Origin of the sequence: Puia sp. P3, from assembly GCF_050632245.1 — a bacterium.
Taxonomy (GTDB): domain Bacteria; phylum Bacteroidota; class Bacteroidia; order Chitinophagales; family Chitinophagaceae; genus Puia.
In genome coordinates, this window is record NZ_CP192583.1 from 7,335,714 (window position 1) to 7,392,189 (window position 56,476).

The following is a 56,476-nucleotide window of genomic DNA, read 5'->3' on the forward strand; positions in this document are numbered from 1 at the left end:
GGAACTCCTCCCAGTCGATCGGGCCGAAGTCGTAATGCCCCGTCTCCTCATTCCACTTCAGATCCTTGTCGGGGATCGTCATCCCCAGCAGCTTCACCTGCTCCGCACATATGTCCACAAAACGCTGCCGCAGCTCGTCATTCGAAAAACGCTTGATCTTCCAGCGCATACTCAGCTCGGAATTCGGCGAAGCGTCGTCACTGGGACCAAACATCATCACGGAAGGCCACCACCAGCGATCGATCGCATCCTGACACATCCGCCGCTGCGCCTCGCTTCCCCGGCTCAGGACCAGCAGGATCTCGAACCCCTGGCGCTGGTGAAAACTCTCTTCCTTGCAGATACGAACCATCGCCCGGGCATAAGGACCATAGGACGCCCGGCACAGGGGCACCTGGTTCATGATGGCAGCGCCATCCACCAGCCACCCGATGGCTCCCATATCCGCCCAGGTCAAAGTAGGATAATTAAATATGGAGGAATATTTGGCCTTACCATTGTGTAACTGTCCGATCATCTCCTCTCTGCTGATACCCAGCGTTTCCGCGGCAGAATAGAGATAAAGCCCATGCCCCGCCTCGTCCTGCACCTTGGCGATCAGCGTCGCCTTCCTTTTCAGGCTGGGCGCCCTCGTGATCCAGTTGGCTTCGGGGAGCATACCCACGATCTCACTATGGGCGTGCTGCGAGATCTGCCGGATCAGGGTCTTACGGTAGGCATCCGGCATCCAGTCCTTTGGCTCGATGCGGATGTCCTGGTCCACTTTGTCCAGGAAAGTTTTTTCGAACTCAATGAAAGACATACGGCTTCGTTTGCCCCAAAGATACTTTTTTTGCCATAAGCTAACAAGTGTTAGTTTTGTGGCGGACGACCAACCCGGACACCAAATCGCGTGCTCCCAGATCACCGCGTCGCGCGATCCGAACACCGTGAGACGCCAACCCTAACCCTAAGAAATAAATAAGTTATATTTATTCCAACCGGAATAAATAATTTTACGTTAGAATAAACAAAGAGAAAATTCAAGAGAACGAGAGCCTTTCCTTATGGAGAATGAGCTTAATTTGAACGATTCTTGCCCGCCAGAACTGCTGCAACTTGTTTCCAACGGAGATCAGACTGCGTTCAGGCATCTCTATGCATGCTTTTACAAACGACTTTATCATTTCGCCCTGGCCCTCGTAAAGACCCGGGAATCCGCCGAAGAGATCGTGGAAGACGTATTCGTCCGTATCTGGCAGCAAAAGGAGAACCTTCCCTCCATCCGCAACATTCGCGTATACCTGTACACCGCCACTAAAAACTCTTCTCTCAACTACCTGTCCCAAAAAGCCCGCCAGAGCATCACCGAACCATTCGACCATATCCACGTCGGGCTCAATGATTCTTCGGTGACGCCGGAACAAATACTCATCACGGCCGAGATCCATCAGAAGATACAAAAGGCCGTCGAAGCCCTGCCACCCCGCTGCAAGATGATCTTCAAACTCGTCCGTGAGGACGGTCTTAAATATAAGGAGATAGCAGAGATCCTGAATATCTCCGTCAACACCATCGACGCACAGATGGCCATCGCCGTCAAAAGAATAAGCACATCCATCGAGTCGGACTTCGATTTTCCGATCGGGAACAAAAAGACCAAATCCACAAACGGCTGATAGACATCATTTTACTGCCTGTAAAAATATTTTTGACTTTCTCTTAGTAGATGCATCCGCGTTATTTGTCTTAATGACCGAAGAGCCATTGAGCCGCAGCGCGGCCCGGCCGAAGACCAAAATTATGAACCAGGACAACCGCTTATGGATACTGATGTCCCGCCGTCTTTCCGGCGAGGCGACCCCCGAAGAGGTGGACGAACTCCATTCGCTGCTTGACCAATCCCCGGACAAACAATATCTGTATAGCATCCTTCACTCCTCGGTTTGGCGACCTGCCGTCAGCGTCGACCGGCAAGCCCGCAGAAGATCCCGATTTCGAGAACAGATTTCGCAGAATACTGGGCGGCGACACCCCACCTGCAGAAGACGCCCCGACCGGCGCCGTCATCCGTCCCCTTCGAAGACGCAGGCTTCTTTATATATCGTCCATCGCCGCTTCCGTCATAGCCCTGTGTCTCCTCAGCTGGAGCCTCTACCGGAACCGCTTCAACTCACCGTCGCCGGCCCCATCGGCCAATCACGAAGAAGTGCTGGCCAAAGCAGGTACCCGCACCCGTCTTGTCCTGCCCGACGGCAGCCAGGTATGGCTCAACTCCAGCAGCAAACTGAAATACACCAACGATTTTAACAGGGGATCACGGGAAGTAGCCCTCGAAGGCGAAGCCTTTTTCGACGTGACAAAGGACGCGAAACGCCCCTTTATCGTTCATACTTCTTCCCTCGACGTCAAAGTGCTGGGGACTTCCTTCACCATCAAGTCCTACCCGCAGGACCCGACCATCGAAACGACGCTGCTCAACGGCTCCATCGAGGTCAGCAGAAAGGATAATCCAAACACAGCAAGGGTCATTCTCAAACCCAATGAAAAACTCGTCTTCAACAGGATCGCTTCTTCCATCGCGACAACTGCGCAGAACAAGATCAGCCTTCGCACCGCTCCGCAGCCGGATATCGCCGTCAACAGCATCCCCATCAACATTCCGGACAGCAACAAGGTAGAGACAGCATGGATGTACAACCGGCTGGTATTCCAGGGCGACAATTTCAGCGAACTGGCGGAGAAAATGGAACGCTGGTACAACGTCAGGATCACCATACGCGATTCCAGCCTCAGCAGCTGCCGATTCGGAGGCGCCTTCGCGAACGAAACGATAGAAGAAGCCATTCAGGCCTTACAGCTAACCTCGGCCACAGCCTTTATGTACAAGATCAACGGCAACGAGATCGAATTGTATGCGAAAAAATAAAATATGAAGACGTCTCGCGTAGGGGACAAAAATCCGGACGCGCTTAAAGAAAAAACGGGAAATGTTAGCGCATTCCCCGTTAGAGTTAACAACGGAAACATATGACCAACTGGGAGGGCGGTCTGCGTTTCCTATTTGATAATCCTTAATGCTAAAAGTATGAAAAATTTGCAACCCCCAATAAGGCGGGGTAGACGATTGCTATTTAAACTCTTCGTTATTATGAAGCTTTCCATTCTGTTTCTCCTGTTTGGTCTCCTTCAGGCAAAAGCGGACGTCCGCGGTCAGGGTTCGATCACGCTGAACATGCAGCAGACGGAAATAGCTAAAGTGTTGAATAAGATCGAAAAGAAGGGAGAATTCCGGTTCCTTTATAATTATGACCTGGCTTCCCTGAAGAAGAAGGTCGACGTCAATTTCTATAACACAGACCTGAAAACCGCCCTGCAACATCTTTTTGTAGGCACAGACCTTACCTACAAACTCCTGGAAAATAACCTTATAGTCGTCATGGCCGGAGGTGGTATCAAACAAGCCATCCGTATAACGGGTACAGTAACAGGGACTTCGGGCGAGCCCCTGGCCGGCGTTTCGGTACAGGTGAAAGGCGGGGTCAACGGTACTTCCACCGGTCTGAAAGGGGAGTATTCCATCACCGCGGAAGAGAACGCAACCCTGGTCTTTTCCTACATCGGGTACGCAGATAAAGAAGTACCAGTCAGCAGCAAGAACGTGATCAATGTCCAGCTGACAGCGGCCGAGAAAAAGCTGGATGAAGTAGTGGTTATCGGCTACGGCAGCCAGCGGAGAAAAGACGTGACCGGCGCCGTTTCGACGGTGACGGCCGCTGATATCGCAAATCGCCCGATCGTGGACGCCGGAGAGGCGCTGCAGGGAAAGGCAGCCGGTGTGACGGTGGTCTCCAACTCGGGAAAGCCCGGCGCCGGACTGACCATCCGGGTACGCGGTTCCTCCTCCATCAGCGCGGGTAATGATCCTCTCTACGTAGTGGATGGTATCCCGATGACGGATATATCGGCCTTTAGTCCGAACGACATCGAGAGCATCTCCATCCTGAAGGACGCGGCTTCCGCTTCGATCTACGGAACCCGGGCCGCCAACGGCGTGGTCGTCGTCACTACCAAAAAAGGCACGGCCGGAAAATCCAGGATCAATGTGAATGCCTACGCAGGGATCTCGTCGACGACGAAAATGCTGCCCGTACTGAACGGCAAGCAGTATCAGGACTACGCTAACGAGCTGAATGCGCCTGTTGTTGCCGTGACCGATTCAATGGTACAGGCCAACAACGTCAACTGGCCAAAAGAGGTCTTTCAGCACGGCAACCAGCAGAATGTCGAGATGTCTGTTGCCGGCGGCTCCGAGAAGTCACAGCACTATATCTCGGTTGGCTACCCTCAACCAGAAAGGGATCGTAAAGCCGGCTACTTTTCAAAGGCTGACCGCCAGGGTCAACCTCACGACAAAAGCTAATGACTGGCTGACCTTTATAACCAGTAACATTCTCTCCCGGTCATATACCAACGGGGTGACGGATAATGTCGGCGTCGCCAACGGCGGCGTAGTGCTGTCCGCGCTTGAGACACCTTTTACGGTCCCTAAATACGAACCCGACGGCCGCATCGGATACAATCCCCTGAAAGGATGGTCCAATCCCTACGGCGCAATCTATGGCGGATACACCCGTTTTCGCAACGATCGTCTGCTGTCCAATATGGGTGTAAACATCAATTTGTTCAAGGGGCTGGTTTTCCAGTCGCGGTTTGGTCTCGACTATCAGGATATCCGTGCCCGCAGCTTTAGGGACCCCTTCCTTACTTCGAATATCGCTACCTCCAACCCCAGCGATCACTCGCAGACCACCTCCAACATCCTTACCTGGCTGAGTGAGCAGACCCTCAACTATACCGCCACCTGGGGAAGAAGCCATGTCACAGCGCTGGCGGGCTGGACGGCCCAGGACGCGCATACCGAGAACGTGACGATCGGCGGCTCACACCTGGCGAATGAATACCGGCTCCTCGACTGGGACGCCAGCCTTGCCCGGGACTCCATCCACAAGCCGGGAACGACCACGATCGATGAATGGGCGCTCGTATCCTATCTGGGCAGGATCTCCTATGATTTCGACGGGAAATACCTGATCCAGGCCAACCTGCGTTCGGATAATTCTTCCAAGTTCGCACCGGGCAACCGGAGGGCCGTATTCCCCTCCTTCTCCGCAGGATGGAGGATCTCGGACGAGGACTTTATGAAGAAGGTAGACTTTATCAACGAACTCAAGCTGAGGGCCGGATGGGGTCAGAACGGCAACCAGGAAGGCATCGGCAGTTATGCCTATCTGCCCCTTTATAATATTACGGTGAGCAATGACTCCGCCACCAATGGAGCTACCACGCCGTATTCCACGGCGCCGCTGACGCTGAAATGGGAAACGAGTACGCAGACCAATGTCGGCGTTGACGCCTCGTTCTTTAACGGAAGGATCTTCTTCTCCGGAGATTTTTATATCAAGAACACGAAAGACGTACTATACGACGTACCGCTGCCCGCCCAGTCCGGCTACAAGAACGCCCCGGTCAACGGAGCTACCATGCGGAATATAGGAACAGAGTTCCTGGTCTCCACAAAGAATGTTGTCCACGGCGATCTCCGCTGGAGCACAGACTTCACCATCTCTTTCAACCGTAACAAAGTGACCGGTCTCCTTTACGGGATCAAGAATTCTCCTATCTATGGCGACGTAAGCCTCAACGGCGCAGGCACTCCTCAGCACGCCATTTCCCTGGCGACAGGATATGGCCTGGGTGAGTTCTTTGGATATGTCTCGAAAGGAGTCGATCCCAATACGGGACACGAGCTGTATCAGACCAACGCGGATACTTTGTCGGACAATCCGGACCCGGGCTCCCGTCGTTTTATCGGCAATGCTCAGCCGAAATTCACCTACGGCATGACAAATAATGTGTCATACAAGAATTTCGACCTGACGGTATTTATTCAGGGCTCACAGGGAAATAAGATCTACAATGTGGGAAGGATGGAAGCCGAATCGATGCTTAACTCGGCCAACCAGAGCGCGGCTATCCTGCGCAGATGGAGGAAAAAAGGAGACGTCACCGATATTCCCGGTGTAGGCTGGACCAACAACTCTCTTATCTCGACCCGCTTCCTGGAGAATGGTTCCTATCTGCGGTTCAAGACCATTACGCTCTCCTACAAGTTCGACAAGAAATGGATCGACAGACTGGGCCTCGCGGCAGCCAGTATCTACGTCTCGGCTAACAATCTGATCACGATCACCAGCTATAAGGGCTTCGATCCCGAGGTCAATTCCACAGGTAGTCCCGTCGTAGTGAATCCCAACGGCACCGCGAGCAGCGACAACGACACAAGGAATATTTCCCTTGGAATGGACGCCGGAGCCTATCCTCAATCCAAATTATTCCTCGTCGGATTGAACATCAGTTTAAAATAACTTCTATAAAAGATCGATCATGAGACATACAATAATAAAAATAAATGGTACCGCCCTTTGGGGAGCACTGCTGATGCTGGCGCTGTCGGGCTGTACCAAGCTGCTGGATAAAAAACCTATTACCCAGGTCGTTACGCCCAATGCCTCGGATTCATCCGTCACGCTGACGGGCGCACAGAGTTTGCTACAGGGCGTTTATGGTGCATTTAAAGGGGCCGGGTACGGGCCTGGTATCGAGGTGAACGTGTTCGACCGGATCAACAACGGCGACGTAATGTCGGACAACTGCTATGCAGGCGGAGACAACCAGGACAATATCGCTCAGGACAATTTTACGTTCAATTCACTGAACTCGAACATCACGCGTGACTGGAGTGACTATTATTCTGTTATCGGCGCAGCCAATAACGCACTCTTCCAGGTAGCCGCAAGTAAGGACCCGTCGTTGACGGCCGACATGAAGAGCCAGATTCTGGGGCAGATAAAATTCATGCGCGCGTTTGAATACTTCGACCTCGTTCGTCTTTGGGGCGCGGTTCCGCTGGTGATCAACCCGATCGACGCCAGCAGTTCGGAGTCGCTGATCAAATCATCGGGCGGCCTCCGCTCGCCGGTCGATTCGGTCTTTGCGGCCATCCTGTCCGACCTGTGGGCCGCGAAAGGGACGGTTATTGATCCCGGCGTTGACCCTTCCAAATATACGGTCACAAAGGGTGTCGTCAATGCTTTGCTGGCCAAGGTGTATGCGACAAAGGCCCCCATCAACTGGGATTCCGTGGCTTACTATTGTGACCAGGTCATCCCGCACTACCGACTGATGCCCAGATATGCCGATCTGTTCGATATTAATCACAAAGACAATAGTGAGTCGATCTGGGAGATTACGTACGATGGATATAGCAGCAGTGTTGGCAACTGGGTGCCCTCGCTGTTTCAGGGCGCGGGATACAAAAAGTTCATGACACCCACCAATGATCTTGTCAAAGCCTTCAATGCAGAGGGAGATACGGCGCGGTTAAACGCTTCGATCACCTTTGTCAACTATGGCTGGCCGGATAAATACTGGACGACGCCGACCAACTATCCTGTAATGTCCAAATATACGGACCCCAACAACGGCTACAACGATATGTACATGATCCGGTTGGCGGATATCCTGTTGCTGAGGGCTGAAGCCTACAACAATAAGTCCGATCTGGCGAACGCGGCGCTGATGGTAAATCAGGTGCGTGCCCGCGCAAAAATTGGTCCCGTCGTAGCCGCCAGCCAGGCGGATATGACGCTGGCGATCGACAACGAAAGAAGGCTCGAGCTGGCTTTTGAAGGGCAGCGCTGGTTCGATCTTCTTCGCACCGGCCGCGCCAAGGCGGTGATGAACGCACAAAAGGACGCCAGCGGCAATACGCTGTATAATGTACAGGACTTCCGGCTTCTTTTCCCGGTGCCCCAGACCCAGATCGACCTGAACCCTTTGCTCACTCAGAATACGGGCTATTGATAATTGTGACAAACCCCGGTCTTTTTGGCCGGGGTTTGTTCTTTTATTTTGTATCGAAGTCTATCAGCACCTTCTCGGTTCGCGGGTGAGACTGACAGGTCAGGATAAATCCCGCCGCCAGCTTCATCCGCTTCCAGCGCATAGTTGACCTCCATCTCCACTTTTCCTTCGATCAGTTTGGCCCGGCAGGTACAGCAAACCCCGCCCTTGCACGCAAAGGGAAGATCGGCTCCCTCCATCAGGGCGGCGTCCAGTATCGATCCCCCGTCATAGGGCAGCTGGAATTCGTGATTAACCCCGTCCAGCCTCACCGTGACCTGGCTTACCTTGCCTTTTTCCGTCGCCAGGCCCGCCTCCTGGGCCTTCTTTCCTGCCAGTTCGCGGCCTGCCCCGGGCTCACCGCTCTGCGTCTGGAACAGTTCGAAATGTATCTTCTTTCGGTCCATTCCCTGCTGCTCCAGCCAGTCCCTCACAGCAAAGATCATCTCGCTGGGCCCGCACAGAAAGACCTCGTCGACTGTGGGGAGATCGATAAGGCGACCGCACAGCTCCTCACATTTCCTGACGTCGATCCGTCCCTGGTTCAGGGGGATATCCATCTGCTCGCGACTCAGTATATGGTGCAGGCTAAGCCGCTGAATATAGCGGTTCTTCAGGGCCTCGAGTTCCTCGCGGAAAAGGATGGACTGGCGCTGCCGGTTGCCATAGACGAGGGTGAAGCTGCTGTCGGGTTCGAGGGCCAGCGTGGTTTTTATCAAAGAGAGGACGGGCGTGATCCCGCTGCCCGCGGCGAAGGCCAGATAGTGTTTGCGGTTCGCGGGCGCCAGTTCCGTATAGAATTTCCCGGTTGGCGGTAACACTTCGAGCGTATGTCCTTTCCGCAGCTGCTCGTTGGCGTAGGTGGAGAAGACCCCGGCCAGAACCTTCTTCACGGCGATCCTTAGTTCGCCGTCCAGCGGGCTGCTGCAGATGGAGTAGGAGCGTCTCACTTCCTGCCCGTCGATCTGCAGGCGGACGGTAACGTTCTGTCCCTGGTGGAAGAGGAATTCTTCTTTAAGTTCGGGGGGGACATCGAACGCTATCGATACGCAATCGGCCGTTTCACGGCGGATGTCCTTTATTGTTAATGTTCTGAAATGACTGGCCACTTTATTTCTTTAATCCTTCTATGAGATATTTGACCATATTCGTCTCCAGAGCCTCGGCGCTGGTGCTCTTCCGGCTGCGCTGCCAGGAGTCTATCCCGCTGATGGCGGACAGGATCACCAGGACGGCGGTATAGGGGTCGATCTGCTTTATTTCGCCCTTGCCGATGCCGTCTTCGAGAATATCTCCCAGCCGTTTGCGGTAGTTGCGCCGCTGGTTGAGGAAGTTGGACAGATAGGGCTCCGGCAAATGCCGCCATTCATGGTCGGCGATATACACAAATTCGTATTGGTCCAGCATCATCCGGATATGCAGCCGGATAATGGACTCCATCTTCTTCAGGGTAGACTGGTTACTTGCCTCCACCGCCTCGAGGTTGGTCATGAATTCGTTGGCCACCTTGAAACAGATGGTCTGCAGGATCTCCGATTTGGACTGGATATGGTTGTACAGGCTCGCGGCCTCCACCCCCACGTGCTCCGCCAGATCGCGCATGGACGCAGCCCCGAACCCTTTCTCCCGGAATAGACGGGATGCCTTTTCGATGATCACCTCTTTCTTGGTGCTGTTCCGCTTGCTTTGGATCTTGGCCATAGTTTTTATTCCCTGCGTCCGCGGGGTCCCATGAATGATACACATGGCTCCCGGCCGGGCGTGTCCCGCAAATATAATAAAATGCTAACGACTGTTAGTCAATTATTAGCTAAGTTGCAGCCCAAATCCGGGTTCCCCGGATTCAGCTTCGCCATTGAAGAGACATTTAATTCAAGATAAAATAAAGCTTCATGTCATTAATTGTAGTCGGATCCATGGCCTATGACGCCATTGAGACCCCCTTTGGAAAGACAGATTGGATCGTAGGCGGCGCGGCCACATACGTAGCCTGGGCGGCCAGCAATTTCGTAAAACCCATCAACCAGATATCCATTGTCGGTTATGATTTCGACCAGGAAGAGCTGGACCAGCTGGCCAAACGCGGCGTCAATCTCGAGGGCGTCGAAAGGGTAAAGGACAAAAAGTCCTTCTTCTGGAGGGGCAGGTACCATATGGACATGAACACCCGGGACACCCTGGTCACCGACCTCAACTGTTTTCTCGATTTCAACCCCGTCGTACCCGCCAGCTATCAGGGCAGCGAGTTTGTGATGCTGGGAAATATCCTGCCCAGTCTCCAGATCAACGTGATCAAACAGCTGAAGCAGCGCCCAAAGCTGATCGCTATGGACACTATGAACTTCTGGATGGACAACGCCCTGGACGATCTGAAGCAACTGATCACGATGGTAGACGTTCTGACAGTCAATGACAGCGAAGCCCGCCAGCTCAGCGGGGAGTTCTCCCTCGTCAAGGCGGCCCGCGCGATCATGAAGATGGGGCCCAAATTCGTTATCATCAAGAAGGGCGAACACGGTGCCCTCCTCTTCCACGGCGACCAGGTGTTTGTTGCTCCGGCTCTGCCCCTCGAAGAGGTATTCGACCCCACCGGCGCAGGGGACACATTTGCAGGTGGCTTTATGGGACATATAGCCGCGACCCGCGACATCTCTTTCGAAAATATGAAGACCGCGATCATCGTCGGTTCGGCTATGGCTTCCTTCTGCGTGGAGAAGTTTGGACCGAACAGGCTGAAAGAGGTCACGCGCGCGGATATCGACGCAAGGATCCGGCAGTTTGTGGATCTCGTGAACTTTGATATCAAGCTGGTCTAGTTCACCGAACCCTGGATTACCCTTACTGCGTGAACCGCGGTGAACCGGCGGTCCAAAGAAAAAATTTGGATTTATTTATCTTCCTCTTTACTTTTGGCCCCGTAATGACAAAAATGAAACATACAAAGCAGACAAAGAAGTGCTTCCCGCGGCGGGAAAAGCTTTAGTTGTTTTGTATGACAAGATAATAAGAGCCTTCCCGCAGTGGAAGGCTTCTTTTTTACGGCCCCCGGGGCCAAATCAACCACGGTCCCGAAGGCCGCGGTGAATTATAAACAAAAACAGAAAAAACAATGAAAGTCGCAGTTGTAGGCGCCACCGGCCTGGTAGGAACAAAAATGTTACAGGTATTGGCAGAAAGGAATTTTCCCGTTACAGAACTCTTCCCCGTGGCCTCCGAAAGGTCCATCGGAAAGGAAGTCGAGTTCAAGGGAAAGAAATTCAAGGTTGTCAGTGCCAACGACGCGATCGCCGCCAAACCCGACGTGGCCCTCTTCTCCGCCGGCGGCAGCACCTCCCTCGAATGGGCGCCCAAATTCGCCGCAGCAGGCATTACGGTAGTTGACAACTCCTCCGCCTGGCGCATGGACCCCACCAAGAAACTCGTCGTCCCCGAACTCAACGCCGATGCCCTGACAAGCGAAGACAAGATCATCGCCAACCCCAATTGCTCTACCATCCAGATGGTCGTCGCCCTCAATCCGTTGCACAAACGCTACAAGGTCAAAAGGATCGTCGTATCCACCTACCAGAGCGTCACCGGCACCGGCGTCAAGGCCGTAACCCAGCTGATGAACGAAAGAAAGGGTGTACAGGGTGAAATGGCCTATAAATACCCGATCGACCTGAACGCCATTCCCCAGATCGACGTTTTCCTCGACAACGGCTATACCAAGGAAGAAATGAAAATGGTCAACGAGACCAAAAAGATCATGCGTGACGATTCGATACGTGTTACGGCTACAACTGTCAGGATACCTGTTATGGGCGGTCACAGCGAATCCGTCAACGTCGAGTTCGAGAACGATTTCGACCTGGCGGAAGTAAAAGCGCTGCTCAGCAACGCCCCCGGCGTAGTCGTCGTCGACGATCCCGCCACCCAGCAATATCCCATGCCCAAAGACGCGCACGAAAGAGACGAAGTGTTCGTCGGAAGGCTGAGAAGGGACGAGACGCAGCCCAACACACTTAATATGTGGGTAGTAAGTGATAACCTCCGGAAAGGTGCTGCTACCAATGCGGTACAGATAGCAGAATACCTCGTCGGAAAGAAACTCCTCTCAGAACTGGACAAGTTCATTCGCACCGGCCTCATGGCCCGCGCAAAGAAAAAGCCCCCGGTTTCGGGGGCTTTACTTTTTCGATGTATAAGGTCATACCGGACGGAATCCGGCGTCAATAATTGTTACTCGAGTGCGCGATTCAGAAAATGAACAAAAACATCCATCGCCTGGAAGGTCTTAATAATTTCTTTCAGAAAGGATTTGGCTTGAACCTCGGCATCCGTAAAAGTCCGGGTTACAATAAAACTTTTTAATTTCAGGAACTCAATGGCAGGGTTCTCGTCGTCATAGCCCTTGGGCGGCCTTGACAATTTCTCTTCCTCTTCGAGACCATCCGGAAAGACCTTCTTAAAGTTTCGGTCACCGATGATCTTCGACCATTCCGCATAGTTATAATCTATCTCCTGCCGGACCTTGCTGAGTTCCGGAGCCATGGGCATCCATAGCCCACCACCGGCCATGCTTCGACCAGATTCGACGTGCATGTAATAACCGGCCGTCGGCGATTTCTTGCCGCCCTTGTTGAGGTAAGCGCCCATGTTCGTTTTATAAGGAGTTTTGTCACTGGAGAATCGGACATCGCGGTAGATGCGGTAGAGTACAGTCTTTCGGGTGGAGGGGCTTTATATCAGCGTCTATCTTCCCAAAACCCTCGATCACCTGCTCTACAAAAAGTTCGACATCTTCTTTTGCATCCAGGTAAACTTGCTTATTTTTTTCAAACCAGGGCTTGTTGTTGTTCTTTTTAGGGTCTTTCAGGAACTTGACCGTGGAAGCTTGCAGCATAGTTTTGTGTTCTCAGTCTATCGGTTAACACCTGTCTAACGGTTCTTTCTTTTTACTACCGGGAATGGAGAGGAGTTTATTTGATCCTTCCCCAGTTCTCCCCACTCTTGATCCGATACATGGTCATTTCACTGACCTTGTACTTTTCAGCCAGCTTCTTAATGGTCAGCTGCCTGTTCTTGCTGGTAAGCGTCTTTTTGATCGTTTTCACCTGAGATGCAGTCAGCTTCAATCCCACAGTCCGGTTCGCCTGAACCTTCTTGTAAGCGATCTTGGCAGGACTCTTCTGCTGGTGGTCGATCATTTCTTCCAGCGTTGCCCACTTCAGATTTTTCGAGGCATTGTCCAGCTTGTTGTGATTCTGATGGATCACATACTTGTGCTTCTGCGTCGACTTCGGCAGGAACAAACGGGCGATCTCACGATGAATGTAGAGCGTTCCGTTGTTGCCTGGCCGGTGCAGGTTCAATGTCTTGTAGCCAGTGGTCAAACTGCCGTTAAGCAATTTTCCATCGTCAAGCACGTCTTCCGAGTAGCTGGCAACACGGCCCAGGGAAGATAGTGCATACTTTTTTCGGAGTTGTTTCCAGCCGGGAAACTGCAATGGTTTCCACACTTCGCCGGTGAGTTTTCTAATCATGCCTATCAATTTTCTTAAAGTTACGAAAAAGAATTTCGATTTACCAGTAACGTAAGAAAATATTCTTATATGTTTTTGGCGCGCCGCGTGGTTTTTGCGTGGGTTTGCCGGGTCCCTCGCCAGGCCATTGGTTGCTGTTAGGAACTGGCACCCGGGACCGCAAGGAGCCTGATGAACTCGTCCTCCGTGAGTATTTGAATAGACGGTATTTTTTTAGCTTTTTCCAGCTTGCTGCCCGCGTCTTCACCCACTACCAGGTAGTTGAGCTTACTGCTTACACCACTCAGTAGTTTCCCTCCGTTCTTCTCGACAGTCTCCTCGGCATCCGACCGTTTGAGCCGGTTGAGGGTCCCGGTGAATAAGAACGTTTGACCATTCAGGTTGCCTCCACCCGTTGCCGCGGATTTCTGGCTTTTCAGACTGAGTCCAAGCGCCTCCAGCTGGTCCAGCAGACGGAGATTGTCGGGATTGTGGAAGAACTGGTACACACTGGTCGCTACTTTCGGCCCGACGTCTTCCAGATTCTGCAGGCTTTCCAGCGAATAGTCCGCAAACTCCCGCAGATTGCCGACCGCCGCGGCCAGCGTCTTCGCCGTAGTCTCTCCGACATAACGGATACCAAGGCCGAAGATCAGCCGGTGCAGCGGCTGCTGCCGGGACGCATCTATCGCAGACTGCAGGTTGCTGACGCTTTTGGCGCCAAAACCTTCCAGCGTCTGTATCTTTTCATACGGAAGACGATAGATGCCCGGTATGTCCTTCAGAAAACCCAGCTCATAGAATTTTCGGACATTGGCGTCTCCAAAACTGCGGATATCCATGGCATCCTTGCTCGCAAAATGGATGATCCGCTCGACTACCTGGGCCGGACAGTTGATATTGACACAGCGCCACACGGCCTCACCTTCCGGTTTTTCCAGCGGGTGATCGCAGACCGGGCACTTCGTCGGGAATACGATACGCGTCTCATTACCGGTCCGGACCTCGGTCAGCGGCTTTACAATATAAGGTATGACGTCTCCCGCCCTTTCCACGAGAACCTGGTCCCCGATCATCAGGTCCTTTTCCCGGACGACGTCTTCGTTGAACAGGGAGATCGAACTGACCGTGACCCCGCTGAGCGGCACGGGATCGATCTTTGCCACCGGCGTGATACTTCCGGTCCTGCCTACCTGGAATTCTACGCGCCTCAGGGTACTGGTTGCCTGACGCGCCTTGAACTTAAAGGCGATGGCCCAGCGCGGATGGTGGGTCGTCATCCCCATCTTGTCCTGAAGGGCAATGGAATTGACCTTGATGACCATGCCGTCTATTTCGTATGGCAGATCATCCCTCGTTGCCTCGAACTCGTGGCAGTAGTCGACGACTGCGCGGATCCCCTTCACTACCCGCCGCTCTTTCTGCGGACTGCGGAATCCAAGGTCCCATAACATTTTTAAAGACCCGCTGTGACTCTTCAACGCCTCATGCACCGGTAGCTCTGCCGGCCGCTTTGACCGGCGGCGGCCGGTTTGTCCCCTTCCTGTGTTTCTCCCGTCGGCTCTTCTCCGGGCGCGGCCATATGGCCGTCCACCACCTGGAAACCTTCTATCGTCGTAAAATAGGCGACGTGGTAGAGAAAGGCTTCGAGATTCCGCCGGCTGACCTCTTTCGGGTCCTTTATCCTCAGACTGCCGGCCGCCGCATTCCGCGGATTGGCCAGCGGAGGCAGATTTTGCTCGGCCAGCGAGTCGTTATATTTTTTGAAACTATTCTTGTTCATCAATACTTCCCCGCGGATCTCCACCAGCTGTATGCCATAGCGCGAAAAAGCGGCCGACAGCGGTACCGACCGTATCTGTTTAATATTGGTCGTGATCTCGTCCCCGGCGATCCCGTCACCCCGCGTAACCCCCTCAGCAGCCGGTCATTCTCATAGGTCAGGGAAATGCTGGCGCCGTCGAATTTGGGTTCGATGCAATATTCCAGCTGGTCCAGCCCCGTGAGCTCCCGGGCCTTGCGGTCCCAGTCCAGAAGATCGTCCTCGTTATAGGAGTTCTCCAGCGACAGCATCGGCACCAGGTGCTGCGTCGTCGGAAATTCCTTCGTCAGCCCGCTGGCGACCCGCTGGGTAGGGGAGTCCGGCGTCACGAGACCGGGATGCGCCGCCTCGGCTTTTTCCAGCGCCTTGTACAACCTGTCATATTCGAAGTCGGAGATCAGCGGGTCATTTAAAATGGCATAACGGTACTCGTGAAAGCGCAATACGTCCCTCAGCTGTTCCAGGTGGTCCCCTTTCTTGCCGCCTTTTTCCAGCCACTCCTCCAGGCCCGTTTTTGATTTTTGAACGAGTGCAAGCAGGTCTGTGGTGCGTTTCTGGAGTTGGTAGGTCTGGTCTGACGAGTACATAAGCTGGAATTTATAGTATAAAGTTAAGCGAATCGCTCCCTAAATTTGTACATTCGTTATTGAATGAACACGGAAATATTACCTAACGACGATTCGTCTCCAACGGATCATGCTGCCGCCAGTCAGAAGAATATAAAGACCATCCTCCGCCAACTGGAGAACGATGGGATCATCGGTATTTCCGTCGACTGCGTGATATTCGGTTTTGACGACAACGAGCTGAAAGTACTGCTGATCAAATCCGATCTGGAAAAATACGAGAACAGATGGTCGCTGCTCGGCGATCTCGTCAACAACCACGAAGACCTCGACGAGGCGGCCTACCGCATCCTTCGCGAACGTACAGGCATGGACGACGTTTACCTCGAACAGGTAAAAGCCTTTGGCGAAGTAGCCCGGCACCCCGCAGCCCGCGTCGTCACCATCGCCTACTGTTCATTAATTAATATCGAACACCACCAGCTGAAGATCCATGATAACGAGCTGCACTGGCATCGCGTGACCACGCTCTCCGAGATGGCCTTTGACCACCGTAAGATCCTCGACGTCTCGCTACTCCCGGCTCCAGAAAAGGATCCAGGAACACCCTCTGGGCTTCAGCCTGCTGCCCAAGAAATTCTCCCTGCGCGAGCTGCAGAACCTCTACGAGGCCATACTCGACGTCAAGCTCGACCGCCGCAACTTCCGCAAGAAGTTCTTTTCGATGGACCTGCTCGAGGACACCGGCGAGCTAGAGACGGACGTGCCCCACCGTCCCGGCAAGCTATATAAGTTCAACTACGATAAATACCAAAAAAAAGAAAGGAAGAAGTGGTTTGGGATCGATTTTTAGGCTTCTGATCGGCTATGGCCGCCTTGCTTCGACACGGTCTGAAACCCGGTCGGAAAAATAGCCCCCGGCCCCGCCGGTTCACTCGTCAGCCGACGGCTAAGCCAACTCCAAGAAGGAACCACCCCAGGGGCAACGGTGACCAGTATCCGAAAAATTATACCACGTCCTTCTGATGATCGATAATGAACTGGATGATCTCTTCCAGCGGCGCGCTGACGCGTCCGATGGCGTCATTGATATCGTCCCGGCTGACCTGCGCGGCAAATGAAGGCGTCTTCAATTTCTTCATGATACTCTTCACGTCCATTCCGTCGTAGCGGGTTGGCCGGATCAGCGCGGCGGCGTGTATGAACCCCGAGAGTTCATCGAATACATAGATCATCCTATCCATCGTATTCTGCGGCTCGACGCCGAAATATTTCGGTCCATGGGAGGCGATACAGTGGATGACATCCGGGTCGACATTCAGCTGCTCCAGCTTTTCGATGATGACGCGGCAGTGCGATTCCGGATATTTTTCCCAGTCCGCGTCGTGCAGGAGTCCCGCCTGCTCCCATTTCCGCGCCTCCTGCTGGTCGGCGCCCTCACGCTCAAGCGCCCACGCTTTCATGACCGCGCCTACCTGCTTCATGTGTAGCCGAAGCCGCTCGTTCGGTACCCAGTCGTTCAACAGGGCATGCGCCTCTTCGTCGGATAATAGGTGGCCTTTGTTGGCAGGCTGGCCAAAGCTGCTGCGCCCCAGAGACAGGATAGGTGTGGACGTGGACATGTAAAAAATTTTCGTGAAGATACGACCCCGGCTGAAATGCAACGCTTTTTCCCCGGCCGGTGTCAATCAAAAAAAGAACCATGCGACCTTTGCTCCTCAGTCTGTCCCTGCTGACCTTTGCCGCCTGTTCCAAACACAGCGCTCCCTCGTCTGCCCCGAAAAATTCTATCATCGGCCAGTGGACACTGGTAAAGGCCGTCGGTGGCTTTGCCGGCAGCATGATCATTCCCCCAAAAGATTCTGTGTGTACTTTTTCCTGAACCAGGACTCTACCTGGCAGACGCGGACCAATGCCAACATCACCGGCTCCGGCACCTTTCAGTTTATCTTAAACGACGGCGGCCCCAACAATCCGCTGCCGATGCTCGTATTCACTCCCCCTCATCTTTATTATCAGTATACGATCAGCAACGATACCCTAGTCATGCACGATCCCTGCTGCGACCTTTATGTGAGGACCTACGTGCGCACCACGGCGAAATAGGCGCCATCCGCCGCGGGCCAGCCGGCCTCCAGGTTAACTGTATTTTAAATCAGGCAAAATTTTTATTGTAAACCAATAACTTACAAAGTCCCCTCCAAAATACTGCTCATTTTTCTTGGAACATCGCCCCATTTAAAAGTACCTTTGCACTCCTTTCAAAAGGCTGGACCCTGTCCGCCCCCGAAAGGATAATCATTTAAAGGCTGTAGGGATAGCTACAGTTTAATGTAAAAACACAAGAAAATGAGCAAATTACATTTCACCACCAAACATGCGAACGAGGCTACCGTTAAACGCGACTGGTATGTTGTGGACGGTACTAATCAAACCGTTGGTCGCATGTGTTCCAAGATCGCCGCTATTCTCCGCGGCAAGAACAAGGCCTATTACACCCCCACGTTGACTGCGGTGACTTCATCGTAGTGATCAACGCCGACAAGGTCGTATTTACGGGTAACAAGCTGGAAGACAAGATTTACCTGAATTTCTCCGGATACCCCGGCGGAAAGAAGGAAGAGGCTGCAAAGAACCTCCTGAAACGTCGCCCCGACGCAGTTATCGAAAGGGCCGTCAAGGGCATGCTGCCGAAGAATCGTCTGGGCCGCAAGATGTACAAGAAACTTTTCGTGTATGCCGGCGATCAGCATCCGCACACGGCTCAGCAACCCAAATCTTTAACTTTCTAATTTTTTAGATAAATGGAAAAGCAAAAAAATGCAGTTGGTCGTCGTAAAGAGGCAGTAACCCGCGTGTTCCTCACAAGGGGTGAAGGCAAGATCACGATCAACGATAAGAACTATAAAGACTATTTTTCCCTCGTATATCTGCAGAACCAGGTGGAAATGCCATTCAAGGTGGTAGATGGCACGGACAAATATGACGTCAAGATCAACGCCGCCGGCGGTGGTATGAAGGGTCAGGCCGAAGCAGCGAAGCTGGGCATCGCCCGCGCACTTCTCGAAGTGAACGCGGAATTCCGTCCCGCTCTGAAGGCAGCCGGTCTCCTGCGTCGCGACCCGAGATCCGTTGAACGTAAGAAACCCGGTCGCAAGAAAGCAAGAAGAAGCTACCAGTTCAGCAAACGTTAACAGACCCGGGCCCCGCGCCCGACTAATCACCGAAATAATCAAAAGGTCCCGCAAGGGCCGAATTAATAAACTCATACAATGGAAAATAACACTTCATTACAACAGCAACTCCTTGAAGCCGGTGTTCACTTCGGACACCTGCGTAAGAAGCTGGAACCCCAAAATGCTGCCTTATATCTTCGCTGAGAAGAAAGGTATCCATATCATCGATCTGAACAAGACCACCGAAAGCCTCCAGGAGGCCGCCGCTGCCCTGAAACAGATCGCCAAAAGCGGTAAAAAGGTCATGTTCGTCGGCACCAAGAAGCAGGCGAAAGAGATCGTTACCGAAAGCGCCCGCAAAGTGAATATGCCCTTCGTTACCGAAAGGTGGCTGGGTGGCATGCTCACGAACTTCAACACCGTCCGCAAGAGCGTGAAGCAAATGCAGAGCATCGAAAAAATGCTGAACGACGGTACGTTCGACAGCATCACCAAGAAGGAGCGCCTCACCCTTACCCGCGAGAAGGACAAGAAGGAGAAGGTACTGGGTGGTATCGCTCAGCTGGGTCGTGTTCCCGCCGCGCTGTTCATCGTTGACATCGGCCACGAGCACATCGCTCTGGCAGAAGCCAAGCGCCTGGGTATCACTACCTTCGGCATGGTCGACACCAACTGCGACCCCAACAAGGTAGACTTCGCTATCCCGTCTAACGACGACGCTACGAAATCGATCGCGATCATCGTCAACTACGTCACCGCCGCTATCGCTGAAGGCCTTGCCGAAAGACAAGCCGCCAAGGAAGAGGACGTTGAAGAAGGTGGAAACGATGAGAACGAAAGGAAAGCCGCCCGCATCCAGGCAGAAGCCGAGAGCGAGACCGGCCGTAGTCGCGGTGAGAAAGTGAAAGGCACCAGCCAGCCCAAACGCAGGGTTCCGAACTCCGGTCCCCGCCGCACCGGCGCGCCCCGCTAAGCAGCAGCGACGGATGGACTAACGGCCGCTTATCCGGCCGGAGCGTCACTATACACGAACAACTAAAAATAACAATATGTCAACTGCAACTATAACAGCAGCAGATATCAACAAGCTGCGCCAGACTACCGGCGCAGGGATGATGGATTGCCGCAAGGCACTGGTAGAAAGCGACGGCGACTTTGAAAAGGCCATCGACTACCTCCGTAAGAAGGGACAGAAAGTCGCCGCTCTCCGTAGCGACCGTGAAGCAAAAGAAGGCGTGATCATCGCAACGACTACTGCCGACAACAAAACCGGCTTTATCGTTACTGTCGCCTGTGAGACCGACTTCGTTGCAAAGAATGCTGACTTCGTTGCTTTTGCACAGAGCATTGCGGACGTAGCCCTCAAGGGTAATGTAAAAACCCTCGAAGAGCTGCAGGCTTCTCCGCTGGACGGCGCAACCGTTGGCGATAAGATCAACGACCAGGTAGCCCGTATCGGCGAAAAGATCCAGCTGGCCCGTTTCGAAAGAGTCGACGCCGATGGCGTTGCCGCATATATCCACGGTGCCTACCGTATGGGTGTCCTCGTTGGCCTGACCAAGAATACCCCCGCCGTCCTCGAAGCCGGAAGGGATATGGCCATGCAGATCGCCGCAATGAATCCCGTAGCAGTTGATCCGGACTCCGTTTCTGCAGAAGCTGGTAGCCCGCGAGAAGGACATCGTGACCGATCAGATCAAGAACGACCCCAAGATGGCCGGCAAGACCGACGAAATGATCGACAAGATCGCCGTTGGCAAACTCAACGCCTTCTTCAAGGAGAACACCCTCATGGCTCAGCCCTTTGTAAAGGATGCTTCCAAGACGGTCGGCGACTATCTGAAAGGGATCGACGCTTCCGCAAAAGTCACCCAGTTCAAGAGAGTTCAATTAGGATAAATTATCAGGGCCGTCTAAAAAATTAGACGGCCTTTTTTTATCTTCGCACTCAGGAAGCCCGAAAGGGAAATCATCTCACGAATCACGAGTCCAACTACCATGGTGCCTAAGTACAAGCGTATTTTGCTGAAATTGTCCGGAGAAGCCCTGATGGGAGACAAAAGTTTTGGTTTTGATAACTCAGTTATCGCTCAATACGCAAAAGACATCAAGAGTATCGTGGAGCTCGGCGTCCAGGTCGCGATCGTCATCGGCGGTGGAAATATCTATCGCGGTATGAACGAGGCCGAGACCGGCATCGAAAGGGCGCACGGCGACTATATGGGAATGCTGGCCACTGTTATCAACGGCATGGCATTGCAGGCCGGCCTCGAAAAGATCGGTGTTTACACCCGTCTGCAGAGCGCCATCAAGATGGAACAGATCGCAGAACCTTATATCCGCCGCCGCGCCATACGTCACGTCGAAAAGGGCCGCGTGGTCATCTTCGGGGCCGGTACCGGCAACCCGTATTTTACAACCGATACAGCAGGATCGCTCCGCGCTATCGAGATCAATGCGGAAGTGATCCTCAAAGGCACAAGGGTCGACGGCATTTATACTGCTGACCCCGAGAAAGTCCCGGATGCAAAAAATTCGAGACCATCACCTTCCAGGAATGTATCACGAAAAACCTCCGGGTCATGGACATGACGGCCTTCACCCTCTGCATGGAAAATCAGCTGCCAATCATCGTATTCGATATGAACAAGCCAGGCAACCTGATGCGTGTGGTCCGCGGTGAGAAAGTCGGCACCCTGGTAAGGGATTGATTTTTATCCGGTTAACTCCAAAGGCCCAGGAGGAGCTCACCCGGCAATCCTTAATACGTATTTGATTTGCATATCTGGGTAAGAGATAGTAATTTCAGCCTCGTTCTCACTGCTAATCTGCCAGGAAATTCGCCTGGAACCTCTCCTCTGTCAATATCCCCCGGAAAACAAGACCGTTGTTTATCGATGCATCCCAAGAGATCATATTGAAGACCATTATTTTTACCCATATCCAAATAACAAGTTTGGCTAAATCTTATTCCGAACCCGAACCATTATGAATAGTATATTAGACAACCTGAGCGTAATCCTCGGATTCCAACTGACCATGGGTCTCCCGGAGATCATCATCTGTGAGCTGGGCGCCCTTATCCTCGGCTTCACCATTCACTTCTTCTGGAATTCCAAAAGAAGCCTCCGTATCAGCGAGCCGTCGCAAAATGCGGGCATCAGCGACAACGACAACTGGAAATTAAAGTACTACAACGATATGGACATGCAGGAGCGCGCCCAGCAACAACTGCGCGAGCGCCTGTCCCAGCGCCCAGGAGGCCGAACAGATCCTCACGATCGAGGTCGAGGAGAACAGAAAGGAACTCGAAGAACTCCGCGCCGACCTCGAGTCCGCCCGCCGTCAGCTGGATGAGGCGGATGAAAAGCTGGCCGCCGCCACAGCAGTCGAAGAAGCGCCCGCGGCCGCCGCCGAAAGCAAGCCCGATATCGCCAGCGACTATCTGTCGCAGCTGAAGCTCGCGCAGGAAAAGATGATCGAGCACAACAACAGCATCCACCGCCTGCTCGAACAAACCCGTCTCGTCGAAGAAGCCGAAAGAAAGAATCAGGACCTCGTGCGCACCAACGAAGACCTCAACGAACAGCTCAGAACGGCAGGCCAGACCCTCGTCGATAAAGAAACCGAGATCAGCCATCTCCGCCATCAGCACCAGCTCTCCCTCGAAATGGCGCAGCGCCTCGACAAAGTCTACGAAGAATACAACGCCCTGCAGGAAAAGCTGCAGAAACTACAGGCGTATCTCACCCAGCCGTACAATCGCGGAGCGGACTACGACGAGCTGAAAGAGTCCTACTTCAAGATGGGTAAGGAGCACGACGAAATGAAGCTGCGCTATATCTCCCTGCGCGAAGAAAACCAGCGCCTGACGCGGATCCTCAGCGATACCGAGGAGAAGCTGAAGGAAGCCAACTTCCAGCGCCAGCAGTACCAGAAACGTACGGCCTTCCTCGAAGAGCTCAACCACGACCTGCAGGAGATATCCGAGCACAACAAAAAGATCGAAAGCCAGCTGCGCCGTGTCAGCGATATGGAGAGCCTCCTGGCCAAGATCACGGGCCCGACCGGTACTGGTATGTCCCACGACCTGGACTAACGGTGTGGACCGCGCGGACCACGCAACCCGCGTAGGCGTGAACCGTCGCTACACCGGCGTGAGCCACGTGAACCGTTCCCACACCCGCGTGAACCGTTCCCACACCCGCGTGAACCGTCCCGTTTCACGGCTATTGCCTATCTTTATACAAACATCGGCTATACCGTGGCAAACAATATTGCAGACATCCGCAAGGACTACAAACTCCGCACACTCTCCGAGAGCGAAGTGTCACCCGAACCCATCGGTCAGTTCGACAAATGGTGGCAGGAAGCCATTCACTCCGATCTCGACGAACCCAACGCCATGACCCTCGCCACCGCAACGGCAGACGGCATGCCCGACGCCCGCATCGTCCTGCTAAAAGGATTCGACCAGACCGGCTTCACCTTCTTTACCAACTACGACAGCGCAAAAGGCCAGCAGCTGCTGGAAAATCCCCGCGCCACCCTCGTCTTCTTCTGGAGAGAACTCGAAAGACAGATCCGCATCAGCGGCCTCATAGCACAGACAACCCCGGCGATCAGCGACGACTATTTCAACAGCCGCCCCGAAGGCAGCCGCCTCGGCGCCTGGGCTTCCCCACAGAGCGATGCCATCGAAAACCGCGAATGGCTGGAAGCAAACGAAAAAAAGTTCGTTGAAGAATTCTCGGACAAACCCATCACCCGTCCCCCGCACTGGGGCGGCTACGTGCTAAAGCCCGTTCGCGTCGAGTTCTGGCAGGGCAGACCCAGCCGCCTGCACGACCGGATCTGCTATAGCCTCTTGCCCAGCGGCCAGTGGAAAATACAACGACTCGCACCCTGATACAGGACGCGAGTCGTCATCACAAATTTGCGAATCTATTCAGCTTCACGAATAATTTGCTGGATATGCCATCAGGCATATTGCGGTCTCCCCGGCAAGCACCTATTTCCCCTTCGCAGCAGCCGGTGCAGCCTTCTTAGCCGGCTTGGCAGGGCGGCTCTTGCCAAAAGAACCCTTGAATATCTTTCCTTTCTTGGTTTTTTTATCTCCTCTTCCCATTGTAGAATTTATTTAATATGATTCGTCGCAAAGATACAGATGCCGCGCCATAAAACCCACGATCGGCGCACTAAAACTCGGTGCCGACCTGGTCCCTGCACGATCTCCCCAGAGCTACAAAAAGCCCCGACACCTGCATTTACGCCCGGTAGCGGAGCTTTTCTCAGTCGCCATTTCATTTCAGAGAACTGGCATTCGCGACATAATACCAGCCCGCCATCGGCGGCTCGTCCGATAGGACAGACTTATAATTTTGCAGAAAGTTCTTTACCTGCTTTGAACTTAGCTACTTTCTTCGCCTTGATCTTGATCACAGCACCAGTCTGAGGATTGCGACCGTTACGGGCAGCTCTCTTAGATACGGAGAAAGTACCGAAACCAACGAGGGTTACTTTTCCATTACCTTTCAGCGTTTTGGTAACTGCTTCAATAAAAGAATCGAGGGAAGCGTTAGCCTGAGTTTTTGTAATGCCTGCATCATCGGCGATCTTTGCGATCAATTCAGCTTTGTTCATAGTGTAATTTTTTTATTTAATTAGCAGCAACAAATATACCCGCTTTTTTTATCCAACAAAATTTTTTTGCTTTCGGCACAGCCCGCTCAACACCGCGTCGGGTAAGGCTTAGCGGGCTATGGCATTAGTAAAAGTCCGATGCGGAGGTTACGTTAGAAGGATGAAATGCAGGACTGATGCGGATTTCGGCTGAAAACCTTGACAGGCAAGGATTTGAGGGAAGCTACGATATTTTATAATTTCAATACCCCTCCTCTTTTCTTTTCCACAAATAGTACACAGAATGTTAAAATTTAAATTTCTTCCTGCACGTCGTCGCGTAATATCATGGTCCCGCGCGGCGGAGATACTTACACCGATTCGAGAAGCGTCCTGAACGAGATAAACCCATTCCCCCATTTCTCATATCCCTCCTGCTGCATAGCCGGCCCAAATTCGATCACGAACTGCTGATACCGATCGATCGAACTCGTGAAGAACTGTACTACAAAAGTCGGTCCCTCATCTTCATCCTGCTCCAGCAGCCGGAATACCTGATGGTTGTCGAATAACCCCGTCGCCATTATCGACGGTATCTGCCGCTCCAGCTGCCAGTTCAGCCAGCCCTCCAGAATATCCCACCTAACTTTGCTGGTAACATTATAAACGATCATTGCTCTCTTTTTTGCCTATGGCCTTCACCATTTTGAAGGAAAAATACAACAAGAATAGTAATACCAGCGCAAGCGCCGACCAAACCACCACTTCTCCCGATCTGCCCCGCGGCCGCTGACCGGCAGCCTCATGCCGGATCATATCGGCCACACCGCTATCTTTTTTGAGATCCGGCCATAGATCAACAGTCCCAAATCCAATATCCATCGGCTTTTGCGACAGACTATCCGTGAAATAGTGCAGGTCGTATTCCGGCTTCTCCGCCAGGCTATCACCGGCTGCCAATGCATATTCCCGACCCGCCTCGAGATGCGTCAGCACAAAGATCCCCGACTGATAGCCCGCCACCCTGCTGACCACCAGCGGCGCATTGTCCGCATTCTCGATATCGATGAGCAGCCGCTTCGCCTTGACGGCGGCGATGATCCGGAAGACGGTGTCGTGCGGGTTGATGCTGACGTCGGCAACTACCCAATTGCCATCCAATACTCGTATCCTTCTCCTGTAAAGACTGGGCCCCCTCACCTGCATCGACAGACGATCGATCCGATAGGCGTCCCTATATTCCAGCCAGATATACGAATGCTTGTCGCTGCTGTCTTTCTGCCGTATCACGGGGTCCGGCACAGACAAAAACCCCGCGTTCCACGGACTGGAGACATCGGTATTCAGCACATAAGGAACAAACCCACCCCTGGACCGTATCCGAAGATCGCCCAGATCGGCCTTGCACCGGGCCACAAACTCAGGAAACAGAACGATCCGGTAAAAACCGGTTCTCACCACGCTGTCCAGCTGCGCCTCTACGCGGGGACCGCCCGAGCCTTCGGCCGAAACCGGCAATGGCACGGTCATCGACAACCAGCCCAACCCAAGCGCCGAAAACCAATGCGGCGCGATTGCCAAAAGCCAGCACTTAAATCGTTTTCTTATCCTCATCCTCGATGATAATTTTTTCAGCCGTTGATACATAAATGATACTACCAGCAACAACACCCCCAGGCAGAAAAAGGCCGCTATCTTTCCGCCAACCGGTATATTCCGTATATCGAACAGGAATAGTTTTAGCAGGGTGATGGAGAACAACACCAGCGACACGATCCGCAGCGACTTGAACTTATAGGACATACCCAGCCACATGAACGCAAAGGAACAAAGTCCCCACAATATGGGTAACCCCGCCTTGTCATATACCCGCTGCAGCTCTTCCAGCGGGTTCCTGGGCGAATACCAAAGCACATTCACCAGCAGCTGTCCCTCCGCGCTGACAAATACCACCACCACAAAACAGATCAGCCAGGTAAACAACTCGTGCGGCGCCTTTATGACCTCCGACCGCTGCTCCCGGACCAGCCATACCACCATCACACATGCCAGTGCCGCTGCCAGCCAGTGCGACCAGAAAACCCCATGATATTTCCCCGCTTCCAGTATATGTCGCTGCACGTCAAAAACGGCCGGCAGCGAAAACAGGTACACCAGCACCCCAGCACACAACACGGCTATGGCCCAGTACACATATCCTCCACCTCTCAACCTCTTGAATGCAAACGCCCCACCCACGGCTAACAGACAGGTGTACGCAATAATGAACAGCTGCGAAACAGGTATATCGGGAAAATAACGATCGAACTGCGTGTATATCTCCAATATCCCGCCGGCAAGCAGCAATGATCCGGTAGCCAACAGGCAGATATTGCGCCACCGCTGCCCTTCATTCAGGCGGAACAACGCCCAGCAACAGACGGTAGCGTATAGCCCAGTGAGATAGCCCTTATTGAAGACTACGGGAATTTGTGGTTTGCCGCCGCGGTCCAGCATTGTATAGCCGAAATAGACATCGCTCCAGTCCATCATCAGACTAACCAGCGCCGCCACCCACACCAAAAGAGACGCCAGCCGGATCAATTTGATCCGGGACTTCAAAAACAGCCAGTACAGCAACACCGACTCCGACGCCCAGAACAGCGTGATATAGTGGCCATGCAGCTGCAGCGGCGCCGTCAGGGAAACGAATGACATCGTTATACCCACGAACAGATACAAAATATTATTGTCCACCCTGTTCTTCCGGAACAGCAGCCAGGACATGCCCAGGTGGAAGACGCCCATGGTCGCGCAAAACAGGCCCTTGTAGGAATCGGCGCCCATCTGCGTCATCATATACAACGCCGCCGAAGAGTAAAGACAGGTATTTACCAGCAATATGCCGAAGTCCGACGCGATAAATTTCTGGTTCGCCTTGATCGTATAGGCGATATTGATTATAAAGAACAACAGATAAAACGCCATGGCAAACCAGAACCCGCCATAATACGTCGCATGCGGTTCGTCATACGGCAGCCTCAGCAGCCAGGCTCCGAACAATATCACGGTGAATCCAAACGCCAGCGTGTTCAGCAGCCGCCACGACTTGTTATACGCGATAACCAGCAGACCCGTATTCAGGATCAGTAGATAGGTAAATAGGACTTTGTAATTCCCGCTGCCATTGCTCACAAGGAAAGGCGTCACAAACCCTCCCACCAGCGCGATGATCGCCAGCTCCTGCCTGTCGTACAGCAGGGAAAGCGCCACGGAGAACGCCGTGATCACCAGCATGATGATAAAGGCTGCTGTCTGCCCGAACAGCTGGTACTGGTGATAGGCCAGTGCGATCGTGAAATAGAGAACGGCCAGACCGCCACCCACGAGTACAGAACTGAACGCCTGATAGCTTTTGCGAAGCCAGTGCGCCAGCCCGATAAGGATGCCTCCGCACAGAATTCCGATACCCACCCTCCCGACAGCACCGATCCAGTCGTTGTCGATAGCATATTTTACGAAGAATCCAATGGCCAGTACAAGGATCGCTATACCGATCTTGCTGACGAGATTCTCTCCAATAAATTTTTCGAGATCAGGATGCGTTTCGAAGAATCCGAACTTGGGGGGAACAGGCTCGGGTGGGGGCGGTGCGACCGGCCGCGGCGTAGGCTGTGCCGGTGGCACCGGTGTCCGGTCGGCGGCGCCGCTTCAGGCACCGGCCGGGCAACGGGCACTCTGTATGGCTCCGTCTCCCTCGGCGCAGCCGGAGCGGCAGACACATCCGGAGCGGCAGGCGCAACCGGCGGTTTCACCACCTCAGCGGCAACCGGCGGCTGCACCCGTTCTTTCCTTAATTCCAATATCTCATGCTCCAACCGGTCGAACCGCCCGAGCAGAGAACTCCGCATCACAAGAATGACAGTAATAAGGATGATAAAAAAGACAACGACAAGTACTTCCATAGTGCAACGCAATGGTTCACTAATAAAGATAATCGTCGCCCGCTGTATCTGAAAGCCCGCGGGGCTTTATTTTACCGCCAGCTCCACATACAGGGGACAGTGGTCGCTCTGCCTGACGTCATGATATATATCCGCACCGACCAGACGCTCCCGTAGCGGCTCGGTGACACTGATATAGTCGATCCGCCAGCCCTTATTCTGCTCCCGGACAGTAGGAAAACGCTGACTCCACCAGCTATAACGGTGAGGCTCAGTATGAAAATGCCTAAAACTGTCTATCCAGCCGCTATCCAGGAACTTATCCATCCACGCCCTCTCCTCCGGCAGGAAGCCCGAATTGTTCTTATTCCCCTTCGGATCGTGTATGTCTATCTCTTTATGCGCGATATTGTAGTCCCCAACCAGCACCAGCCTCGGATATTTCTTCTTCAACTCCTCCAGGTACGCATGCATTTCGTCCAGCCACACATATTTATACTGCTGCCGCTCGTCACCCGAAGTCCCCGAAGGGAAGTAGGCGTTTATCAGCCGGATATCACCGAGGTCCAGCTGGATCACGCGCCCCTCGTCGTCACTCAGCCGGTGCCCCGTTCCGTATTCCACATGATCTGCCTTTATCTTACTGAAAACCGCCACGCCGCTGTAGCCCTTTTTCTGCGCGGGAAACCAATAATCGTGGAACCCCATATCCGTGAACTGGGCGTGCGCGACATTGTCCCTGTGCGCCTTTGTCTCCTGGATACAAACGATATCCGCCGGGTCCGTCTTCAACCATTCGATCAGACCTTTGTTCATGGCGGCACGAAGACCATTAACATTATAGCTTACGATGCGCAAGGACATAATTGTTATATTTGAACCCGGCATGTACTTTTACCAAAATTAACGCATGCCGGGTTCAGCGCTAATAATGGCCCTTGGGGCAGAACGCCTGTGGCGTTCTCTGAGAGCCCGCAAATTACTAAGAAAGTTTGTATGGAAAAATCAGACAGGACCATCCCCCAACTGGATCGCATAATTCCCTCGAGCGCAAATGATACCAGATTCCTCGAAGGCCCTAAGAGCCGCGGCTACGAATTCAGCTTCGCCTGGAAGGTCTTCCGCGAGTTTATCCAAGGTTTCCGCACGCTGCACTTTGTTGGGCCGTGTGTCACCGTATTTGGCTCGGCGCGTTTTAAAGAGGATCATCCCCACTATCAGTCCGCCCGCGAAATCGGGCGCCAGATCGCGGCACTGGGGCTAACGACGATGACGGGAGGAGGACCGGGAACTATGGAAGCCGCCAACCGCGGGGCCTTCGAACAGGGTGGGGCCTCCGTCGGCTGCAATATCAAGCTGCCTTTCGAACAGAAACCCAACCCCTACGTCCAGACGTCGATCACCTTCAATCACTTCTTCGTCCGTAAGGTCATGCTGGTGAAATACTCCTACGCCTTCGTCATCATGCCCGGCGGCTTTGGTACCATGGACGAATTTTTCGAGACGCTGACCCTCGTCCAGACAAAAACCCTCGTTCGCTTCCCCATCGTGCTCTTCGGGAAAGAATACTACCAGCCCCTCATCGACTATATGGAATATATGGCCGAACAGGGGACCATCTCAAAAGAGGATATGGCCCTCGTCCTGCTGACCGACAGCGTCGCCGAAGCCGCGTCGCACATCGACACCTTTATCAAATCGAATTATAAGGAAAAACCCCGCCACCGAAAGTGGTGGTTGTTTGAGAAATACAAGCCCTACAAGACGGCGTGAACCGCAGCCACACCCACACCTGCACCCACGTGAACCGCGGGCCCGTGAACCGTGTGAACCGCGTCTACCTCCACCACTTACCACTCGTCGGGATCGTAACCCCCAGACTCAGGATCATCTCATAGGTCCCGAACGCCTGGTGCGCCTTCCCCTCATACACATGCACGCCGGAATAACGGGCATAGTCCAGCTTATTGGAATACTCAAGGTAAAATGCATTGAAGAAGGTAGCCCTGACCACACCCTCAAACCCCGTATTCCACCCGCCGAGCTGGAAACCGGGATGGTTCTCCTTTCCGAACAACTCATTCTGCGTATGCGGGATAACGGGCCCTACACCGAACTTGGCGTAGCCGTCCACCTTCACCTTCTCATTCCGCGTTGCCAGCAGGTGCCAGCGCTTCGTAACGTTGAATAAAAGAAAATTGGCCCCATTATTCAAATAGTAGTAGAAACCATTGCCTTCGTTGAAGGCGACTGTCGTATCTACGGGGTGATTGTTCATCTTACCCTTTACGCGGACATTCTGGTCCTCGATGATATACTTGGTGTGATCGAAGTTGATCTCAAATCCCCAGCCCCTTTTCTCATCGAGCAGGAAGCCGAGGCGGTAGTTATACTGCGGGATACTCAGCGCCTTGTTGAAAATACCCTCATCCCAGCCCGGATGATCGTGAGCCTTTACATGCTCCATCGTATAGTCATTCCCCAGACCAGGCTGGGATACGTGCAGACTGCTGTGTGTATACCATTCCTTGTTATATCCCCAGGACAGGTATATTTCCTTGATGAATTTCTTCTTTTTCTTTGGGGGCTCTTTTTGCTGAGGCTGCTGCGCGTGCACAAAAAAAGGAAGACAAACACTCAATGCCATGGCCGAGAGAAGGCCGCCGATAATTTTTCTCATAACTTTAATAGGTCCGATTGCTGTTAAATAATAGCCAGTTTCGAGACCGCAAAATTAGCCAAAATTATCAAACATCGTATTCCAGCACCGGTCTGAGCCACCTTTCCACCTCTTCGAGTGGCATCCCCTTCCGGCTGGCATAGTCGATCACCCTGGTCCTTCTCGATCTTACCGACCCCAAAATACTTACTTTCCGGATGGGCAAAATACCAGCCGCTGACAGAAGACGCCGGATACATAGCCAAAGACTCCGTCAGGATCGTCCCCGCCTGGTTGGTCGCGTCCAGCATGGCAAACAGCTTCCGCTTCTCCGTATGGTCGGGACAGGCCGGATAGCCCGGAGCAGGCCGGATACCCGAATATTCCTCCTTGATCAGCCGCTCGTTGTCCAGATGTTCTTCCTTCGCATAGCCCCAGAACTCCTTTCTCACCCTCTCGTGCAACAGCTCGGTAAAAGCCTCCGCCAGCCGGTCCGCCAGCGACTGCAGCATGATCTTGTTATAGTCGTCATGCGCCGCCTGAAACCGTTGAAGATGAGGCTCGATGCCCTCGATACTGACGACAAACGCGCCGAGATGGTCCTGTTTGCCCGTGGCCTCAGGCGCAATAAAGTCGCTCAATGATATATTAGGCTGATCGGCCGCTTTTTTGATCTGCTGTCTCAGGAACTCAAGGCTAACCTCGGGGCCTGCCGGATTTCCAGCCCCCGTCTTCACGAATACCGTATCCTTCCCGTCCGAATTAGCCGGCCAAAAGCCGATGACCGCGCGCGGCTTCAGCCACTTCTCCTTAATGATCTGCTGCAGCAAAGCATTCGCGTCGTTGAACAGCCTCGTAGCCTCGACCCCTACCACCTTGTCCTGCAGGATCTGCGGGAATTTCCCGTGCAGTTCCCAGGTGATGAAGAAGGGACCCCAGTCTATGAACCGGGCGATTTCGGCGAGATCATATCCGTCAAACGTTTTGGTGCCTATAAAGGACGGCGTCACCGGCCGGAAACCATCCCAGCCAATCTTCACCTTGTTCTCCTGCGCCTTACCAAACGGCAGATACTGTTTGACCGTCTTTTTGCTCGCAAAATCTTCCTTCAGCTTCTGATATTCGGTGCGGATATTCTTCAGGAACTCCGGCTTCTGCTCGGGACTCAGCAGCGAGCCCGCCACCGTAACACTCCTCGAAGCATCCAGCACGTGTACGACACCCTTCTCGAACTCGGGCGCGATCTTCACCGCGGTATGCATACGGGAAGTCGTTGCCCCGCCGATAAGCAGGGGTACTTCGAAGTTCTGCCGCTTCATCTCCCCGGCCACGTGGACCATCTCGTCGAGCGAAGGCGTGATCAGGCCGCTGAGCCCGATGATCGAAACCTTTTCCCTTTTCGCCGTCTCCAGTATCTTGTCCGCCGGGACCATTACTCCCATGTCGATGATATCATATCCGTTACATCCCAGCACCACACCGACGATGTTCTTGCCGATATCGTGAACGTCTCCCTTTACGGTCGCCAGCAGGATCCTGGCGGCACTGGACGTCTCGACGCCTTCCGAACCCGCGGCCTTTCTGCGCTCTTCCTTCTCCTGTTCGATGAAAGGGGTGAGTACGGCCACGGATTTCTTCATCACCCGCGCGCTCTTCACCACCTGCGGCAGGAACATCTTCCCGCTGCCAAAAAGGTCACCCACCACGTCCATCCCCGCCATCAGCGGACCTTCGATCACGTCCAGCGGCTTGGGGTATTTCTGTCGGGCCTCTTCCGTATCGGCGTCGATATATTCGGTAATACCGTTGACGAGCGCGTGCTTGAGGCGTTCTTCTACGCTTCCCTTGCGCCAGGCTTCGTCCTTCACCTCCGTCTTGTCCTTCGCCTTTACAGTCTCGGCAAATGCCAGCAGTTTGTCAGTGGCCTCGGGATTCCTGTTCAGGATAACGTCTTCGCACAGCTGCCGCAGCTGAGGCTCGATCTCGTCGTATACCACCAGCTGTCCCGCGTTGACGATACCCATATCCATCCCCGCCTTGATGGCATAGTAGAGGAATACGCTGTGCATCGCCTCACGAACGGGCTCGTTGCCGCGGAAGGAGAACGAGATGTTGCTCACACCCCCGCTGATCCGGGTCAGCGGCATCTTTTCTTTAATTTCTTTCACCGCCTCGATAAAGTCGACGGCATAGTTGTTATGCTCCTCGATACCGGTGGCGATAGCGAATATATTCGGGTCGAAGATGATGTCCTGCGGATCGAACCCGACCTGTTCGGTCAGGATCTTATAGGCCCTTGCGCTGATGTCTACTTTCTTGCGCAGCGTATCTGCCTGACCGTTCTCGTCAAAGGCCATCACGATGACTGCCGCCCCATAGCTGCGGCAGATGACCGCCTGCTCGATGAATTTCTCTTCTCCTTCCTTAAGCGAGATCGAGTTGACGATACATTTACCCTGTACGCACTTGAGACCGGCCTCGATGATCGAGAACTTCGACGAGTCGATCATGATCGGGATCCCGGCGATATCCGGCTCGGACTGCAGGAGGTTCAGATAGGTCTGCATGGCCTTCTCCCCGTCCAGCAGGGCGTCGTCCATATTCACGTCCAGTATCTGCGCTCCGCTTTCCACCTGCTGGCGGGCAACGCTGAGCGCTTCCTCATATTTATTCTCCCGGACAAGGCGGGCGAATTTCTTGGACCCGGTCACGTTGGTGCGTTCGCCAACGTTGACGAAATTGGTCAGGGGGCGTAATACCAGCGGCTCGAGGCCCGAAAGACGCAAGAAAGGTTTTATTGTAACCGTCGACATCGATACTATATATAAATTAAACTAATTCTTTTTCTACTACGGGAAGCGGCCTGGGGCTGATCCCGGCCACGTGCTCTGCGATATGTCTGATATGGTCCGGAGTGGTTCCACAACATCCTCCAACGATATTCACAAACCCGTTCTCGGCCCATTCTTCGATAAAATGCGCCGTTTGCTCGGGCTGCTCGTCATATTCACCCATTGCATTCGGCAATCCGGCGTTGGGATAGGCCGATGTGAAACAGGCGGCTATCTGACTCAACTCTTCGATATGCGGCCGCATTTCGGCAGCCCCCAGCGCACAGTTGAGCCCCACGCTCAAAGGACGGGCGTGCATGACTGAGACATAGAAGGCTTCCAGCGTCTGACCGCTGAGGGTTCGGCCGCTGGCATCGGTGATCGTTCCGCTGATCAGGATCGGCAGCTCGGGCGTTTTAGAATCCCGGAAGAATTTCTGGATAGCGAAGATCGCAGCCTTGGCGTTCAGCGTATCAAAGATGGTCTCCACCAGCAGCAGATCGGCGCCGCCGTCTACCAGACCCTTTACCTGCTCGTAGTACGCGGAAGACACCTCGTCAAAGGTCACCGACCGGAAGCCCGGGTTGTTCACGTCGGGGGACAGCGAAAGCGTTTTGCTCATCGGCCCTATCGCTCCTGCCACAAATCTGGGTTTTGCAGGGTCCTTCGCCGTATACTCCGCCGCCGCCTTCTTCGCGAGACGCGCCGCTGCCACATTCAGCTCGTACGACAATTCTTCCATATGATAGTCGGCCAGGCTCACCCGCTGCGAGTTGAACGTATTGGTCTCGATGATATCGGCGCCCGCCTCCAGGTATTCCCGGTGGATGCCTTCGATTATCTGCGGCTGCGTAAGATTGAGCAGGTCGTTATTCCCCTTGACATCGATCTTCCAGTCTTTGAACCGGTCTCCGCGATAGTCCTTCTCTTCTAATTTATGACGCTGGATCATTGTCCCCATCGCGCCATCGATGATGAGTATGCGTTTTTTAACAGTTCCTGAATAGTTGAACGTACGTCCATGACTTACCTCCTGGGTTTAAACGTGTTATACCGTAAAAAATTTTCTGAACTGCTTAACGAGGGAAATAAAAAGAGGGATTATTTCAGACGTTTATTAGTTCAGTTATTACCGGTGTTACCCGGTCGTACAGGCTGAACAATAAACAAATCCGCCCGTACAGGGTGCAAAGATATACAAAAAACAATTATCTGCAAGGTCATACAGCCGACTCATCCCCCGTTCGGTAACTCTCCACCGGCAGCCGGTTGGTGATACTCCGGGCCAGCGTCATCTCATCCGCATACTCCAACTCGCCGCCAAAGGCGATACCCCGGGCGATCGTCGTGACCCGGACCGGCAGGTCCTGCAGCTTTTTCTGTATATAATAGATGGTAGTATCCCCCTGTATATTGGGGTTCAGGGCAAAGATCAGCTCATGCGTGTGCTCCTTTTTGACCCGGTTGACAAGCGTCTCTATATTCAGTTGATCGGGACCCACCCCATCCAGCGGCGAGATGATCCCCCCGAGCACATGATAGGTACCGCTATACTGCTGGGTGCTCTCGATCGCGATGACCTCGCGAAGACTCTCCACGACACAGATCAGCTCCTGCTTGCGGAGCGAATTGGCGCAGATCGAACAGATATCGCCGTCCGACACATTATGACAGCGCTGACAGAATTTTATCTCCTGGCGCATCCGGATCAGCGCCTCTCCAAACCCCTGTACATTGCCCGCATCCGTCTTCAGCAGATGCAGCACCAGCCGCAGAGCCGTCTTCTTTCCGATGCCCGGCAGCTTGGCAAACTCACCTACCGCACTCTCCAGTAAAGTTGAGGAAAATTGCATCCTGCAAAGGTACGAAACCCCTACAAACTAATGTCTATATCATTGTCCCAGTTCGCCTTGACCGTGAGCTTTCTCCGGATCGGTATCACCCTCTCCGGCTGTAGCTTTTTACCGAAAAAATTGCCCGTATCCCAGCGGAGATTGCCGTTGGTATCATAGAGTACCCGGAGCTCGTATTCTCCGGGAGGGAACAGGATCATCCGCACTTCCCTCCGGTTGTTGAAAGGAAAAGAATATTTTACGTTGTCGCCCACCACCATCTGCAGCACCGGCCGCTGGGACATATTGAGATTCGGGATCCTGATCCTGATCTCGCCATAATCGATATCCTTCTTGGTCCTCCAGGTCACGGTATCGTCCTTCAGCAGCCTTCTCCCCGCAGAATCCTGTCCAAAAGTTTTGGGTATGATAAGATTAAATTTGGTATCTGTCGGCCAGTTGTAGAACATGGCGAAGATCTTGTTGGTGGTGTCCCGGACATAGCGGTAGCGCCTTGGATCGATGTCTTTGAAATTCTCATCCGTGAATCGCAACTGCGTGGAATCGAAGACTTTCATCCCGGTCGCGAACGTTATCCTGAATGTATCGAGGACGTCGAAAACGCCGTTGGTCGCATTGGTCTGAAACTGCAGACGACGGTCCTTTTCCCGCTCCCTCGCGGTCTTCCTGCCGGCGGGCTGCGCCGGGGTCTGGGTCGTCGTCGTTTTTGGCCTGGTCCCCGTCTCTTCCGCATAGGCGTACAGCGTCAGCGGCGAGGTATTTTCGGTAATGACAACCGGCGAGTCCGCAAAAGCAAACAGCTGGCCCTTCGAAAGATATTTATGCGAACCGCCCTCGTCCTTCATCGCGTATACCGCATATCTGCCGGGTTGTATATTCTCGAAGTAAAAGCTTCCCGTGGAGTCCATGCGGGTCAGATACCGGGGTCTGTCCTTCACTACCGCAGAGTCGTCGAATTTCCGGTGCAGGACCACGACCAGGCTGCTGTCCGCCTTACCCGTATTGGCAATGACCACCGTCCCGCCGAAAGCCCCCTGATCGATACGACGACCCGTCGTAAAGACGTACCTGAAGTCCTTCAGAATATTCCCTTCATTATAGTCCCTGATCGATTTGCCGAAGTTCAGGGAATAGGTAGTATTGGGTTCCAGCGTATCCTTCAGCTTGACCGTGAGCGTCCTTAGTTTCGAGTCTACAATAGGCTCGACTTTCGGTAGGGAGAGACGATCAGTTCGGTCCGGATATCCTTGGGATCGATATATTCATCGAAGGTAAAAACGATCTTATTGGTGTTGAAATTCCTGTCGGAATCGCCGGGTACCGCCGAGACGAGGCGGGGTGGGAGAGTGTCCCGGGGACCGCCCGTGGGGGGAACTATATTCGCACACCCGGAATGACTGACGGCGCCAATGATCAACAGGGAAAAAAGGCCAAAAAAGAATAGACCGTTTCGAAGCTTCATTTTACAAACATAATTAAATCTCTTCGTCATCCTCGCTAACCTCATGCAGCGCGACGGCCAGATTATTAGTTTTAACAAAATTACACCAGTGACAATCTGGTTTCCCGCAGCCCGTATAGAACTCGCGGTTCTGTATCTTCTGCCAGGTGTCGATGATCTGCTGGGTGACAGTCGTGATATCCTCCGGGGTGATCACTATCCTGACCTTCCGGTACTCCTTCTTCTTGTCGGGCTCCACAAAATCGAATTCGGTACTGGTGACCTTCCAGTCCTTCTGCTCATAGCTGTCGACGAGTATCTTGTAAAAAACGGCCTGCCGCCAATAGTCGCCGCCGTTGGGGTCCCTTTCGCTGGGCGCAAGAAGTTTGTCCCTGGCCTTGTCAACATCCCCCGTCTTATAGTCCACGACATTCACTTCTTTTCCCTGGAATTCCAGCTTGTCCAGCTTGCCCTTCAGCGGCACTCCCCTGACGATGACGTTCCGGATATTCCGCTCTACCGTGACGATCCGGTTCCACTGGTGGATATATTTTTCATAGTAATTCGACAACACTTCCTGTCCGTATTCCATCCTGCGGGCAAAGGCCTCCCGCGTAAAGATCTCCCGGTGGCGGCGCATATACCACTGAAAATCGGTCAGCATCTCTTCTCTGGAGGGGAACTGTTCCTTCACATGCTCCTTCATCTTCTCGAAGAGCCGCTGCAGCGCAAAGTGGATGGCGCTTCCGAATTCCGTTGCCTCATTCTTTGGGGACGGGATCCGCACCAGATTGCGGTAATAAAACTCCAGCGGACACTTGAGATAGTTGTTGAGGGCCGTCACGTTCATGACGAATTTCTCGAGCATCCTGCTGATAAAATCTTCTTCGGCCGATTCGATTTCCGGAGCGATACTGTCGCCGAATGGCAGGGCGTCGAATTCGGCCTGCTCTTCGGGGGTGACACTGATCTTCTCGACTGGCAGCACGTGCTGGTCCTGTATCTCCGCGATAAAGACGGAGGGCTCCAGCTCCTTCCCGTCGTCTCTGAACCGGGACCACGAAATATTCAAATGCTGCTCGACCCTCGTCAGCGCCACATAGAACAGCCTGCGCAGCTCCTCCTCGTCCCTTTCCACCGAGTTGTCGACCCGGGCAAATATTGTGTCCGGATATTTATAGCCGTTATTCAGCTTGCGTTTCTTCTCCCAGGTGGAGGCGTTGCAACCTGCGAAAAACACATACTGGAACTCGAGACCCTTCGATCCGTGTGCAGTCAGCAGATTGACAGCTTTGTCGCTGCCCGACACCTGCACCAGCGGGAGGGAGAGGCCGTTGTCCTTCATGAGGTCGGTCATCTGGATCAGCTGCTCCAGCGTGAGGTCGGGGTTGCGCCGCGATTCTTCGCGGACGAAGTTGAACACCGCCGTCAGCACCTGCATCAGCCAGATCTTTTCCGGGCTCTTCATGATAAAGGCCAGTACCCCTGTCTCGCGGATCATGTTCTCGAAAAGCGCCTGCAGCGTCACATTCGGTACGTCGCCAATCAGCCGCTCCATTGCACGGCTCGCCTTCTTCATCCCTTCCGGAAGACCCGTGTCGAAGAGGTCCCTTGCCGGCCTGGTAGCTTTTTCGTGCAGCAGACGCCTTATGGAAGTACGATTGTCATTGCTGAACTGCCGCTCGGCGACCTCGACGGAAAGCTTCGCGATCTCGATCGGCGCGATCCCGAAGAAGTCGAAATGCAGGATCTCGAAAGCATCTCGTCGCCGCCATAGGCCGCGTCGTGTTCCGCGGCGAGATAGCGGAGCATTAGCAGTATCTTCTGCGCCAGAGGGATCTCGAAGAGGTTCAGGCTTCGTTTGCTATACACCGGTATCTGCTTCAGCTGGAGGAAGCGGGCCAGCTCTTCGCCGTATTTGTTCTCCTTATATATAACGGCGATTCGGCCGGGTACGACGCCCTCTTTGATCATTTTTTCGATCTGAAGGGTGATATTCGTCATCTCCTGCCTGGGGCTGAGACATTCCTGCAGCCGCGGCGGGAAAGCGTACTGCCTGATCAGCGGGTGGCTGGAGAGCAGGTTCTTGGAAAGGCCGGGTAGCTGTGTCACCAGCCGCTCCTGATTGTTCTCTATCAGCGTCCGCGACACGTCGAGTATGGGCTGTGTGCTCCGGTAGTTGTTGGTAAGCACCACGGTGAGCATGTCCTTGCTATACTGGTTGGCGAACTCCAGCATATTCTCCACGTTCGCGCCCTGGAATCTGTAGATGCTCTGGTCGTCGTCTCCCACCACAAATACATTGGGCTGGTCCCAGTAGCTGATGAGCAGCGAGACCAGCCTGTTCTGGGTGCCGCTGGTATCCTGGTATTCGTCCACGAGGATATACTGGTAGCGTTCCTGGTAGGAGGACAGCAGGGCTTTATTCTCTTCAAATACCCTGATGACCCAATTTATCATGTCGTCGAAGTCATATCGGTTATTCTTCCGCATGAGCGCCTGGAACGGTTCGAACTCGCCGACGGCGGCGCGGAGCTTGTCCATCCGGTCCTGTTCCTCGGCGATCTTGTCGGTCCGGACATCGCCTTTTTTGAACTCCTTCGTGGCCCTTTTGGCGATATATTCGTCGCGGGTCGGCAGCGCGGCGAGGTACTGGTCGATCTTGCTATTGATAAATTCGGGTGTCCAGCCTTCCCTTTTCATCGCGGAGAACAGGTTCTGCAGGTTGCGCATCTCATAATAGACGTCGCCACGGTATCTTTTTAAGGGGTGGTTCTTTGGGAAGGAATCGATCAGGGTCTTGAACAGCTGAATGCGTTCGAGGTCGGAAATGGGGTCGAGGGCCGTTTTTTCGAAAAGCGGCAGGTTCTCCTGGATGATATCGTTGCAAAAGCCGTGGAAGGTGTAAATATTGACCTTATAGGCGTCGGGACCGATAAATGACAGCAGGCGCCGCCGCATGGCGATGGTGCCGGCGTCCGTGTAAGTGAGACAGAGGATATTCTGGGGGTATACGTCCGAGTCGAGAAGGATCTTGCCGATGCGGGCCGCCAGGATCTGCGTCTTCCCGGTGCCGGGCCCTGCGATGACCATAACGGGTCCCTCCGTAGTATCCACCGCCAGCTGTTGCTGCTCGTTGAGCCGCTGGTATTCTTCCCGAAAATGTGCGCGGAGCTTTTCCCGATTTATTGACATGGTGTAAAGATAGGAATTTGGACCACGGCCCCCGTTTCCGCGGTTCATAGCCCCCCCAGCCCCCGGGGTCCTGACCTGGCCTCCAAAATCCCCTTCTGAATTCCCGTTTTGGGTCAAAATCCGCCGCCGACCGACCCCTGGACCCTTTCCCAAACCACATAAAATTAGTGGTAAACCCCTAGTTTCGTCCTTTATTACCCATAATTGTACAAAAAGATGGGAAATGGATTGGAAAATGTCTTAATATGGGAATAATTTAGCAAATCCAACGTTTAAGTCCTGATCCTATATAAACGCAAGTATGAAAAACCATCACTCCTTTAAAGTATTCATCGTTGAAGATGATGTTTGGTATGGCTCTATGCTCCAGCATTATCTCTCACTTAACCCCGAGTATGAGGTCAAACGGTTTGAATCACCACGCGATTTTTTTGCCGCACTACATGAAAATCCCGAAGTTGTAACACTCGACTACTCTCTGCCCGACTGCGACGGCGCCGAGGTATTGAAGAAGATAAAAGAACACAATCCGGACATCCGGGTCATCGTCATCTCCGGACAGGAGGACGTCGCAACCGCCATCAATCTGCTAAAGAACGGGGCCTTCGACTATATCGTAAAGGACGACGACACCAAGGACCGTCTCTGGAACAGCATCCTCCACCTGCGGGAGATCAGCAGCCTCAAACAGGAGGTGGAGACCCTCAAAAGCCAGGTAGGCAAGAAATACGACTTCTCCCAGATGATCCTGGGAAAAAGTGAACAGATAAATAAGGTCTTTTCGATGATCGAAAAGGCCGCAAAGACCAATATCACCGTCTCCGTAACAGGGGAGACGGGCTCCGGTAAGGAAATGATCGCCAAGGCGATACACTATAATTCGGACCGACACAAGCTGCCCTTCGTAGCCGTCAACGTGGCCGCTATTCCCCGCGACCTCATCGAGAGCGAGCTGTTCGGACACGAGAAGGGGGCCTTCACCGGTGCCGTCACCCGCCGTATCGGGAAATTCGAAGAGGCCGACAAGGGCACTCTTTTCCTCGACGAGATCGGCGAGCTGGACATCAATCTGCAGGCAAAGCTGTTGCGCGTCCTGCAGGAAAGGGAGATCACCCGCATCGGCAGCACCGGCGTCACCAAGATCGACGTTCGCATCATCGTGGCGACCCACAAGAATCTGCTGGAAGAAGTAAAGAGCAAGAACTTTCGGGAAGACCTTTATTATCGTCTGATAGGTCTCCCCATCTACCTCCCCCTTTAAGGGAAAGAGGCAACGACATTCTCATCCTTTCCAAACATTTCATAGACGGCTTTTGCCGGGAGAACAAGATGGACAAAAAGACCCTCTCTCCCGAGGCAAGCCAAAAACTGCTGCAGTATCCCTTCCCGGGTAACGTCCGCGAGCTGAAATCGGTCGTGGAGTTGTCCGTTGTGATGGCGGACGGCGACCTTATCCAGCCCGAGCACATTACCCTCAACACGACGGCGAGTATTGCCGATCTGTTGAACAAAGAAATGACCCTTAAAGAGTTCGAGATACAAATCCTGCAGCATTATTTAGACAAGTATGACAAGGACGTTCTGCTCGTCGCGAAGAAACTGGACGTTGGAAAGTCCACGCTCTATCGCATGATCCAGAACGGTGAGCTGAAAATGAAGTAAACCGCGGGGCTCATCACCCCGAAAAATGACGCTGGCATGTATTTACAAAATAATTTCTTTCAGGAGATCCTGGACAAGGCTCCTGCGGAGATCATTGTTGCTGACGCTGAATACCGCTATCTGTACGCTAATCCGAGTGCAGTGCCGGACGCCGCCATGCGCGAATGGATGGTCGGCAGGACCAATGAAGAGTTTTGCAGGCGCGCCGGCCGGTCGGAAGTGATTGCCAGGGCCAGAAGGATGGTCTTTGAAAAAGTATTGCGTACCAGCAGCATGGTGGAATGGACGGAAGCCGTTCGCGACGAAAAAGGCGTTTTACAGCACTATATGCACCGGGTGACTCCGGTAAAGGAAGACGGTGGCGGGATCACCAAGGTGATCATCTACGCCATCCGGATCACGGAGGAAAAGGAGTACGAGGAAAAGATCAGACGCAGCGAGAACAAATACCGGGACCTCTACAACTACAGCCAGGCACTCATCTGCACACACGATATGAATGGGCGGCTCCTGGCCGTCAACCCCGCCGTCTGCCGCACCCTGGGCTATACTGAGGACGAGATGGTTGGGCGAAACCTGATGGAATTCCTGCCGGAAAAGCACCGGGCCCGCTTCGGGGAAGAATACGTAAAGGCGATCCACCGCAGGGACAACAACCTCAGCGGGGAATTCAGCGTTCTCAATAAGGACGGTACGGAGATCCACCTGTTGTACAGGAACTACCGGAGGGAAGAGCCGGGCGAAGAACCCTATATCATCGGCTTTTCGCAGGATATAACAGACCGGATCACGATGGAGCGCGAGCTGCGGGTGACCAAGCAGCTTACGGACGATGTCGCCCGGGCCAAGGAGTCCTTCCTCGCGCATATGAGCCACGAGATCAGGACCCCGATGAACGGCATTCTGGGCATCGCCAGCCTGCTCAACAAGACCCGCCTGGACGTACAGCAGCGCAACTATCTTCAGCTGATCCAGGAGTCCGCCAACAACCTGCTCGTCATCGTAAATGACATCCTTGATCTGGAAAAGATCGTGGCGGGCAAACTGCAATTGGAAAGTATTCCGTTTAAGATAGTCGACAAGATCGCGACGACCATACAGTCATTTATATATAGGGCGGAGGAGAAAGAGCTGGGTCTGATCTTCCAGAATTCAGTCCCCGGCGACCTGGTCGTGGAAGGCGATCCCTACCGGCTGAGTCAGGTGCTGAACAACCTCCTCAGCAATGCCCTGAAGTTTACCAACGAAGGGCATATCAAGGTCACGACGGGTATCGCCGTAGGCGACGAAGACGCCGTGGTGGTAGAGGTGGTCGTCAGTGACACGGGCATCGGTATCAGTCCCGAAAGGCTGGCCACGATCTTCGAACCGTTCGAACAGGCCGACGCAACCATCTCCCGCAAATACGGTGGTACGGGCCTCGGGCTGGCCATCTGTAAGCATATGGTTGAAATGCAGAACGGGGAGTTGTTGGTGAAGAGTGAAGCAGGCAAGGGCTCGGCCTTTATAATACGAGTTCCATATCATCTAAGCATTGAAGCTATGCAGGAAAAGGAAATAAGACAGGAAACAAACTACAAAAGCCTTGGGCAACGAAAGATCCTGGTAGCGGAGGACGTCGAGCTGAATCAATACCTCGCGCGGCATATACTGGAATCGTGGGAATTTGAGGTGGTCATCGTCAACAATGGTCTGGAGGCGCTGCAGGCACTCGAACACGCCACATTCGACTGCATCCTGATGGACGTGCAGATGCCGGAGATGGATGGCATCGAGGCTACCCAGCATATTCGTCGGTTACCCGACCCCGTAAAATCGAATATTCCTATCATCGCCCTGACCGCGAATGCGCTAAAGGGCGACAGTGAAAAATATCTGGCCGCGGGAATGAACGACTACCTGGCCAAACCCTTCGACGAAGAGCGGCTGTTCCAGGTCATCTACCGCAATCTGGCCTATTATAAGACTCCGGTCCTCTCCGGCGACGCCCCTGCTGGTGCGGCTTCCGGCGGATCCGAAGACCATCCCTTTAAAAACAACAACAATTCGAGTACTATGACAACCCCTGCAAACCCCCGATTGTATGATCTCTCAATGGTTCAGTCCGTGTCGGGCGGCGATGAAGGTTTTATCCGTAAGATGGTGGCTCTGTTCATCGAGACGGTGCCCCAGAATATGACCGACCTGAAGAATGCGATGAATCAGGAGAACTGGGACCAGGTAGGAAAGACGGCCCATAAGCTGAAATCTACCATCGACTCGATGGGCATCAAGTCCATCCGCCAGGAGATCCGTACCGTCGAAGCCAACGCGAAACAAAAGAAAGCATTCAGGAGATCCCCGCGCTGGTGGGGATGATCGATAATGTTATTGAGGAGTGTATTCTCCAGCTGAAGGCGGAGATAATGAATTAGGGGGTAGGGAGCTCTGGTGGCCCCTTTGGCCCGGTGGCCCCCTGCCGGGCGTCCCCGACCCCGGCCCATGGTTCACGCCCCTCCCCAGCCCCGCGTCCCTCGTCACGGTTCAAATGTCCCCTCGACCCTCGGGGTTCCGCTTATCCCGCAGCCACCCTGCGTTCGGCCTTCTGCGCAAAAAAACTCCTGTTTTCAAATCCGGCCAGCGTCCCATCTCGTAAGTAGACAGACCCCGCGGTCCCTCCTTTTTCCCAGTCTTTTTCAAAAATTCCCAAAGCGAGAGCGGTTCATAGACCCCAGGAACTCCTCTTTCCTGATAATCAACTGATTCGTTTCTGGCACCATTTTCCGGTACTATACCTTGCACTACAGTTAAATTATCATGTTATCATGCAATTAAGTCAACAACCCGTTATTTTCGTTGTCGAAGATAACGTGATCTACCAAAGCCTTATCGCGAAAGAGCTGGAAACCCTAAGCTCCAACATTCATTTTTACACCACGGGAGAGTCCTGTATTACCGAACTGGACAAGCACCCGAAGGTGATCGTTCTGGATTATAATCTGGACGGTCCGATGAATGGTCTGGACACCCTTCAAAAGGTAAGAGACGTGGACCCCAGCGTTTACGTGATAATGTTCTCAAGTCAGAAAGGTCTCAACACTAAGGAAATTTACCTGCAATACGGCAGCTTCGATTTCCTCGAAAAGAACAGTCTTTCGCTTCGCGCTCTCCGTCATATGGTAGACTGTGTAACTTCTACGGGCAAGCAGCCCATGGAGAGCTAGACAAATCAGAAACTTTCCGCTGGTTCGCCCTAGATTTGGGGTATGGCAGTTGTTTCTTTTACCCGGCATCAGACAGTTCACGGCGACCCTTCCCTTATTTGGGCCTTTTTCGTAAATCCATTGAATCTCCCCCTCATTACTCCGCCCTACATGAGATTCAGGATGCTTTCAGATCTCCCCCTTTCAACTAATAAAATTTTTCCTGGCCAGCTCATTGAGTACCGGCTTCGTCCGTTGCCCCTGATTACCGTTCGGTGGGTGACCGAAATTATGTCGGTTACCGAAGGCGCGTGCTTTATCGACGAACAGCGTCGCGGCCCCTATCGGTTATGGCACCACGAACACCATTTCCGCCCCGCGCCCGGCGGTGGCGGCGTCGAAATGACCGACATCGTTCACTATGAGATTCCCTTTGGCTGGATTGGATCGCTGGCCAATGCGCTATTCGTGCGCAGGCAGCTGGATGGGATTTTTAAATACAGGTACAGGCAGATTGAACGATTGTTCCCTGCCACGGCGGGTGGCCCGGAGCCTTCCGGCGCGATACCGGCACCCCGCTAACCCGAAACTACTGATCCCCATTAACCCGGCAGGCGGGGGATATGTTTCTCCAATTCTTTTATCTGCTTTACAATCTCGGGGTTGGTCGGCTTCAGGGCTTTGGCCTTGCGGAAAAAGTCCTTGGCGGCGCGAAACTCGCGTCTCGTCGCCATGATCGAGCACAGCTGCAGGAAAGCCATGGCCTGATTATCCTTATCGGGTAGCCCTTTGCGTAAGGCCTGGCGGATATAGCTTTCACCCTGACGGATATCCCCTTTTTGCATCGCGAGCATCCCCATCTGGAGGAGGCTGGCGCCTTCGGCTTCCTTCATCGGCATCCCAAGGTCCAATCCTTTCTTCATGTTGATCTCGGCGCTGGTGAAGTCCTGTTTCATCATCGCGATATTACCCTTGAGGGTATAGAATACGGAACGGATGGGTTTGTACAGGAGGTTTGGGAATTTGATGGAATTGAGCACCTTCTCGGCCGCGTCCAGATTGCCGCTTTCCATATGTTCCTGGATCAGCCGCATCGGCCCAACAAACAAGTGGCCGGCGATCAGGATCAGCGCGATAAAATACGGCAGGAATGCCGGCCAGAAACCAGCATATATATTTACGACGACCCCAAGGATAATAAAAAGGAGAGCCAGCTGGAGCCGATACTTGATGACAATATTGTAAAACTTCATAATTCCTCTTAGGGTCCGCGCCTCCGGGGTGACCGAAAATACCCCATCGGCGCGAACCGTTTAATGATGGGCCTTCGGCCTTGGGACCGTCCCGGTCCTTCGGGGACGCAAATATAGGGTATTTCCACCCCCGGTGGGCCCGCGGCGCGGTTCACATTCCCAAATTTCCCGGGGACCGGGTTGGGGGCCCGGTTCTCGTCCACCAGCCGCCCCTTCGCGGTTCCTACTCCCCCTCACCGCCCCTTCCACGGTTCACATATCCATCACCCAACGGGTCTCGGCCATCCCCGGCATCCCGCGGTTCACATTTCATTACCCCGCCCCACTCCGGCGGTTCACATCCCTTCCGGCGGTTCACATCCCCTTCGGCGGTTCACACTTTAAAATTTGTCATCGTTAACTTCGATCCAAAACCCGTCCGGGTCCTGCAGGTAGATCTGCTGCACCTTGTCGGGCCTCATCTGCGGGGTCTTGGTATTCTGTGCCCAGTTGCCATACTTGATTCCCTCGGCGTCAAGGTGTTTTGTGAAGGCTTCCATCGACGGCACACTAAAAGCCAGGTGAATACTGATGTCGTGCGGGATATCCTCCTTGGCCCCGGACACCACATGCAGCTGCCCGTGCTCCGAGATCCTGAACCACACGTGCTTTCCGTCATGGAACGGCTCCTCTATCTTTTTGAGCTCCATCACTTTCTCATAAAACCTGGCGGACCGGTCCAGGTCCGTCACAAAAATGGTCTGATGGCTGAAATGGGGCCCCTGCGCCTTTGCGGCCACCCCCATAAATACGGGCATGGCCAGCGCTACCAGAACGCGGCCCAAACCTGACATATTCACTTGACTCATAATAAATAAATTAATTGAAGGGATTAAAGTAAGGAATATCCTCAAGCTAAAAAAAATTGCCGTATTTTTGCGGCCCTTACCCTCCCGGCAGGCCCCACAGCCCGCCCCGGCCGCGGCCCACAAGCCCAGCCACAACGAGGGTAAACCGGTCCGCCTCCGCGGCGAACCACCAAAAGATCCGGGTCCACCAACCCGCCGCCAACAACGGAAAATTGGTCCCGTAGTTCAATGGATAGAATAGAAGTTTCCTAAACTTTAGATACAGGTTCGATTCCTGTCGGGACTACACACATTTTGCGCCTTGATCTTCAAGGCGTTTTCTTTTTATAGGAATATCCCGGGCAAAAAAATGCACGGTCTCTTATCGACCATGCAATTTCCAATTCATTCAAATTGCTTTAGGGACGGTCCCAGAAGGCAGGTGGCTCAATGCTCAGGCTTCTTAAGTAGACGTATGCCTGTCCACGATGGTGTATTTCGTTATCAATAAAATAAAAAAGGAAAGAAAGACAGGTGCCGGGCCATAGGCCAAATGCTACATCCTGTTCTGCAAAACGATGGAGTGGAATGGTGGGCCAAATGGCGTTGATCTCATCGGTAGCGGCATCCCACAGCTGCAATAATGCTGCTTTGGTATTCACTTTGTCGGCGTCTGCCCACTTTTGCCATTTACCGGTAGCAATGCCTTGCAGTCCGGGAACTGCCATGCCGAGGAACTCGTATACCAGGTCAGAGAACGGGCGCATACCACCGATAGAATAGGTAAACAGCCTGTCTTCAGGGAAGGCTTCGATCATTTTGCGTGTCAGGCCACGATGTCCCTGCCAGTGTTTAAGTAATTCCTGCGTAGAGAGAAGGGGGCTGCGGTGCCCGATGTTGCCTGTTGTGTTGACATGGTTATTAATTTTTAAGTAGTATAATAAGTACAACACAAAGCTATCGGCGGGTAATGACAACAGTATGTCAGCAGGTTTTTGGCGAGGATGAATTTATTTCGCCAGAGGAGGCGACTACAGCGACCGCTTTCTTCTCAATTGCACCGCGGAGCTGTTTTTCAGATCTCCCTTAAATCCTACCTCGTAACGGTCGGCGCCGTCTTCTATAATTAACAAACCGGAATTCGGTGGAATGGAACCGAGGTTTTCTGCATATAACACCAATTGAAGAGAATCGCCCCAATCGGGGGGTATATTTATGATTTTTCGATATGCTTGTTCAGTAAGGCCCTGTCTTGGGATGATCACCAGATCATTCAATACCACACTTACGGTGTCTCCATCAACAATGCCATTATCATATAAAGTCAATACAAGGCTGTCTGATTTAAAATCAATTGTGCGAATAACCTCTGTTTTGCGCGTCGCAACATCTGCCGCGGGCGCATTGATCTTTAGATTAGTCGGGATGGCAGGTGCAGTGGTAGTATTATTGCCCGCAACACTGTAAGATCCGTTTCTCCCTTTCTCGGAACTTACCCGTTGCTGCACTCTAACGGCTATTAAATCTTTCACCGGAGTCTCTGCCACAGCAGGGGCTTCTTTCCCGGATACCGCAACTTTGGGGGCTTCTTTTTTGGATACCGCCACGGCAGGGGCTTCTTTTTCGGATACTGCCACGGCAGGGGCTTCTTTTTCGGATACTGCCACGGCAGGGACTTCTTGTTTGGATACCGCCACGGCCGGAGTTTCTTTTATATCTGCTCTGGGATTTGAGAACGCAAGGGTATTTGACAATTTCAACGTGTCGAGTTTTTTGATCAGCCTTGTGTGAGCTTGGATATTTTGCTTTTGCAGTGTGATGGTTCCTGTAGCCAGATCGGAGTCACCAGCCCGCAGGTCCCGCGTTCGCGTGTGGAAAGCCCCGCTTAGAACCATTGTGCTGTCAAACATCTTAATGGAAAAATCACAGAATGTTTTGATGCTGCGGGACCGGGTTTCAAAATTATTGTAGATCAGCTTATCGTCTGAAATAGTAAAAATACTATCCTTTTGTATCAGGGTAATTTTCTTAACGGCTACTTTTTCAGCACCCTTATACATGAACGTAACCATCGAATAACCGGTCATATCCCGGTTGATGGCCAGTTCAAATGGCATTTGCGCCTGGGAGGTGGCAATCGTTCCTACCCAAATTCCCGAAAGATCCTGGGAAAAGAGTTGCAGTGGCAGTAAAAGCAGGACAAAAATGGCCTTCATCGGACTGGAGGAATTGTTCTTTTACTCTCAACGAATAATTATAATATTAATTGTTGGGGCGGGGTTCCACCTGCCGGTTTTTGTTTTTTTAAAATTTCTCTTGAACTTCACGAGGCGCCCGTAGAAAATGGGCGGGTAGTAATGAAACTGCAATCTTACCAACAAATGCTGTCTGAATACGGCATTCTCCAATTGGAAGCTGATGATGAAACTAGCAGAAAGGAAATGTTGGAAATGCGTCGATATTCTGTTATTCTGGAAGGTGGATTCATGGAGTTTGATAATCTGAATAAATGGATAAGGATCAATTTGGCGCCGGAACCAATAATTTGGCTTTTTTATAGCAAGATTGCATACGACTATGGTTTTGCCGAGTATTTTTTTGCAAATGAATCGGAAGCAAGGGCGGTTGCAGAAATAATTCCACGCATTTACACCGTATACCCTCATTCAAATCCTCCCAATTTGACCGTTAAAAGCAATGGATATAATGAGGATGTCGCTTATGATCCGAATGATGGATCTGCTATCACTCCCGATTCGGGTTGGGCGACCTTACCCCGTATTCGCTCAATGACCTCGGCGGGAGCGAGCCTGGTCTCGTATCTTATCCGGAAAAAGGGAATAAATGACTGCCCATGCTGTCGATTTTAACTTAAGTGAAAATCCAACAGAAAAATATGTGAGAATTTTGAGTCATCAAAAGATCAAACAATGAACTCAAATTCCGCTGTCTCTTCCGACACCATTCAAACCGCCCAGTCCCTGCGCAACCTCTATTTCCTGCGCACCGCCTTTTCGGCAATATGGATAATCCTGCTTTCAAGCAGCCTCAAATCCAGTCCCCAGCTGGCCAATATCCTTTTTATCATCTATCCGCTCTGGGACGTTCTTGCCACCTTCCTGGACATCAAGGCCAATCCGCGCCAGGCCACAAAAACTCCTCAGTATGTGAACATCGTCATCGGTGTCCTCACTACCATCGGCGTAGCCCTGGCCCTGCAAATCAGCATACCAGCAGCCCTGATCGTCTTCGGCATATGGGCGATCGTAGCAGGCCTCATCCAGCTGATTCTCGGCCTGAGCCGCAGGCGCCAACTCGGCGGTCAATGGGCGATGATCCTCAGCGGCGGCCAATCCATGCTGGCAGGCACCGCCTTTATCCTGCTGGCCCACTCCCCAACCATGGGCATCAACAGCCTGATCGGCTACTCGGCTTTCGGCGCTTTTTACTTCCTGATCACGGCAATCCGTTTGACAGTGACAGTGAGAATGGCTAAATTAGTGGCCTGACAGCTATGAATGACAACCATGAGATACTTGGTGACTACCTGGCGAATTTTTCGGCACTGACCGAGAAAGACCTTGCCGATAGCCGAGATCTCTGGAAGACCCGCAAGATCAGGAAGAACGATTTCTTCAATCTGCAGTACATGGTCTGTAACGATCTGGGGCTGGTCGTCAAAGGCATCTTCCGGATATACTACAGTCATCCCGACACGGGCGAAGAGACGAATATCTTCTTCTTCTCCGAGAACCAGTTTGTCGTTTCGTTCCGAAGTTTTGTCACCCGCATAGCCTGTCACTATTTTATTCAGGCAATGGAAGATTCCGAGATCATCTATATCAGCCATCGCGATCTGACCGGCCTCTACGAAACGCATCCCAACTGGGCCCGGTTTGGCCGACTGCTGGCGGAACAATTCTTCAGCTACTCCCAGACCAGGACAGAGGAACTCCTGTTCTTTTCACCGGAGCAGCGCTATATCAGGCTGCTGGAAGCTCATCCCAATATCATCAACCGCATCCCCGCCTATCATATCGCCTCGTACCTCGGCATTGCCAACCCCTCCCTCAGCCGCATCCGCAAACGGATACAACGGTAGGCCGCCCGCGGCCCACGTAATGGAATAGTGGACTGCTCAACAGAGGACTATTTTTATCCGATTGGGGTCCTCCAGAACGCAAAGCTCACCGCCCAAACCCAGACCAAGATAAAACTCCACCGGCGGGCCGCCACAGCAACCGCAACCGCAACCACCATCGCCATCGAAACCGCCACCGCCACCCGAGGCCACAAAAAGAACCCGGACCCCTTCGGAAAATATGACAAAATGAGTTGGGGAAGATTCTTTGATCGGAAAGCCAAGCTGCTCGGAAAAAAGACCTGCGTCTCTTTCAGTCGTGCTGTTTTGAAAACGACCGCTTTCAGTTGGGGATTCACTGGTTTTTGTCTAATTGATCAGATATTCCCGGTTGACCAACCTGTTCCCCGAATTCTCATCGTGTGAGGGCAAATAAATAAGGGGATGTTTTCGGGCATATCCGAGAATATTGCTGTAAGTTCTCCTGGTCTTATCATAGTCGATATTGGACCCGGCAAAGCTGAAGTCCGGCAACTGCTGCTGCTTGTAGGACGTGTCACCCGCGAACAGAATATGCGCACTGTCCGTCTTTAACAATACCGAAGCATGATGATGGGTATGGCCTGGCGTGGGGACCAGTAACAGGTCTTCCGATCTTGTCAGAGGAAATGCGCTGTCAAATTGATCGACCCTGTTTTTCGAAAAGTTTACCAGCGTCGGAGCAAACCATTTTGGATAGGTAGTCGGTAAATTGCCGTAGGGCTTTCTGTATTCGGCTTCGTTGACGATGATCTCATTGCCCGGAAAGAATTTGAGCCCGTCGGTATGATCCCCGTGCAAATGGGTCAATACTACTTTGGAGACCTGGTCAGGTCTGATCCCAAGCCTCAGCAGCTGAGCATCCAATTCGTCATGCTTGCTGATATTTCTCCTGTTGGACATGACACGCAGGGTCAACTTAGACAAAATAGTTTCGTCATTATAGAATTGCCTATGTGCCGATGCTTCAATATCCCCCGTATCGACCACGACAATTCCCTCAGGATGTTCAATGACCCATACCCAAATCGGCATAAAATCCGCGTATCTTTTACCAAAAACGATATTTAATTTACTCATGGGCCCGGCGCCTTTTCGGTCCAGAAAATTCTCTTTCACCGAGATCAGGCCGGTTTGAACAGCATGTACCTTAACTTCCACGGAATTGACGAGAAATGTAGAGGTTATTATATCGTTAGTATTCATTGTAGTTATTTTAAAGTTGTTAAGCCAGGATCGACAGGATCGTAGCGGAGAATTTTTCGGACTCTTCATAGTGCGGCATATGCGCCGACCTTTCAAAAACGGTAAACGTCTTTTCGGCAACCTGCAACTGATCGTAAGACTCCCTCCCCTTTGAAAGTGGTGCCACTGAGATCATTGGCAGCCCCGGATCAGTCTGATCATGGATCAGCTGCGGTGCCCCGATATTCCTTCCCCGGACAGGCAGCCGTTGCCGGGAGTTGTTGATGCCGATCTGCCCGAGATGGGAAATGGATTTCCTGTGTTTCATACTTTGATTATTGAAACACAAATTTCAAACCCGGGAAGGCCAAATCCGTTCACATTTGGTAAGAAAGCAAATTATCCCTCTTTCCTGATCCGGCTGAGGGACTGGGGTTTGATACCCAGATATGCGGCGATATAATATTGAGGTACGCGGGTGATCAGGTCAGGTTTTTCCTTCATGAATTTGTAGTACCGCTGCTTTGCATCGAGCATGGCCAGATCGGCATTGTGCTGCGTCACGGTAAAGAAAACGAGCTGCACCATATGATTCTTGAACAACAGCCAGCGTGGGGACGACCTGACCAGCTGCTCCAAATGCTCTCCGGACAACTCCTGAACCCAGGTATCCTCCAAAGCTTTTATACCGATCTCCGTGGCAGATCCCGAAGTGAAGCTTTTGAGACTGCCGGTCCAGTCGCCCTCCAAAGAAAAATTGCAGGGGATCTCAACGCCGTCATGTATACTATAATGCATCAGGAGCCCCTTGCCGATAAAAGCGACGTGCCGGCTAACCTGCCCTAAATGGAGGAAATGCTCACCCTTCCGGATGAATTTTTCCACCAGGCAACTTTGCAGGCTATCGATCTCCTCTTCGGAAAAAGCATCGATCTTGCGTAGTTGTTGAATTAACGCGTCATTCATAACAGGAATCCATTGACCTATTTCAACCTCAGCTGATACCCGAACTCCGTCTCTTTCGACCTTACCACACACTCTTCCAGCGGCCTTGGCCCGCAGGAGTTGGAACCAACGCCCATCGTCTTCTTGCTTATCACGAGCGTCGTGGCCGTCACCGGCGGCAGATCGATCCGATATTCCGTTTTCTCCAGTTGCTCGTCGGCATAGGGGAGGGCCGACACCTGCAGCAGACCACCCGTCGCTGCCACGCCGATGACGCTGCCGCTGTAGGTGTGAAGAGCGGCCCAGCGTACGTCCTCATGATTACCGCATTCCATCGGTTTTTCATACGGTGTCAGCTGATCCTGTACCGAGCTGGAATACAGCCCGACGTCAAAGCCCTGCTTTCTGTCCCAGTAGTTCTCCATCGGACCGCGGCCAAAATAGTTGAACTGCTTCAGCTCTTTGACCAGCGAAAGCCGGACGCCCATGCGGGCCAGGGCTATCGTCGTATCGCTGAAAGACACCTTATTGTCGGCCCTGATACGGCCGTCGGGACTGATCGTATAGGTTACGGCGTGATGAGCGACAAAGCCCTCTTTGCCCGTGCCCGTCAGCGACGCAGTCAGCCTGACCTCGCCCGAAGGCAGCTGCTCCGTCGCGGTCTTATCCACCGTCCAGGCCAGCTCTTTAATGCCATATTTCACCCAGCCCTTGTCCGCCCACATATCGTCATTGCGATGGGGCGCCCGCCACAGGTGGAGACGGGGGCCGCCTTCGGCTGTGAGCAATTTAGTACCGCCGCTCTCCAGCTGGGAGAAGGTTCCCGTACGCTCGTCGAAGGTTGCGGCGAAACCGTTGCCCCGGATGTCGATCAGATGATCGCCTTTTGTAAGAGTCAGCGTACCGGTATGAGCTGAGGTCCACATGGCCTGTACTCCAGTCCCAGGCAATTCCCACTGCTTTGCCGCAACTTCAAAGCCTGCCGGCGCCCAGGACGCCGCATTCACCAGAACTAAAAGACACCCGAACAAAATACTCGGCACCGGGCTTGCGCGAAATACGGGACAAAGGCAACCCCACGGTCTTCTCCGCTTCCGGCGCCAGATCTCCAACAGCCACAGCACCCGAATCCACGGCCACCCCATCCTCCGTCAGCACCCATTTGCCGGCGAAAGTCCCCAGCCCGACGAACTGATATCGATTATGTACCGTCAGCGACTCACCCGACAGGTTCATCCCAATCCACTGGTAAGCCCGTTTCAGCTCGGGGTAATGAGGCTTGAGGCTGCGGTCGGACGCTACAACGCCTTTATGAATAAAATAATGGTCATTGGGATATTCGCCGAAACCTCCTCCAAAAGCGAGTATCGGATGATCGGCCACTCTTCTGTTGTAAAGCCCCTGATCCTGCCATTCCCAGATGCAGCCGCCCAGCAGTGAAGGATATTTGTCGAACAGCTCATTGTATTCGTCGACCGAGCCCATGGAGTTGAACATGGCGTGCGCGTATTCGCACATATACATAGGTTTGCTGCGGCTGCCGTCGGTGGCAATTTTTTCCAGGTCGCGCAGGTTCGTATACATCCTGCTGTCCAGATCGGCAGGATTGTCCTTTTCAATTCCGAACCCTTCATAGTGCGTCGGGCGTGAAATATCGATCGACTTTATCGCCGCCAGCGCCGCCGCAAAGTTCGAACCTCCCTTGCCGCACTCGTTGCCCAACGACCAGATGATGACCGAAGGATGGTTCTTAAAGTTCTCTACATTCGAGACATTGCGCTCGACGATAGCCGCGCGCATCCTCGGCTCTTCGTTGAATTCGTCCCAGGCGCCATGGCATTCGAGATTGGCCTCGGCCAGCAGGTAGATGCCATACTGGTCACACAACTCGTACCAGCGCGGATCGTCGGAATAGTGGCAGGTCCGGACATGATTACAGTTGGCCTGCTTGATCAGCAGAATGTCTTTGATCATCTGGTCTTCGGTGATGGCATGTCCCACTTCGGGCCAGTGCTCGTGGCGGTTGACGCCTTTTAGTTTTATCGGAACACCGTTGACCAGAAAGGCCCGCCCCTTTAGTTCGATCTTACGGAAACCGGCGAGCGTCGACTCGAGCTCGACCGGCTTGCCATGGTCACGCAGAGATAATACGGTGGTATAGAGGTTCGGCGTCTCGGCCGTCCATTTCCGCGGGTTGGAGACGGCAAACGAGATCGTTACCTCTTTTTCTTCACCAGCTTTTAGTGCGGGTACTGCAACTTCTCCTTCGCCGACCGAATTGGCTCCGTCATAAATACTGGCCGCCAGCTGACGAGCCGGCAAGGACTTGCCGGAATAGTTCTTTATTTTGGCTGACACACGCACGGTGGCATCCTTGTATGAGCCATCCAGGTCGGTATGAACAAAAAAGTCCCTGATATGCTCCTGCGGACTGCTCCACAGGGTGACATTGCGGAAGATGCCGCTGAGCCGCCACATGTCCTGGTCTTCCAGATAGCTGCCCGTCGTAAACCGGTAAACTTCCACTGCGAGGCAATTCTTTCCCGGCACCAGGTAATCGGTAATATCGAAGTCCGCTGCGTTACGGCTGTTGACGCTATAGCCGACCTTCTTCCCGTTGACCCAAATAAAGAAACCCGCGTCCACCCCGTCAAATGTGATGAAGATGCGGCGTCCTTTCCATCCTGCCGGAACGTCGAAGTCCCTGCGATAGCTGCCCACCGGATTGCGCTCTTTGAACGCGGTATATTTCTCCGGCGGCGTGCT

At 53.1% G+C, this 56,476-nt stretch carries 57 protein-coding genes, 1 tRNA gene and 5 pseudogenes (2 of these 63 only partly in view); 31 read left to right on the forward strand and 32 right to left on the reverse strand.

The genetic code is table 11. The features are described from left to right. Positions 1-802, reverse strand: partial view of a 1,2-phenylacetyl-CoA epoxidase subunit PaaA gene (gene paaA / locus ACQ86N_RS46350; protein WP_431212985.1) — the 5' portion only. Its footprint begins 140 nt before the window's first position; the window shows 802 of its 942 coding nt (coding positions 1-802); it begins with the start codon at positions 800-802; its stop codon lies off the left edge, out of view. Between the two features lie 262 nt (positions 803-1,064). On the opposite strand from paaA, the gene ACQ86N_RS46355 reads away from it, so the two are divergent. From ACQ86N_RS46355 to ACQ86N_RS46375, 5 genes are all read left to right on the forward strand, one after another. After that, positions 1,065-1,658: an RNA polymerase sigma-70 factor gene (locus ACQ86N_RS46355; RefSeq protein WP_431212986.1), complete on the forward strand. Its 594-nt coding sequence runs from the start codon at positions 1,065-1,067 to the stop codon at positions 1,656-1,658. 215 nt (positions 1,659-1,873) lie between these two features. Beyond that, positions 1,874-2,908 (forward strand): FecR family protein, encoded by a 1,035-nt coding sequence (locus tag ACQ86N_RS46360; RefSeq protein WP_431212987.1) that lies wholly within the window; start codon positions 1,874-1,876, stop codon positions 2,906-2,908. A 222-nt stretch (positions 2,909-3,130) separates the two neighbouring features. After that, positions 3,131-4,402: a TonB-dependent receptor plug domain-containing protein gene (locus ACQ86N_RS46365; protein WP_431212988.1), complete on the forward strand. Its 1,272-nt coding sequence runs from the start codon at positions 3,131-3,133 to the stop codon at positions 4,400-4,402. Then, a complete protein-coding gene (locus ACQ86N_RS46370) occupies positions 4,317-6,407 on the forward strand; it encodes a SusC/RagA family TonB-linked outer membrane protein (RefSeq protein WP_431212989.1) in 2,091 nt (696 codons plus the stop codon). The genes ACQ86N_RS46365 and ACQ86N_RS46370 overlap by 86 nt, the downstream gene beginning before the upstream one ends. Before the next feature lie 19 nt (positions 6,408-6,426). Next, positions 6,427-7,905 (forward strand): RagB/SusD family nutrient uptake outer membrane protein, encoded by a 1,479-nt coding sequence (locus tag ACQ86N_RS46375; RefSeq protein ID WP_431212990.1) that lies wholly within the window; start codon positions 6,427-6,429, stop codon positions 7,903-7,905. Here the strand turns inward: ACQ86N_RS46375 and paaE are convergent. Continuing rightward, entirely contained in the window at positions 7,899-9,053 is a 1,155-nt protein-coding gene (gene paaE, locus ACQ86N_RS46380; RefSeq protein ID WP_431212991.1) for a 1,2-phenylacetyl-CoA epoxidase subunit PaaE, read from the reverse strand. The genes ACQ86N_RS46375 and paaE overlap by 7 nt on opposite strands. A gap of 1 nt (position 9,054) precedes the next feature. Further along, positions 9,055-9,645, reverse strand: a complete 591-nt coding sequence (locus tag ACQ86N_RS46385; RefSeq protein ID WP_431212992.1) for a TetR/AcrR family transcriptional regulator — start codon at positions 9,643-9,645, stop codon at positions 9,055-9,057. A 191-nt stretch (positions 9,646-9,836) separates the two neighbouring features. Between ACQ86N_RS46385 and ACQ86N_RS46390 the strand changes: the two genes are divergently transcribed. Further along, positions 9,837-10,760, forward strand: coding sequence for a PfkB family carbohydrate kinase (locus tag ACQ86N_RS46390; protein WP_431212993.1), 924 nt, complete (start codon positions 9,837-9,839; stop codon positions 10,758-10,760). Positions 10,761-11,053: 293 nt separating this feature from the next. Next, positions 11,054-12,193: an aspartate-semialdehyde dehydrogenase gene (locus ACQ86N_RS46395; protein ID WP_431212994.1), complete on the forward strand. Its 1,140-nt coding sequence runs from the start codon at positions 11,054-11,056 to the stop codon at positions 12,191-12,193. On the opposite strand, the gene ACQ86N_RS46400 is transcribed toward ACQ86N_RS46395, so the two are convergent. From ACQ86N_RS46400 to ACQ86N_RS46420, 5 genes and pseudogenes are all read right to left on the reverse strand, one after another. After that, a complete protein-coding gene (locus ACQ86N_RS46400; protein WP_431217877.1) occupies positions 12,166-12,633 on the reverse strand; it encodes a DUF2461 domain-containing protein in 468 nt (155 codons plus the stop codon). The two genes, ACQ86N_RS46395 and ACQ86N_RS46400, sit on opposite strands and share 28 nt — an antisense overlap. Then, a complete protein-coding gene (locus ACQ86N_RS46405; RefSeq protein ID WP_431212995.1) occupies positions 12,605-12,829 on the reverse strand; it encodes a DUF2461 family protein in 225 nt (74 codons plus the stop codon). The genes ACQ86N_RS46400 and ACQ86N_RS46405 overlap by 29 nt, the downstream gene beginning before the upstream one ends. Before the next feature lie 76 nt (positions 12,830-12,905). Further along, positions 12,906-13,469: an NUMOD4 domain-containing protein gene (locus ACQ86N_RS46410; RefSeq protein WP_431212996.1), complete on the reverse strand. Its 564-nt coding sequence runs from the start codon at positions 13,467-13,469 to the stop codon at positions 12,906-12,908. A gap of 137 nt (positions 13,470-13,606) precedes the next feature. Further along, positions 13,607-14,902 (reverse strand): NAD-dependent DNA ligase LigA, encoded by a 1,296-nt coding sequence (ligA, locus tag ACQ86N_RS46415; RefSeq protein WP_431212997.1) that lies wholly within the window; start codon positions 14,900-14,902, stop codon positions 13,607-13,609. 23 nt (positions 14,903-14,925) lie between these two features. After that, positions 14,926-15,857, reverse strand: a pseudogene (locus ACQ86N_RS46420) (hypothetical protein). A 63-nt stretch (positions 15,858-15,920) separates the two neighbouring features. On the opposite strand from ACQ86N_RS46420, the pseudogene ACQ86N_RS46425 reads away from it, so the two are divergent. Both ACQ86N_RS46425 and ACQ86N_RS46430 read left to right on the forward strand, forming a co-directional pair. Next, positions 15,921-16,340, forward strand: a pseudogene (locus tag ACQ86N_RS46425) (NUDIX domain-containing protein); the annotation flags it as partial. A 40-nt stretch (positions 16,341-16,380) separates the two neighbouring features. Further along, on the forward strand, positions 16,381-16,689 hold the full coding sequence (locus ACQ86N_RS46430; protein ID WP_431212998.1) for an NUDIX hydrolase: 309 nt from the start codon (positions 16,381-16,383) through the stop codon (positions 16,687-16,689). A 154-nt stretch (positions 16,690-16,843) separates the two neighbouring features. On the opposite strand, the gene ACQ86N_RS46435 is transcribed toward ACQ86N_RS46430, so the two are convergent. Then, positions 16,844-17,458: a hydrolase gene (locus ACQ86N_RS46435; RefSeq protein ID WP_431212999.1), complete on the reverse strand. Its 615-nt coding sequence runs from the start codon at positions 17,456-17,458 to the stop codon at positions 16,844-16,846. A gap of 80 nt (positions 17,459-17,538) precedes the next feature. On the opposite strand from ACQ86N_RS46435, the gene ACQ86N_RS46440 reads away from it, so the two are divergent. The 12 genes and pseudogenes from ACQ86N_RS46440 (at position 17,539) to pdxH (ending at position 23,921) form a co-directional block, all read left to right on the forward strand. Beyond that, positions 17,539-17,718: a hypothetical protein gene (locus tag ACQ86N_RS46440; protein ID WP_431213000.1), complete on the forward strand. Its 180-nt coding sequence runs from the start codon at positions 17,539-17,541 to the stop codon at positions 17,716-17,718. Next, a complete protein-coding gene (locus ACQ86N_RS46445; protein ID WP_431213001.1) occupies positions 17,703-17,942 on the forward strand; it encodes a hypothetical protein in 240 nt (79 codons plus the stop codon). The genes ACQ86N_RS46440 and ACQ86N_RS46445 overlap by 16 nt, the downstream gene beginning before the upstream one ends. Positions 17,943-18,281: 339 nt before the next feature. After that, positions 18,282-18,628 (forward strand): annotated as a pseudogene (gene rplM / locus ACQ86N_RS46450) (50S ribosomal protein L13). Positions 18,629-18,640: 12 nt separating this feature from the next. Beyond that, positions 18,641-19,030, forward strand: a complete 390-nt coding sequence (rpsI, locus tag ACQ86N_RS46455; protein WP_431213002.1) for a 30S ribosomal protein S9 — start codon at positions 18,641-18,643, stop codon at positions 19,028-19,030. Between the two features lie 121 nt (positions 19,031-19,151). After that, positions 19,152-19,985 (forward strand): 30S ribosomal protein S2, encoded by an 834-nt coding sequence (rpsB, locus tag ACQ86N_RS46460; RefSeq protein ID WP_431213003.1) that lies wholly within the window; start codon positions 19,152-19,154, stop codon positions 19,983-19,985. A gap of 142 nt (positions 19,986-20,127) precedes the next feature. After that, positions 20,128-20,613 (forward strand): annotated as a pseudogene (gene tsf, locus ACQ86N_RS46465) (translation elongation factor Ts); the annotation flags it as partial. 82 nt (positions 20,614-20,695) lie between these two features. Then, a complete protein-coding gene (locus tag ACQ86N_RS46470) occupies positions 20,696-20,911 on the forward strand; it encodes a hypothetical protein (protein WP_431213004.1) in 216 nt (71 codons plus the stop codon). 99 nt (positions 20,912-21,010) lie between these two features. Further along, positions 21,011-21,604, forward strand: coding sequence for a UMP kinase (gene pyrH / locus ACQ86N_RS46475; protein WP_431213005.1), 594 nt, complete (start codon positions 21,011-21,013; stop codon positions 21,602-21,604). Continuing rightward, complete coding sequence (locus ACQ86N_RS46480) at positions 21,595-21,723, forward strand: hypothetical protein (RefSeq protein ID WP_431213006.1); 129 nt, start codon at positions 21,595-21,597, stop codon at positions 21,721-21,723. The genes pyrH and ACQ86N_RS46480 overlap by 10 nt, the downstream gene beginning before the upstream one ends. 277 nt (positions 21,724-22,000) lie before the next feature. Further along, positions 22,001-22,369 (forward strand): hypothetical protein, encoded by a 369-nt coding sequence (locus ACQ86N_RS46485; RefSeq protein WP_431213007.1) that lies wholly within the window; start codon positions 22,001-22,003, stop codon positions 22,367-22,369. 118 nt (positions 22,370-22,487) lie between these two features. Continuing rightward, on the forward strand, positions 22,488-23,111 hold the full coding sequence (locus ACQ86N_RS46490; protein ID WP_431213008.1) for a hypothetical protein: 624 nt from the start codon (positions 22,488-22,490) through the stop codon (positions 23,109-23,111). Positions 23,112-23,276: 165 nt separating this feature from the next. Beyond that, on the forward strand, positions 23,277-23,921 hold the full coding sequence (gene pdxH / locus ACQ86N_RS46495) for a pyridoxamine 5'-phosphate oxidase (protein ID WP_431213009.1): 645 nt from the start codon (positions 23,277-23,279) through the stop codon (positions 23,919-23,921). Between the two features lie 102 nt (positions 23,922-24,023). On the opposite strand, the gene ACQ86N_RS46500 is transcribed toward pdxH, so the two are convergent. From ACQ86N_RS46500 to ACQ86N_RS46520, 5 genes are all read right to left on the reverse strand, one after another. Beyond that, on the reverse strand, positions 24,024-24,140 hold the full coding sequence (locus tag ACQ86N_RS46500; RefSeq protein WP_431213010.1) for a 30S ribosomal protein THX: 117 nt from the start codon (positions 24,138-24,140) through the stop codon (positions 24,024-24,026). 245 nt (positions 24,141-24,385) lie between these two features. Continuing rightward, a complete protein-coding gene (locus ACQ86N_RS46505) occupies positions 24,386-24,655 on the reverse strand; it encodes an HU family DNA-binding protein (RefSeq protein WP_431213011.1) in 270 nt (89 codons plus the stop codon). Between the two features lie 350 nt (positions 24,656-25,005). Beyond that, positions 25,006-25,308 carry a DUF4286 family protein gene (locus tag ACQ86N_RS46510; RefSeq protein ID WP_431213012.1) on the reverse strand — a complete coding sequence of 101 codons (303 nt, stop codon included), beginning with the start codon at positions 25,306-25,308 and terminating at the stop codon, positions 25,006-25,008. Next, positions 25,295-28,300 carry a DUF2339 domain-containing protein gene (locus tag ACQ86N_RS46515; protein ID WP_431213013.1) on the reverse strand — a complete coding sequence of 1,002 codons (3,006 nt, stop codon included), beginning with the start codon at positions 28,298-28,300 and terminating at the stop codon, positions 25,295-25,297. Before ACQ86N_RS46515 ends, ACQ86N_RS46510 begins: the two co-directional genes overlap by 14 nt. Before the next feature lie 344 nt (positions 28,301-28,644). After that, complete coding sequence (locus ACQ86N_RS46520; RefSeq protein ID WP_431213014.1) at positions 28,645-29,421, reverse strand: exodeoxyribonuclease III; 777 nt, start codon at positions 29,419-29,421, stop codon at positions 28,645-28,647. A 132-nt stretch (positions 29,422-29,553) separates the two neighbouring features. Here ACQ86N_RS46520 and ACQ86N_RS46525 point away from each other — a divergent pair, with 132 nt between their 5' ends. Beyond that, a complete protein-coding gene (locus ACQ86N_RS46525; RefSeq protein ID WP_431213015.1) occupies positions 29,554-30,330 on the forward strand; it encodes a TIGR00730 family Rossman fold protein in 777 nt (258 codons plus the stop codon). 64 nt (positions 30,331-30,394) lie between these two features. On the opposite strand, the gene ACQ86N_RS46530 is transcribed toward ACQ86N_RS46525, so the two are convergent. The 9 genes and pseudogenes from ACQ86N_RS46530 to ACQ86N_RS46570 all read right to left on the reverse strand — a co-directional run bounded on the left by ACQ86N_RS46530 (position 30,395) and on the right by ACQ86N_RS46570 (position 40,536). Continuing rightward, complete coding sequence (locus ACQ86N_RS46530; protein ID WP_431213016.1) at positions 30,395-31,237, reverse strand: hypothetical protein; 843 nt, start codon at positions 31,235-31,237, stop codon at positions 30,395-30,397. A 23-nt stretch (positions 31,238-31,260) separates the two neighbouring features. Next, positions 31,261-34,002, reverse strand: coding sequence for a methionine synthase (gene metH / locus ACQ86N_RS46535; protein WP_431213017.1), 2,742 nt, complete (start codon positions 34,000-34,002; stop codon positions 31,261-31,263). 43 nt (positions 34,003-34,045) lie between these two features. Next, complete coding sequence (locus tag ACQ86N_RS46540; RefSeq protein WP_431217878.1) at positions 34,046-35,029, reverse strand: homocysteine S-methyltransferase family protein; 984 nt, start codon at positions 35,027-35,029, stop codon at positions 34,046-34,048. A 238-nt stretch (positions 35,030-35,267) separates the two neighbouring features. Continuing rightward, complete coding sequence (gene recR / locus ACQ86N_RS46545; RefSeq protein WP_431213018.1) at positions 35,268-35,900, reverse strand: recombination mediator RecR; 633 nt, start codon at positions 35,898-35,900, stop codon at positions 35,268-35,270. 20 nt (positions 35,901-35,920) lie between these two features. After that, positions 35,921-36,916 (reverse strand): hypothetical protein, encoded by a 996-nt coding sequence (locus ACQ86N_RS46550; RefSeq protein ID WP_431213019.1) that lies wholly within the window; start codon positions 36,914-36,916, stop codon positions 35,921-35,923. A 96-nt stretch (positions 36,917-37,012) separates the two neighbouring features. Beyond that, positions 37,013-37,162, reverse strand: a pseudogene (locus ACQ86N_RS46555) (hypothetical protein); the annotation flags it as partial. Further along, entirely contained in the window at positions 37,093-37,362 is a 270-nt protein-coding gene (locus tag ACQ86N_RS46560) for an Ig-like domain-containing protein (RefSeq protein ID WP_431213020.1), read from the reverse strand. The gene ACQ86N_RS46560 and the pseudogene ACQ86N_RS46555, both read right to left, overlap by 70 nt. A 13-nt stretch (positions 37,363-37,375) precedes the next feature. Continuing rightward, positions 37,376-38,920, reverse strand: coding sequence for a PD-(D/E)XK nuclease family protein (locus ACQ86N_RS46565; protein ID WP_431213021.1), 1,545 nt, complete (start codon positions 38,918-38,920; stop codon positions 37,376-37,378). A gap of 68 nt (positions 38,921-38,988) precedes the next feature. Next, complete coding sequence (locus ACQ86N_RS46570; RefSeq protein ID WP_431213022.1) at positions 38,989-40,536, reverse strand: ATP-dependent helicase; 1,548 nt, start codon at positions 40,534-40,536, stop codon at positions 38,989-38,991. A gap of 301 nt (positions 40,537-40,837) precedes the next feature. On the opposite strand from ACQ86N_RS46570, the gene ACQ86N_RS46575 reads away from it, so the two are divergent. The 5 genes from ACQ86N_RS46575 to ACQ86N_RS46595 all read left to right on the forward strand — a co-directional run bounded on the left by ACQ86N_RS46575 (position 40,838) and on the right by ACQ86N_RS46595 (position 45,962). Continuing rightward, a complete protein-coding gene (locus tag ACQ86N_RS46575; RefSeq protein WP_431213023.1) occupies positions 40,838-41,797 on the forward strand; it encodes a sigma-54-dependent transcriptional regulator in 960 nt (319 codons plus the stop codon). Between the two features lie 68 nt (positions 41,798-41,865). Next, a complete protein-coding gene (locus ACQ86N_RS46580) occupies positions 41,866-42,198 on the forward strand; it encodes a hypothetical protein (RefSeq protein ID WP_431213024.1) in 333 nt (110 codons plus the stop codon). A 36-nt stretch (positions 42,199-42,234) separates the two neighbouring features. Continuing rightward, positions 42,235-44,556 carry a PAS domain S-box protein gene (locus ACQ86N_RS46585; protein WP_431213025.1) on the forward strand — a complete coding sequence of 774 codons (2,322 nt, stop codon included), beginning with the start codon at positions 42,235-42,237 and terminating at the stop codon, positions 44,554-44,556. A gap of 446 nt (positions 44,557-45,002) precedes the next feature. Continuing rightward, positions 45,003-45,401 (forward strand): response regulator, encoded by a 399-nt coding sequence (locus ACQ86N_RS46590; RefSeq protein ID WP_431213026.1) that lies wholly within the window; start codon positions 45,003-45,005, stop codon positions 45,399-45,401. 270 nt (positions 45,402-45,671) lie between these two features. After that, positions 45,672-45,962, forward strand: a complete 291-nt coding sequence (locus ACQ86N_RS46595) for an SRPBCC family protein (protein WP_431213027.1) — start codon at positions 45,672-45,674, stop codon at positions 45,960-45,962. Between the two features lie 20 nt (positions 45,963-45,982). Here the strand turns inward: ACQ86N_RS46595 and ACQ86N_RS46600 are convergent, their stop codons facing one another. Continuing rightward, positions 45,983-46,633, reverse strand: coding sequence for a tetratricopeptide repeat protein (locus ACQ86N_RS46600; RefSeq protein WP_431213028.1), 651 nt, complete (start codon positions 46,631-46,633; stop codon positions 45,983-45,985). Between the two features lie 380 nt (positions 46,634-47,013). Beyond that, positions 47,014-47,481: a VOC family protein gene (locus ACQ86N_RS46605; protein WP_431213029.1), complete on the reverse strand. Its 468-nt coding sequence runs from the start codon at positions 47,479-47,481 to the stop codon at positions 47,014-47,016. Positions 47,482-47,695: 214 nt separating this feature from the next. Here ACQ86N_RS46605 and ACQ86N_RS46610 point away from each other — a divergent pair. Then, a tRNA-Arg gene (locus ACQ86N_RS46610) sits at positions 47,696-47,767 on the forward strand. Between the two features lie 112 nt (positions 47,768-47,879). Here ACQ86N_RS46610 and ACQ86N_RS46615 read toward each other — a convergent pair. Next, positions 47,880-48,437, reverse strand: a complete 558-nt coding sequence (locus ACQ86N_RS46615; protein WP_431213030.1) for a DinB family protein — start codon at positions 48,435-48,437, stop codon at positions 47,880-47,882. 54 nt (positions 48,438-48,491) lie between these two features. Beyond that, entirely contained in the window at positions 48,492-49,676 is a 1,185-nt protein-coding gene (locus ACQ86N_RS46620) for a hypothetical protein (protein WP_431213031.1), read from the reverse strand. Between the two features lie 141 nt (positions 49,677-49,817). Between ACQ86N_RS46620 and ACQ86N_RS46625 the strand changes: the two genes are divergently transcribed. From ACQ86N_RS46625 to ACQ86N_RS46635, 3 genes are read left to right on the forward strand one after another with little or no spacing between them, the layout of a single operon-like run. Further along, a complete protein-coding gene (locus tag ACQ86N_RS46625) occupies positions 49,818-50,330 on the forward strand; it encodes a hypothetical protein (RefSeq protein WP_431213032.1) in 513 nt (170 codons plus the stop codon). Positions 50,331-50,390: 60 nt separating this feature from the next. After that, positions 50,391-50,969: a hypothetical protein gene (locus ACQ86N_RS46630; protein WP_431213033.1), complete on the forward strand. Its 579-nt coding sequence runs from the start codon at positions 50,391-50,393 to the stop codon at positions 50,967-50,969. Positions 50,970-50,974: 5 nt separating this feature from the next. After that, complete coding sequence (locus ACQ86N_RS46635) at positions 50,975-51,562, forward strand: Crp/Fnr family transcriptional regulator (RefSeq protein WP_431213034.1); 588 nt, start codon at positions 50,975-50,977, stop codon at positions 51,560-51,562. A 348-nt stretch (positions 51,563-51,910) separates the two neighbouring features. On the opposite strand, the gene ACQ86N_RS46640 is transcribed toward ACQ86N_RS46635, so the two are convergent. The 5 genes from ACQ86N_RS46640 to ACQ86N_RS46660 form a co-directional block, all read right to left on the reverse strand. Continuing rightward, entirely contained in the window at positions 51,911-52,786 is an 876-nt protein-coding gene (locus ACQ86N_RS46640) for an N-acyl homoserine lactonase family protein (protein ID WP_431213035.1), read from the reverse strand. Positions 52,787-52,805: 19 nt separating this feature from the next. Then, on the reverse strand, positions 52,806-53,093 hold the full coding sequence (locus ACQ86N_RS46645) for a hypothetical protein (RefSeq protein WP_431213036.1): 288 nt from the start codon (positions 53,091-53,093) through the stop codon (positions 52,806-52,808). A 71-nt stretch (positions 53,094-53,164) separates the two neighbouring features. Beyond that, positions 53,165-53,731 carry a Crp/Fnr family transcriptional regulator gene (locus ACQ86N_RS46650; protein ID WP_431213037.1) on the reverse strand — a complete coding sequence of 189 codons (567 nt, stop codon included), beginning with the start codon at positions 53,729-53,731 and terminating at the stop codon, positions 53,165-53,167. A gap of 17 nt (positions 53,732-53,748) precedes the next feature. Continuing rightward, positions 53,749-54,717, reverse strand: a complete 969-nt coding sequence (locus tag ACQ86N_RS46655; RefSeq protein ID WP_431213038.1) for a hypothetical protein — start codon at positions 54,715-54,717, stop codon at positions 53,749-53,751. Continuing rightward, positions 54,683-56,476, reverse strand: the 3' portion of a protein-coding gene (locus ACQ86N_RS46660) for a glycoside hydrolase family 2 TIM barrel-domain containing protein (protein WP_431213039.1). Its footprint extends 408 nt past the window's final position; 1,794 of the gene's 2,202 nt are visible here — the last part of the coding sequence; the start codon falls outside the window, past its right edge; the stop codon is at positions 54,683-54,685. Before ACQ86N_RS46660 ends, ACQ86N_RS46655 begins: the two co-directional genes overlap by 35 nt.

What these genes read in the sequence shown, in the direction of transcription:
- ACQ86N_RS46650 (WP_431213037.1), bottom strand. Translation starts at nt 53,731, where the DNA reads ATGAATGACGCGTTAATTCAACAACTACGCAAGATCGATGCTTTTTCC.
- ACQ86N_RS46645 (WP_431213036.1), bottom strand. Translation starts at nt 53,093, where the DNA reads ATGAAACACAGGAAATCCATTTCCCATCTCGGGCAGATCGGCATCAAC.
- ACQ86N_RS46635 (WP_431213034.1), top strand. Translation starts at nt 50,975, where the DNA reads ATGAATGACAACCATGAGATACTTGGTGACTACCTGGCGAATTTTTCG.
- ACQ86N_RS46405 (WP_431212995.1), bottom strand. Translation starts at nt 12,829, where the DNA reads ATGCTGCAAGCTTCCACGGTCAAGTTCCTGAAAGACCCTAAAAAGAAC.
- ACQ86N_RS46630 (WP_431213033.1), top strand. Translation starts at nt 50,391, where the DNA reads ATGAACTCAAATTCCGCTGTCTCTTCCGACACCATTCAAACCGCCCAG.
- ACQ86N_RS46580 (WP_431213024.1), top strand. Translation starts at nt 41,866, where the DNA reads ATGGACAAAAAGACCCTCTCTCCCGAGGCAAGCCAAAAACTGCTGCAG.
- ACQ86N_RS46440 (WP_431213000.1), top strand. Translation starts at nt 17,539, where the DNA reads ATGCGACCTTTGCTCCTCAGTCTGTCCCTGCTGACCTTTGCCGCCTGT.
- ACQ86N_RS46640 (WP_431213035.1), bottom strand. Translation starts at nt 52,786, where the DNA reads ATGAATACTAACGATATAATAACCTCTACATTTCTCGTCAATTCCGTG.
- ACQ86N_RS46490 (WP_431213008.1), top strand. Translation starts at nt 22,488, where the DNA reads ATGATCGAGCACAACAACAGCATCCACCGCCTGCTCGAACAAACCCGT.
- ACQ86N_RS46500 (WP_431213010.1), bottom strand. Translation starts at nt 24,140, where the DNA reads ATGGGAAGAGGAGATAAAAAAACCAAGAAAGGAAAGATATTCAAGGGT.
- ACQ86N_RS46520 (WP_431213014.1), bottom strand. Translation starts at nt 29,421, where the DNA reads ATGTCCTTGCGCATCGTAAGCTATAATGTTAATGGTCTTCGTGCCGCC.
- ACQ86N_RS46365 (WP_431212988.1), top strand. Translation starts at nt 3,131, where the DNA reads ATGAAGCTTTCCATTCTGTTTCTCCTGTTTGGTCTCCTTCAGGCAAAA.
- rpsI (WP_431213002.1), top strand. Translation starts at nt 18,641, where the DNA reads ATGGAAAAGCAAAAAAATGCAGTTGGTCGTCGTAAAGAGGCAGTAACC.
- ACQ86N_RS46595 (WP_431213027.1), top strand. Translation starts at nt 45,672, where the DNA reads ATGTCGGTTACCGAAGGCGCGTGCTTTATCGACGAACAGCGTCGCGGC.
- ACQ86N_RS46480 (WP_431213006.1), top strand. Translation starts at nt 21,595, where the DNA reads ATGGACATGACGGCCTTCACCCTCTGCATGGAAAATCAGCTGCCAATC.
- ACQ86N_RS46435 (WP_431212999.1), bottom strand. Translation starts at nt 17,458, where the DNA reads ATGTCCACGTCCACACCTATCCTGTCTCTGGGGCGCAGCAGCTTTGGC.
- ACQ86N_RS46410 (WP_431212996.1), bottom strand. Translation starts at nt 13,469, where the DNA reads ATGATTAGAAAACTCACCGGCGAAGTGTGGAAACCATTGCAGTTTCCC.
- ACQ86N_RS46565 (WP_431213021.1), bottom strand. Translation starts at nt 38,920, where the DNA reads ATGAAGAAGGCGAGCCGTGCAATGGAGCGGCTGATTGGCGACGTACCG.
- ACQ86N_RS46395 (WP_431212994.1), top strand. Translation starts at nt 11,054, where the DNA reads ATGAAAGTCGCAGTTGTAGGCGCCACCGGCCTGGTAGGAACAAAAATG.
- ACQ86N_RS46600 (WP_431213028.1), bottom strand. Translation starts at nt 46,633, where the DNA reads ATGAAGTTTTACAATATTGTCATCAAGTATCGGCTCCAGCTGGCTCTC.
- ACQ86N_RS46625 (WP_431213032.1), top strand. Translation starts at nt 49,818, where the DNA reads ATGAAACTGCAATCTTACCAACAAATGCTGTCTGAATACGGCATTCTC.
- ACQ86N_RS46575 (WP_431213023.1), top strand. Translation starts at nt 40,838, where the DNA reads ATGAAAAACCATCACTCCTTTAAAGTATTCATCGTTGAAGATGATGTT.
- ACQ86N_RS46390 (WP_431212993.1), top strand. Translation starts at nt 9,837, where the DNA reads ATGTCATTAATTGTAGTCGGATCCATGGCCTATGACGCCATTGAGACC.
- ACQ86N_RS46385 (WP_431212992.1), bottom strand. Translation starts at nt 9,645, where the DNA reads ATGGCCAAGATCCAAAGCAAGCGGAACAGCACCAAGAAAGAGGTGATC.
- ACQ86N_RS46485 (WP_431213007.1), top strand. Translation starts at nt 22,001, where the DNA reads ATGAATAGTATATTAGACAACCTGAGCGTAATCCTCGGATTCCAACTG.
- ACQ86N_RS46525 (WP_431213015.1), top strand. Translation starts at nt 29,554, where the DNA reads ATGGAAAAATCAGACAGGACCATCCCCCAACTGGATCGCATAATTCCC.
- ACQ86N_RS46505 (WP_431213011.1), bottom strand. Translation starts at nt 24,655, where the DNA reads ATGAACAAAGCTGAATTGATCGCAAAGATCGCCGATGATGCAGGCATT.
- ACQ86N_RS46570 (WP_431213022.1), bottom strand. Translation starts at nt 40,536, where the DNA reads ATGTCAATAAATCGGGAAAAGCTCCGCGCACATTTTCGGGAAGAATAC.
- ACQ86N_RS46605 (WP_431213029.1), bottom strand. Translation starts at nt 47,481, where the DNA reads ATGAGTCAAGTGAATATGTCAGGTTTGGGCCGCGTTCTGGTAGCGCTG.
- ACQ86N_RS46590 (WP_431213026.1), top strand. Translation starts at nt 45,003, where the DNA reads ATGCAATTAAGTCAACAACCCGTTATTTTCGTTGTCGAAGATAACGTG.
- ACQ86N_RS46510 (WP_431213012.1), bottom strand. Translation starts at nt 25,308, where the DNA reads ATGATCGTTTATAATGTTACCAGCAAAGTTAGGTGGGATATTCTGGAG.
- recR (WP_431213018.1), bottom strand. Translation starts at nt 35,900, where the DNA reads ATGCAATTTTCCTCAACTTTACTGGAGAGTGCGGTAGGTGAGTTTGCC.
- ACQ86N_RS46530 (WP_431213016.1), bottom strand. Translation starts at nt 31,237, where the DNA reads ATGAGAAAAATTATCGGCGGCCTTCTCTCGGCCATGGCATTGAGTGTT.
- pyrH (WP_431213005.1), top strand. Translation starts at nt 21,011, where the DNA reads ATGGTGCCTAAGTACAAGCGTATTTTGCTGAAATTGTCCGGAGAAGCC.
- ligA (WP_431212997.1), bottom strand. Translation starts at nt 14,902, where the DNA reads ATGTTATGGGACCTTGGATTCCGCAGTCCGCAGAAAGAGCGGCGGGTA.
- ACQ86N_RS46560 (WP_431213020.1), bottom strand. Translation starts at nt 37,362, where the DNA reads ATGAAGCTTCGAAACGGTCTATTCTTTTTTGGCCTTTTTTCCCTGTTG.
- ACQ86N_RS46620 (WP_431213031.1), bottom strand. Translation starts at nt 49,676, where the DNA reads ATGAAGGCCATTTTTGTCCTGCTTTTACTGCCACTGCAACTCTTTTCC.
- ACQ86N_RS46375 (WP_431212990.1), top strand. Translation starts at nt 6,427, where the DNA reads ATGAGACATACAATAATAAAAATAAATGGTACCGCCCTTTGGGGAGCA.
- ACQ86N_RS46585 (WP_431213025.1), top strand. Translation starts at nt 42,235, where the DNA reads ATGTATTTACAAAATAATTTCTTTCAGGAGATCCTGGACAAGGCTCCT.